Source organism: Kitasatospora sp. Ki12, from assembly GCF_054601375.1.
This window is the reverse complement of the sequence record NZ_BAAIHT010000002.1, coordinates 112,895-168,174: the sequence shown is the minus strand read 5'-3', so window position 1 is coordinate 168,174 and position 55,280 is coordinate 112,895. Positions and strand designations below refer to the sequence as shown.

Annotated in this window: 53 protein-coding genes and 1 pseudogene (1 of these 54 cut by a window edge); 19 read left to right on the top strand and 35 right to left on the bottom strand. The window is 73.9% G+C overall.

Going from position 1 to position 55,280, the window contains the following annotated elements:
* Both ACYP53_RS18470 and ACYP53_RS18465 read right to left on the bottom strand, forming a co-directional pair.
* Positions 1-623, bottom strand: the 5' end (the start) of a protein-coding gene (locus ACYP53_RS18470; protein ID WP_459648124.1) for an MFS transporter. It extends 922 nt beyond the left edge of the window; only the first 623 of its 1,545 coding nucleotides appear in the window; its start codon is at positions 621-623; its stop codon lies beyond the left edge, outside the window.
* 142 nt (positions 624-765) lie between these two features.
* A complete protein-coding gene (locus ACYP53_RS18465; RefSeq protein WP_459648123.1) occupies positions 766-1,503 on the bottom strand; it encodes a TetR/AcrR family transcriptional regulator in 738 nt (245 codons plus the stop codon).
* A 95-nt stretch (positions 1,504-1,598) separates the two neighbouring features.
* On the opposite strand from ACYP53_RS18465, the gene ACYP53_RS18460 reads away from it, so the two are divergent.
* Positions 1,599-2,723, top strand: coding sequence for an FAD-dependent oxidoreductase (locus ACYP53_RS18460; RefSeq protein WP_459648122.1), 1,125 nt, complete (start codon positions 1,599-1,601; stop codon positions 2,721-2,723).
* Between the two features lie 51 nt (positions 2,724-2,774).
* Here ACYP53_RS18460 and ACYP53_RS18455 read toward each other — a convergent pair whose 3' ends face one another.
* The 8 genes from ACYP53_RS18455 to ACYP53_RS18420 form a co-directional block, all read right to left on the bottom strand.
* On the bottom strand, positions 2,775-3,992 hold the full coding sequence (locus ACYP53_RS18455) for an MFS transporter (protein ID WP_459648121.1): 1,218 nt from the start codon (positions 3,990-3,992) through the stop codon (positions 2,775-2,777).
* A 91-nt stretch (positions 3,993-4,083) separates the two neighbouring features.
* A complete protein-coding gene (locus ACYP53_RS18450; RefSeq protein WP_459648120.1) occupies positions 4,084-5,283 on the bottom strand; it encodes a cytochrome P450 family protein in 1,200 nt (399 codons plus the stop codon).
* 71 nt (positions 5,284-5,354) lie between these two features.
* Complete coding sequence (locus ACYP53_RS18445) at positions 5,355-6,032, bottom strand: DUF5825 family protein (protein ID WP_459648119.1); 678 nt, start codon at positions 6,030-6,032, stop codon at positions 5,355-5,357.
* On the bottom strand, positions 6,013-7,941 hold the full coding sequence (locus ACYP53_RS18440; RefSeq protein ID WP_459648118.1) for a RiPP maturation radical SAM C-methyltransferase: 1,929 nt from the start codon (positions 7,939-7,941) through the stop codon (positions 6,013-6,015). Before ACYP53_RS18440 ends, ACYP53_RS18445 begins: the two co-directional genes overlap by 20 nt.
* Before the next feature lie 101 nt (positions 7,942-8,042).
* Positions 8,043-8,201 (bottom strand): hypothetical protein, encoded by a 159-nt coding sequence (locus ACYP53_RS18435; RefSeq protein ID WP_189922511.1) that lies wholly within the window; start codon positions 8,199-8,201, stop codon positions 8,043-8,045.
* A 36-nt stretch (positions 8,202-8,237) separates the two neighbouring features.
* On the bottom strand, positions 8,238-10,097 hold the full coding sequence (locus tag ACYP53_RS18430; protein ID WP_459648117.1) for an alpha/beta hydrolase family protein: 1,860 nt from the start codon (positions 10,095-10,097) through the stop codon (positions 8,238-8,240).
* Positions 10,098-10,283: 186 nt separating this feature from the next.
* Entirely contained in the window at positions 10,284-11,783 is a 1,500-nt protein-coding gene (locus tag ACYP53_RS18425; protein WP_459648116.1) for a sensor histidine kinase, read from the bottom strand.
* The gene (locus tag ACYP53_RS18420; protein ID WP_459648115.1) at positions 11,776-12,453 is read right to left on the bottom strand and encodes a response regulator transcription factor; all 678 of its coding nucleotides are present in this window, start codon (positions 12,451-12,453) and stop codon (positions 11,776-11,778) included. Before ACYP53_RS18420 ends, ACYP53_RS18425 begins: the two co-directional genes overlap by 8 nt.
* 139 nt (positions 12,454-12,592) lie before the next feature.
* On the opposite strand from ACYP53_RS18420, the gene ACYP53_RS18415 reads away from it, so the two are divergent.
* The 3 genes from ACYP53_RS18415 (at position 12,593) to ACYP53_RS18405 (ending at position 14,759) form a co-directional block, all read left to right on the top strand.
* The gene (locus tag ACYP53_RS18415; RefSeq protein ID WP_459648114.1) at positions 12,593-13,117 is read left to right on the top strand and encodes a hypothetical protein; all 525 of its coding nucleotides are present in this window, start codon (positions 12,593-12,595) and stop codon (positions 13,115-13,117) included.
* 59 nt (positions 13,118-13,176) lie between these two features.
* Complete coding sequence (locus ACYP53_RS18410; protein WP_459648113.1) at positions 13,177-13,977, top strand: COG4705 family protein; 801 nt, start codon at positions 13,177-13,179, stop codon at positions 13,975-13,977.
* Between the two features lie 134 nt (positions 13,978-14,111).
* Entirely contained in the window at positions 14,112-14,759 is a 648-nt protein-coding gene (locus ACYP53_RS18405; protein ID WP_189922520.1) for a DedA family protein, read from the top strand.
* A 55-nt stretch (positions 14,760-14,814) separates the two neighbouring features.
* Here ACYP53_RS18405 and ACYP53_RS18400 read toward each other — a convergent pair whose 3' ends face one another.
* Positions 14,815-15,312: a hypothetical protein gene (locus ACYP53_RS18400; protein WP_459648112.1), complete on the bottom strand. Its 498-nt coding sequence runs from the start codon at positions 15,310-15,312 to the stop codon at positions 14,815-14,817.
* A 194-nt stretch (positions 15,313-15,506) separates the two neighbouring features.
* Here ACYP53_RS18400 and ACYP53_RS18395 point away from each other — a divergent pair, with 194 nt between their 5' ends.
* Complete coding sequence (locus ACYP53_RS18395) at positions 15,507-16,574, top strand: polyprenyl synthetase family protein (protein ID WP_459649784.1); 1,068 nt, start codon at positions 15,507-15,509, stop codon at positions 16,572-16,574.
* A gap of 76 nt (positions 16,575-16,650) precedes the next feature.
* On the opposite strand, the gene ACYP53_RS18390 is transcribed toward ACYP53_RS18395, so the two are convergent.
* A complete protein-coding gene (locus tag ACYP53_RS18390; protein WP_189922524.1) occupies positions 16,651-16,878 on the bottom strand; it encodes a hypothetical protein in 228 nt (75 codons plus the stop codon).
* A 399-nt stretch (positions 16,879-17,277) separates the two neighbouring features.
* Here ACYP53_RS18390 and ACYP53_RS18385 point away from each other — a divergent pair, with 399 nt between their 5' ends.
* Entirely contained in the window at positions 17,278-17,481 is a 204-nt protein-coding gene (locus tag ACYP53_RS18385; protein WP_045694210.1) for a cold-shock protein, read from the top strand.
* Between the two features lie 162 nt (positions 17,482-17,643).
* On the top strand, positions 17,644-17,967 hold the full coding sequence (locus ACYP53_RS18380; RefSeq protein ID WP_189922526.1) for a putative quinol monooxygenase: 324 nt from the start codon (positions 17,644-17,646) through the stop codon (positions 17,965-17,967).
* A gap of 95 nt (positions 17,968-18,062) precedes the next feature.
* Here the strand turns inward: ACYP53_RS18380 and ACYP53_RS18375 are convergent, their stop codons facing one another.
* Positions 18,063-18,455 (bottom strand): hypothetical protein, encoded by a 393-nt coding sequence (locus tag ACYP53_RS18375; protein ID WP_189922527.1) that lies wholly within the window; start codon positions 18,453-18,455, stop codon positions 18,063-18,065.
* 340 nt (positions 18,456-18,795) lie between these two features.
* On the opposite strand from ACYP53_RS18375, the gene ACYP53_RS18370 reads away from it, so the two are divergent.
* The 4 genes from ACYP53_RS18370 to ACYP53_RS18355 all read left to right on the top strand — a co-directional run bounded on the left by ACYP53_RS18370 (position 18,796) and on the right by ACYP53_RS18355 (position 23,101).
* Positions 18,796-20,040, top strand: coding sequence for an ABC transporter substrate-binding protein (locus tag ACYP53_RS18370; RefSeq protein ID WP_459648111.1), 1,245 nt, complete (start codon positions 18,796-18,798; stop codon positions 20,038-20,040).
* A 5-nt stretch (positions 20,041-20,045) separates the two neighbouring features.
* A complete protein-coding gene (locus tag ACYP53_RS18365) occupies positions 20,046-20,987 on the top strand; it encodes a carbohydrate ABC transporter permease (protein ID WP_459648110.1) in 942 nt (313 codons plus the stop codon).
* Complete coding sequence (locus ACYP53_RS18360; protein ID WP_189922531.1) at positions 20,984-21,841, top strand: carbohydrate ABC transporter permease; 858 nt, start codon at positions 20,984-20,986, stop codon at positions 21,839-21,841. Before ACYP53_RS18365 ends, ACYP53_RS18360 begins: the two co-directional genes overlap by 4 nt.
* 75 nt (positions 21,842-21,916) lie before the next feature.
* Positions 21,917-23,101, top strand: coding sequence for an ABC transporter ATP-binding protein (locus ACYP53_RS18355; protein ID WP_459648109.1), 1,185 nt, complete (start codon positions 21,917-21,919; stop codon positions 23,099-23,101).
* Positions 23,102-23,156: 55 nt separating this feature from the next.
* Here the strand turns inward: ACYP53_RS18355 and ACYP53_RS18350 are convergent, their stop codons facing one another.
* Both ACYP53_RS18350 and ACYP53_RS18345 read right to left on the bottom strand, forming a co-directional pair.
* Positions 23,157-23,540: a cupin domain-containing protein gene (locus ACYP53_RS18350; RefSeq protein ID WP_459648108.1), complete on the bottom strand. Its 384-nt coding sequence runs from the start codon at positions 23,538-23,540 to the stop codon at positions 23,157-23,159.
* Positions 23,541-23,722: 182 nt separating this feature from the next.
* A complete protein-coding gene (locus ACYP53_RS18345) occupies positions 23,723-24,991 on the bottom strand; it encodes an MFS transporter (protein ID WP_229929039.1) in 1,269 nt (422 codons plus the stop codon).
* Positions 24,992-25,223: 232 nt separating this feature from the next.
* Between ACYP53_RS18345 and ACYP53_RS18340 the strand changes: the two genes are divergently transcribed.
* On the top strand, positions 25,224-25,523 hold the full coding sequence (locus ACYP53_RS18340; protein WP_459648107.1) for a hypothetical protein: 300 nt from the start codon (positions 25,224-25,226) through the stop codon (positions 25,521-25,523).
* Positions 25,524-25,576: 53 nt separating this feature from the next.
* On the opposite strand, the gene ACYP53_RS18335 is transcribed toward ACYP53_RS18340, so the two are convergent.
* The 6 genes from ACYP53_RS18335 to ACYP53_RS18310 form a co-directional block, all read right to left on the bottom strand.
* Positions 25,577-27,025, bottom strand: a complete 1,449-nt coding sequence (locus tag ACYP53_RS18335; protein WP_459648106.1) for an amidase — start codon at positions 27,023-27,025, stop codon at positions 25,577-25,579.
* Positions 27,022-28,125: a methyltransferase domain-containing protein gene (locus tag ACYP53_RS18330; RefSeq protein ID WP_459648105.1), complete on the bottom strand. Its 1,104-nt coding sequence runs from the start codon at positions 28,123-28,125 to the stop codon at positions 27,022-27,024. Before ACYP53_RS18330 ends, ACYP53_RS18335 begins: the two co-directional genes overlap by 4 nt.
* 111 nt (positions 28,126-28,236) lie before the next feature.
* Complete coding sequence (locus ACYP53_RS18325) at positions 28,237-31,422, bottom strand: ATP-binding protein (RefSeq protein WP_459648104.1); 3,186 nt, start codon at positions 31,420-31,422, stop codon at positions 28,237-28,239.
* Between the two features lie 120 nt (positions 31,423-31,542).
* Positions 31,543-31,992 (bottom strand): universal stress protein, encoded by a 450-nt coding sequence (locus ACYP53_RS18320; protein ID WP_189922545.1) that lies wholly within the window; start codon positions 31,990-31,992, stop codon positions 31,543-31,545.
* 113 nt (positions 31,993-32,105) lie between these two features.
* Positions 32,106-32,669, bottom strand: a complete 564-nt coding sequence (locus tag ACYP53_RS18315; protein WP_459648103.1) for a YbaK/EbsC family protein — start codon at positions 32,667-32,669, stop codon at positions 32,106-32,108.
* Positions 32,670-32,734: 65 nt separating this feature from the next.
* Complete coding sequence (locus tag ACYP53_RS18310; RefSeq protein WP_189922549.1) at positions 32,735-33,208, bottom strand: nucleoside deaminase; 474 nt, start codon at positions 33,206-33,208, stop codon at positions 32,735-32,737.
* Between the two features lie 103 nt (positions 33,209-33,311).
* On the opposite strand from ACYP53_RS18310, the gene ACYP53_RS18305 reads away from it, so the two are divergent.
* Positions 33,312-34,439, top strand: coding sequence for a hypothetical protein (locus tag ACYP53_RS18305; protein WP_459648102.1), 1,128 nt, complete (start codon positions 33,312-33,314; stop codon positions 34,437-34,439).
* An 8-nt stretch (positions 34,440-34,447) separates the two neighbouring features.
* Here the strand turns inward: ACYP53_RS18305 and ACYP53_RS18300 are convergent, their stop codons facing one another.
* The 5 genes from ACYP53_RS18300 to ACYP53_RS18280 all read right to left on the bottom strand — a co-directional run bounded on the left by ACYP53_RS18300 (position 34,448) and on the right by ACYP53_RS18280 (position 39,418).
* Positions 34,448-35,293, bottom strand: coding sequence for a universal stress protein (locus ACYP53_RS18300; RefSeq protein ID WP_189922553.1), 846 nt, complete (start codon positions 35,291-35,293; stop codon positions 34,448-34,450).
* Positions 35,294-35,453: 160 nt separating this feature from the next.
* Entirely contained in the window at positions 35,454-36,479 is a 1,026-nt protein-coding gene (locus ACYP53_RS18295; protein WP_459648101.1) for an ABC transporter permease, read from the bottom strand.
* Entirely contained in the window at positions 36,476-37,396 is a 921-nt protein-coding gene (locus ACYP53_RS18290) for an ABC transporter ATP-binding protein (protein ID WP_459649783.1), read from the bottom strand. Before ACYP53_RS18290 ends, ACYP53_RS18295 begins: the two co-directional genes overlap by 4 nt.
* A 36-nt stretch (positions 37,397-37,432) precedes the next feature.
* Positions 37,433-37,840 (bottom strand): GntR family transcriptional regulator, encoded by a 408-nt coding sequence (locus ACYP53_RS18285; RefSeq protein WP_189922557.1) that lies wholly within the window; start codon positions 37,838-37,840, stop codon positions 37,433-37,435.
* A gap of 96 nt (positions 37,841-37,936) precedes the next feature.
* Positions 37,937-39,418, bottom strand: coding sequence for a DUF2079 domain-containing protein (locus ACYP53_RS18280; RefSeq protein ID WP_459648100.1), 1,482 nt, complete (start codon positions 39,416-39,418; stop codon positions 37,937-37,939).
* A 241-nt stretch (positions 39,419-39,659) separates the two neighbouring features.
* Between ACYP53_RS18280 and ACYP53_RS18275 the strand changes: the two genes are divergently transcribed.
* Positions 39,660-40,088 carry an Ohr family peroxiredoxin gene (locus tag ACYP53_RS18275; protein ID WP_459648099.1) on the top strand — a complete coding sequence of 143 codons (429 nt, stop codon included), beginning with the start codon at positions 39,660-39,662 and terminating at the stop codon, positions 40,086-40,088.
* A 412-nt stretch (positions 40,089-40,500) separates the two neighbouring features.
* Here the strand turns inward: ACYP53_RS18275 and ACYP53_RS18270 are convergent, their stop codons facing one another.
* The 3 genes from ACYP53_RS18270 to abc-f form a co-directional block, all read right to left on the bottom strand.
* The gene (locus ACYP53_RS18270; protein WP_459648098.1) at positions 40,501-40,968 is read right to left on the bottom strand and encodes a hypothetical protein; all 468 of its coding nucleotides are present in this window, start codon (positions 40,966-40,968) and stop codon (positions 40,501-40,503) included.
* Positions 40,969-41,096: 128 nt separating this feature from the next.
* Positions 41,097-41,660, bottom strand: a complete 564-nt coding sequence (locus tag ACYP53_RS18265) for a CGNR zinc finger domain-containing protein (RefSeq protein WP_189922573.1) — start codon at positions 41,658-41,660, stop codon at positions 41,097-41,099.
* 135 nt (positions 41,661-41,795) lie between these two features.
* On the bottom strand, positions 41,796-43,430 hold the full coding sequence (gene abc-f / locus ACYP53_RS18260; protein WP_459648097.1) for a ribosomal protection-like ABC-F family protein: 1,635 nt from the start codon (positions 43,428-43,430) through the stop codon (positions 41,796-41,798).
* A gap of 445 nt (positions 43,431-43,875) precedes the next feature.
* On the opposite strand from abc-f, the gene ACYP53_RS18255 reads away from it, so the two are divergent.
* Positions 43,876-45,489 (top strand): tannase/feruloyl esterase family alpha/beta hydrolase, encoded by a 1,614-nt coding sequence (locus ACYP53_RS18255; RefSeq protein WP_459648096.1) that lies wholly within the window; start codon positions 43,876-43,878, stop codon positions 45,487-45,489.
* 363 nt (positions 45,490-45,852) lie between these two features.
* On the opposite strand, the gene ACYP53_RS18250 is transcribed toward ACYP53_RS18255, so the two are convergent.
* Positions 45,853-46,686 (bottom strand): Bax inhibitor-1/YccA family protein, encoded by an 834-nt coding sequence (locus ACYP53_RS18250; protein ID WP_459648095.1) that lies wholly within the window; start codon positions 46,684-46,686, stop codon positions 45,853-45,855.
* 187 nt (positions 46,687-46,873) lie between these two features.
* Complete coding sequence (locus ACYP53_RS18245) at positions 46,874-47,341, bottom strand: SsgA family sporulation/cell division regulator (protein WP_459648094.1); 468 nt, start codon at positions 47,339-47,341, stop codon at positions 46,874-46,876.
* Between the two features lie 283 nt (positions 47,342-47,624).
* On the opposite strand from ACYP53_RS18245, the gene ACYP53_RS18240 reads away from it, so the two are divergent.
* Positions 47,625-48,551, top strand: a complete 927-nt coding sequence (locus ACYP53_RS18240) for an alpha/beta hydrolase (RefSeq protein ID WP_459648093.1) — start codon at positions 47,625-47,627, stop codon at positions 48,549-48,551.
* Between the two features lie 108 nt (positions 48,552-48,659).
* Here the strand turns inward: ACYP53_RS18240 and ACYP53_RS18235 are convergent, their stop codons facing one another.
* The 4 genes and pseudogenes from ACYP53_RS18235 to ACYP53_RS18220 all read right to left on the bottom strand — a co-directional run bounded on the left by ACYP53_RS18235 (position 48,660) and on the right by ACYP53_RS18220 (position 51,880).
* Entirely contained in the window at positions 48,660-49,088 is a 429-nt protein-coding gene (locus ACYP53_RS18235) for an SRPBCC family protein (protein WP_459648092.1), read from the bottom strand.
* Positions 49,089-49,297: 209 nt separating this feature from the next.
* A pseudogene (locus ACYP53_RS18230) lies at positions 49,298-49,495 on the bottom strand (helix-turn-helix domain-containing protein); the annotation flags it as partial.
* A gap of 42 nt (positions 49,496-49,537) precedes the next feature.
* The gene (locus ACYP53_RS18225; protein WP_459648091.1) at positions 49,538-50,395 is read right to left on the bottom strand and encodes an alpha/beta fold hydrolase; all 858 of its coding nucleotides are present in this window, start codon (positions 50,393-50,395) and stop codon (positions 49,538-49,540) included.
* 126 nt (positions 50,396-50,521) lie between these two features.
* Complete coding sequence (locus tag ACYP53_RS18220; RefSeq protein WP_459648090.1) at positions 50,522-51,880, bottom strand: amidase family protein; 1,359 nt, start codon at positions 51,878-51,880, stop codon at positions 50,522-50,524.
* Between the two features lie 398 nt (positions 51,881-52,278).
* Here ACYP53_RS18220 and ACYP53_RS18215 point away from each other — a divergent pair, with 398 nt between their 5' ends.
* The 3 genes from ACYP53_RS18215 to ACYP53_RS18205 all read left to right on the top strand — a co-directional run bounded on the left by ACYP53_RS18215 (position 52,279) and on the right by ACYP53_RS18205 (position 55,268).
* A complete protein-coding gene (locus ACYP53_RS18215; RefSeq protein WP_189922593.1) occupies positions 52,279-52,473 on the top strand; it encodes a hypothetical protein in 195 nt (64 codons plus the stop codon).
* A gap of 608 nt (positions 52,474-53,081) precedes the next feature.
* A complete protein-coding gene (locus ACYP53_RS18210) occupies positions 53,082-54,104 on the top strand; it encodes a ParB/RepB/Spo0J family partition protein (protein ID WP_459648089.1) in 1,023 nt (340 codons plus the stop codon).
* Between the two features lie 243 nt (positions 54,105-54,347).
* Positions 54,348-55,268: a phytanoyl-CoA dioxygenase family protein gene (locus tag ACYP53_RS18205; protein ID WP_459648088.1), complete on the top strand. Its 921-nt coding sequence runs from the start codon at positions 54,348-54,350 to the stop codon at positions 55,266-55,268.
* Positions 55,269-55,280 lie beyond the last annotated feature (12 nt).

Below are 55,280 nucleotides of genomic sequence, written 5' to 3'. Positions count from 1 at the left end.
CGGCCGGGGTGGCGTTCGGACTCGTTGATGTAGAGCGGTGCCAGCAGCGCGATCGCGATGCCGATCGGCACATTGACGAAGAACACCCAGCGCCAGGACAGCCAGGACGTCAGCATGCCGCCGAGCAGCAGCCCGATCGCGCCGCCCGCGCCCGCGACGGCCGAGAAGACGCCGAAGGCCCGGTTGCGGTCCGGGCCCTCCTTGAAGTTGGTGGCGATCAGCGCGAGCGCGGTCGGCGAGGCGATGGCGCCGCCCAGCCCCTGCAGGGCCCGCGCGGCCAGCAGCCAGGCGGAGGAGGTCGCGAACCCGCCGAGCAGCGAGGCCAGGCTGAAGACCAGGACCCCGACGACGAACACCCGCCGCCGGCCGAGGATGTCGCCGGCCCGGCCGCCGAGCAGCAGCAGCCCGCCGAAGGTCAGGGTGTAGGCGTTGATGACCCAGGACAGGTCGGTGGTGTTGAATTTCAGCGCCTGCTGGATGTGCGGCAGCGCGATGTTCACGATCGTGATGTCCAGGACGACCATCAGCTGGGTGGCCGCGATGACGGTGAGGGCTATCCCTGGGTGCTGGCCCCGACGTGCGGTCGCGGGCGGAGCCGTGGCCAGGGCACGCGAGGTGGCCATGGCAGGTTCCCCAATGGCTCGGGAGCGAACGACGGGAGGGGGACGGATTCGTTCACCTCCACCGACAGTAGCCCTGGGAGATAGGGAACACAACCGTTCATTACGGAAATGCCCGTGCTTTCCGGTCCCGGTGTTCCCGGGGTCAGTCGGATGCGGGCCGCAGGTTGTTGATGAGCTGGCCGAGGGCGAACTCGAAGCGGTCGGGTCCGGTGCCGGAGACCAGCTCGGCGGCGTGGCGTCGCGTCTGCGGGAATTCCTCGGCGGGCAGCGCGGTGAAGCGGTCCAGCAACTCCTCGTGGCTGAGCACCCATTCCTGGTCCTGCTCCTGGCCCTGGTGCCGGCGCCGTTGCCGGACCAGTGACTGCTCCAGTGCGTAGGCGCTGACGTAGAGGGACAGCGCGTCGCGGGCCCATCCGGCCGTCCTCGGGTCGACGCCGCCCGCGAGCAGGATCGCCAGGATCCCTTCGCCGACCCGCAGCGTTTCCAGGTGGGTCGGCACCATGGCCAGCGCGGCGCGCGACACTCCGGGGTATTCCAGGTACAGGTCGCGGATCTGGGTGTACACCCCGACCAGCTGCTCGCGCCAGGCGGCCGGGTCCGGTGCGGGGAGGACGACCTCGGAGTAGAGCCTGCCGATCAGCAGGTCGTCGATGTCGTCCTTGTTGACGATGTGCGCGTACAGCGACGACGGTCCGGTGCCGAGCACGGCGGCGACCCGGCGGATGGTCAGCGCGTCGTACCCCTCGGTGGCGACGACTTCCAGGGCGGCGTCGGTGATCCGTTCGACGGTGATCGGCTTCTTGCGCGGTGCCGGCGCGGCGACCTCCGCTGCGGGTCGGGCGTGGCGGGCTGCGCGGCGCTGGCGGGGATCGGCGGACATGCCGACCACCCTACCTTGACACGATCTAAGTTCGTTCCGTAGAACTTAGATCGTCAGAACGAACTAAGTTCGTATCGATCTCGCGGAGGTGTGTGATGCGGGTTTCCGTCGTCGGAGCCGGTCTGGGAGGTCTGGCTCTCGCGCAGGGTCTGCGTGGTGCCGGGATCGAGGCCGACGTTTTCGAGCGCGACCCGGGGATCGCCGCCCGGTTCCAGGGCTACCGGCTCGTGCTGAACCGGACCGGCTTCCAGGCGGTGCGCGACTGCCTGCCGACGCGCTGGCACCCGCTGCTGGACGAGATCGTCATGGAGGCCTCCGCCGAGCAGCTGATCCTAGACCCGCGGCTGAACGAGATCGGCAGGCTCGGCGCGGGCCGGACCGGCCTCGTGGTCGACCGGCAGGTGCTGCGACACCTGTTGCTGACCGGCCTGACCGTGCACACCGACGCCGCGTTGACCGGCTACGAGGTGACGGCCGACGGCACGGTCCGAGCCCGGTTCGACCGCCGCGACCCGGCCACCGCCGACCTGCTCGTCGGCGCGGACGGTGTCACCTCCGCCGTCCGCGCGGTCCTCTCGCCGCAGACCACCCTGACCGACACCGGCGTCCGGTTCGTCATCGGCCGCACCCCGCTGACCGAGGAGTTCGCCGGCCTGTCCAAGGCCTACGGCTCGAAGATCACCGGCGACGGCGTCAGCCTGCTGCTCGGCGCGATGCGCTTCCGCACCCCGCCGAAGCAGGCCGCCGAACAGCTGGCCCCCGACGTCACGCTGCCCGACATCGGCGACTACGTACGCTGGGCCATGATCCTCCCGCCCAACGGCTCACCGGAGAACCTGACCGCGCAGGACGCCGTGCTGTCCAGGACGGAAGGCTGGCACCCGCAACTGCGCGCGCTGATCGAGCAGGCCGACCCGGACAACAGCACACTGCTGTCCATCCGGGTGGTCAAGCCCGGCCGGCGCTGGGCGCCTGGCCCGGTCACGCTCCTCGGCGACGCGATCCACGCCACCTCCCCGACCGGCGGCAACGGCGCCAACACCGCGCTGCGCGACGCCGACCTGCTGCGCCGCCGCCTGATCGAGGCCGACGAAGGCCGCCGGGATCTGCCCGGCGCGGTCGACGACTACGAGCGGCAGATGTTCGAGTACGGCGCCGAGGCCGTGCGCAGCAGCCTCGAGAAGCTGCCCGCCTTCGCCCCCGAAGCGAAGCTGTCCTGAGGCCGACACTCCGCGTGGGCGGCGGTGCGTCCACCAACCGGGGCCGTGGCCTCAGAGTTCGCGGATCTCACGCCTGGTCAGCGCGTACCCGAACGCGCCCAGCAGGCAGAGTCCGGTCGTCGCGAACACCCCCCGGCTCCCGAACGCGTCCACCGCCGCGCCGGCCGCGATCACCGAGAGCGGGAAGACGCCCAGGCCGCAGAAGGTGATCGCCGCCATGACCCGGGCCAGCAGCGCGGGCGGGGTGCTCTTCTGCACGCCGGTGACGACCAGGACGTTGGTCACCGTGCTGGCGCCGCCGGCCACGGCGAGCAGCAGTACGGCGCCGACGAGACCGGTGAACGGCACCAGGCCGATCGCCGCCCCCATGACCAGGCCGGAGCGCATCGCCGTACGGCCCCGCGAGCGGACCTCGGTGAGACCGGCCGCGAACAGGCCGCCGACCAGCGCGCCGCCGGTGAACGCGGCCAGCAGCACGCCCAGGCCGACGGCGCCGGCGGCGAAGCCCTGGGTGGCCAGGGTCGGCAGGGCGACCCGGGTGGCGCCGCCGACCGTCAGGTTCGCGATCACCGTCACCGTGAGCACCGCGCGCAGCAGCGGCGACTCCCGCAGCAGGCCGCGGAAGTTCCTGGGTACGGAGGCACGTTCGGAGACCGGGTTGGGCGGTGCGACGGCGCTGCCGCGACCGATCAGCAGCAGCGTCGCCGTCGACACGGCGAAGGTCGCCGCGTCCAGGCCCAGTGCGGCGGCGGGGTCCAGCCAGGCGACCAGCGGGCCGGCCGCCGCCGGACCGAGCAAGCCCGCTCCGAAGGTGACCGTGCTGTTCAGCGCGTTGCCCGCGTGCAGGTCCTCGGCGGGCAGCAGGGTCGGGGTGATCGCCCAGGCGGCCGGCAGGAACACCCCCGCGCCGAGGCCGACCAGCAGGGCGAGGCCGCCGATCAGCCAGAAGTCGGCGGCCCCGCCGGCGGCGACCGCGCAGAGCCCGGCGGTGGCGAGCAGCCGGCCGAGGTCGGCGGTCAGCATCACCCGCCGGGCGCCGTAGCGGTCGGCGAGGATCCCACCGAGCGGGGTGGCGGCCAGCCGGCCCGCGCCGTAGGCGGCGATCACCAGGCTCAACTGGCGGGCGCCTCCGCCGAGGGAGTAGACCAGCAGCGGCAGGGCGACCACCTGGAACGCGTTGCCGAACTCCGAGGTGGCCTGCCCGATCACCAGCAGCCGGTAGCCGCGCGAACGCAGCGGGGCGACGCCGATCCGGGGGCGGAACCGCAACAGCCCCGCCGCGCGGCCCGCCCGGGGGCTGTCCGTCCCCGCGTCGCCTGCTCCCGCGTCGCCTGCTCCCGCGCTACCGGCTCCCGTACTGCTAGCCATGGAGCGAGACCGGCAGCGACTCCAGGCCGCGCAGCATGATCGTGTTGCGCCAGGGCAGGGTCTCCTCGGCGGCGGCCAGTTCGATCCGCGAGAAGCGTTCGAGCAGGCCGGTCAGCGCGACCTCGCTCTCCAGCTTGCCGAGGAAGGAGCCGAGGCACCGGTGCAGGCCCTGCCCGAAGGCCAGGTGGCCCGGATCGCCGCGGTCCAGGATCAGCCGGTCGGGCTCGGTGAAGCGTGCTGGGTCCCGGTTGGCCGCGCCGAGCGAGAGCAGCACCAGTTCGTCCGCCGGGATCTCGACGTCGTCGACCATCACGTCGGCGTTGGTGAACCGCAGCGTGGCCATGCTCACCGGGGACTCGTAGCGCAGGAACTCGTCGATCGCGACCGGCATCGCCGCCGGGTTGGCGCGCAGCCAGGCGAGCTGGTCGGGGTGGTGGAGCAGGGCCAGGGTGGCGGTGCCGAGCAGGTTGACGGTGGTCTCGTGGCCGCCGATCAGCAGCAGGAAGACCATCGAGAACACCTCCTGCTCGGTGAGTTCACCGGCGTCGCAGGCCTGGACCAGGTCGGTGAGGATGTCCGTGCTCGGCGTCGCCCGCCGGGCCGTCATCAACTCCCTGAGGTAGTCGTTGAGTTCGGCGGTGGCCTGGCCGAAGGTCATCTCGCCGCCCTGGGTGAGGATCGCGGTCGACCAGGTGCGGAAGGCCCGCATGTCCTCCGGGGGGAAGCCCAGCAGCTCGCAGATGATCATGATCGGCAGCGGGAAGGCGAAGTCCGTGACCAGGTCGGCGCTCTCCCGCCCGTGCAGCCCGTCCAGCAGGCCGCCGGCGATGCGCTCGACCAGCGGCCGCATCAGGTCGACCCGCCGGCGGGTGAAGACGCCCTGGATCAGGCGGCGCAGCCGGGTGTGGTCCGGCGGGTCGCTGTTGAGCATGTGGACGACCTCCGAGCCGAGCGTCAGGCCGGCGCCCCGTCCGCTCGCGATGGCCTGGCTGCGGCGGACGTCCTGCCCGAAGCGCGGGTCCATCAGTGCGGCCCGGACGTCCTCGTAGCGCGTCACCAGGTAGACCGGCAGGCCCTCGCCGAACTCCACGGTGGAGACCGCGCCGGCCTCCCGGATCCGGGCGAGCGTGGGGTAGGGGTCGCGGATGAAGGCGGACATCCGCGCGGCGGCGTCGTCGACCGCGGTGCTCATGGTTCCCTCCTCGGGCTCGAAACTCTCACGGCTGCACGGCCACCCGACCGGGCGGCTACGCGGCCACGCGGCTACACCGTCAGCGACGGGAAGGGCCAGCGGCGCACCCGCATGGGCAGGAACCACGCGCGGCCCGCCTGTTCGGCGATCAGGCCGGCCTCGGCGAGGTCCCGGTGGACGGCGTCCGGCAGCAGGCCGGCCTCGACGCCCTCGGCCAGCGCGTCCAGCTGCGCCAGGTGGCCCGGCTCGTCGATGGTGAACAGTTCCAGCGTCCCGAACCGGCGGTCGCGCACCTCGACGAAGCCGGGGCCGCGCCGGAAGACGCACTTGCTCGGGAAGTACGTGGCGCGCCAGTCGGCGAGGACGTCCTCCGTGCCGCCGCCGGTCAACCGCTCCGGCGGGTACAGGTGGTGGAACCGGCGCCGGGCCGCGCAGCCGTCCGTGCAGACCGCCCGCCAGAGCACGGCCAGCCCCTGCCCGGTCGCCTCGCGCAGCAGCATCAGCGCCCGCGCGGACGCCGCCGGCGCGTCCGCGCAGAGCCGCACCGGCTCGGTCAGCCGCAGGCAGCGGACCCCGGCGCGGTGCAGCTCGGTGACCTCCGTCTGCGCCGGGCCGGGCAGGGTGCGGCGACCGAGCGCGTAGTCCGGCAACTCCCGTGCCGCGGGGTCGTAGTCGAGCCAGAGCTCGACCTCGGGGCCGGCCGCGCGCCAGGCGGCGGCACCGGTCCGTTCAGCCGATCGGGACGGCATCGGGCACCTCCTCGGTGCGGGGACGGGCACCGGCCGGGCCGTGCCGGTGCTGCATCCGCATCAGCACCTGGTTGTCGGACTCGACGGCGACCTGCAGGTAGCTGTCCCCGTCGTGGAACAGCAGCCCCAGCGCGGTGAAACGCTCCAGCACCGGCTCGACCGCCGCCGCGCCGCCGGGGACCTTGGCGGCCAGCGCGGCGGTCGAGCGGGGCTGGGCCAGCAGCCGGAAGGCGGCGAGCTCCGCCGGACCGGTCAGCTCGACCACCCGCCAGTCGTACCCGGGGCGGGTGTTGACGAGCACGATCCGTCCGCCCGCGTCCCGGTAGCTGAGCCGGCTGTCGGGGAACCGCGCGAGCCAGGTGTCCACGGCGGTGCTCAGCCGCTCCGCGAGGTCGCCGCCGATCCCGCGCGGTGGCGCGGTGAACACGTAGGCCAGTTCGTTCAGTTCGCTCTCCGGCAGGCGGTAGGTCGCGCGGTACTGGAAGGCAGGCCGGGTGATCGCGAAGCCCAGCTCGGGGCGGTCGAAGTACGGGCTGAACCGCTCGATCGCGATCCGGCCCGCTCCGGTCGGCGGGTCCAGGTGGTGCAGCACGGGCAGTTGGCGGATCACCGACTCGTAGTCGGCGGGCTGCTCGCCCGGGAAGCCGTAGAGGTAGTTCCACGTCACCGAGACCCCGGCGCTCTGGGCGTCCCGCAGCGCGCGGACGTTCTGGCAGCCGGTGACCCCCTTGTCCATGATCCGCAGTACCCGGGTGCTCAGACTCTCGATGCCGGGCTGCACCTGGGCCGCGCCCGAGTCGCCGAGGAGCTGGAACTGGTGGCGGCGCAGGTTGGCCTTGATCTCGAAGTGCAGCCGCAGATCGACCGGGAGCTCGGCCAGCGACTTCAGGACGGTGTCGAAGTAGCCCATGTCCAGGATGTTGTCGACCACGTAGACGTCCAGCAGCTGGTGGCGTTCGACGAGCGTGAGCACCTCGGCGAGGAAGTCCGCGGGCGGCTTGGAGCGGAACTCCATCGAGGAGCCGTTGAGCCCGCAGAAGGTGCAGTGGTGCTTCTCGCCCCACCAGCAGCCGCGGGAGCCTTCGAGGACGAGTTTGGGATCGACCCAGCCGGCCGCGACGGAGGCGTCGAGCCGCTCGAAGAAGCCGTCGTAGCGTGGCGCGAGGATCGCCGCCGGCGGCAGCGGACGTGTCGTCATCGCGTTGGCCGTCGACGTGCCGGAGCCGTCGCGCCAGCACAGCCCGGGGACGGCGGAGAGGTCGCCGCCCTCCAGGAGGCCCGCCAGGAGCGCAGGGAAGGCGGCCTCGCCCTCGCCGCGCACCACGAAGTCCAGGAAGGGGAAGTTGCGGTGCAGCGCGGCGCCCTGCGGGCCGTCGCAGTTCGCGCCGCCGAACACCGTGCGCACCTGCGGGCACCGTTGCTTGAGCAGCCTGGCGGCGGCGAGGCTCGCGGTGTTCTGCTGGAAGGTGGTGGTGAAGCCGACCAGGTCCGGCGGGTCGGCGGCGAGTTCCTCGACCAGGCGGGCGATGAACACGGGGGCGAGCGCGCGGGTGGCCCGGGTCAGTGCGATCTCCTGCTCGCTCGCACCGCTGGTGGCCAGGTACGCGAAGTAGCCCGCGAACCCGGCGTCCGCGTCGCCCTCGCCGTCACTGCCGTCGCCGTCGTCGCCGTACAGCGCACCGGCGAACGCCCAGTCGCCCGCGCCCTGGAAGTAGGACTTCTCGGAGAAGTACTGGTAGTCGTCCACGCCGAAGCCCGCGGTCTCGGCCGCCCAGTCCACGAAGTCCAGGTTGGCGTACCGCACGTCGACCTGATGGCCGGCGCGTTCGGCGGCGGTGTGCAGGATCCCGAGCGCCAGCGACGGCACGTCGATCGCGCCCCAGGGCATGTGCAGCAGGACGATACGCATGGTGGCCACTTCTGTCGTTCGCCGGCGGTCGGTTGGTGTTCGCGGTTCGGTCGGAGAGGTGTCGCTCCGGGGTGCCGAGGGCGCCCCGGAGCGACGGCGGGTCACTTCTTCGCTTCCGGCTTCGGCTTCGGCTGCCCCTTGAGGGCGGGCGCGACCGGTGCGGCCTTTGTGATGTCGAGCGCGAAGTTCTGGACTATCACGGCGCCCCGGTCACGCTCCGGGGTGCTGATCGGGTCGCTCTGAATGCTGCGTCGCTTCATGGCTGTTCACCTCCTTCCAACGGATCGGCGGGTGCCTCAGGGCGGTCGCCCCGAGGTGTCCGGGGGGAGCGGCGCCGGCCAGGCGTGTCCGGCGAACCGGACCATCGCGGCCAGCACCGATCGGTGGTCGGCGGTACGGCGGCTGTAGTGGCCGCCGTCCACCCAGAGCAGCTCGTGCGGCACCGCCAGCCGGCGCAGGTCGTCGGCGTAGCCGGCCACCTGCTCGGGCGGGCAGCGCTCGTCGGTCCGCGAGGCGACCAGCAGGACGGGCGAGCGGACCTGGCGCACGTACGCTCGCGGGTCGGCGGCGCGGTAGCGCTCGGGGACCTCGTCCGGGGTCCCGCCGAAGAGCTGCCGGTCGAGCTCGCGCAGTGCGGGGGTGGTGGTGCGGTAGGCGGCGGGGTAGTCCGCGATCGGCTGGGCGGCCATGCCGAGTGACCACAAGTCCGGCTGTGCGCCCAGCGCCAGCAGGGTCAGGTAGCCGCCCCACGAGAACCCGCAGAGGCCGGTGCGCTCCGCGAGCGCCGTACCGTCGGCGACCAGCTCCGCGCGGACGGCGGCCAGGTCCTCGATCTGGGCCAGCCCGACCCGGTGGCCGTACTCGTGCTGCCAGCGGGCGCCGTAACCGGTGGAGCCGCGGTAGTTGGTGCGCACCACCGCGTAGCCCTGGTCCACCAGGGCGTTCACCCGGGGGTCGTAGGAGTCACGGTCGTGGGTGGCGGGGCCGCCGTGGACCAGGAAGAGGGTCGGCCACGGGCCCTGGCCGGCCGGGGTGCTGACGAAGCTGTGGATCGGCCCGTACGGTCGGGGCGTCCAGCGCCGGCTGCGGGAGATGTCGCCCCGGTCCGCTTCGAGGTCGGGCGCCACCGAGGTGCCGGGGCGCAGGACCAGCGGGCGGGGCGGTGTCGACTCCCGGCTCCAGACGCAGTGCAGGGTGCCGTCCGGGGCGCACGACAGGTCGTGGATCGTGCCACCGGGCGTGCTGATCTCCCGGGTCGGAGGACTCTGCTCCGACGGACCGTGCCCCGCCGGTCGTCGGCCGACCGTTCCCGGCCCCGCGGTCCCTTGCCTTTTCGGAGCCCGCCCCGCCGCCGGGTCGAGGTCGGCGAGGAGCAGCCGGCTCCGACCGGCCCGCTCGTGCTGGATCAGCACCCCGCGCGGCCCCTGGTACCAGCCGGCCGATATCTGCGAGTCGAAGGACAGCCCCGGGTACCCGGTCAGTCCCGCGCCCGCCCGCCAGGTCGCGACGGTGTACCGCTCGTCCTCCTCGACCACCACCAGCAGCTCCGGTTCGAGTGCGGCGAGCGGGTTGAACTCGATCGGCCAGAGCCGCCGTCGGCGGTGCCCGGCGAGCCGCAGTGGGCCCGCCGCCCGGGCGTCCGCGGGTAACAGGACCACCGCGTCGTCCCCGTCGGGGCGCCCGCCGAGGGCGAGCAGCCGACCGTCCGGGGACAGGTCGGCCAGGCTCAGGTACCCGGGGGCCGAACCGATCAGCCGGGCCTCGCCCCCGGGCGGTCCGAGGTAGCAGTGCGAGCCGCCGTCGACACCGACCGCCACCGCGGCGAGCGCGCCCGTCCGGTCGAAGGCGACGCCGTACGCCCGCCCGCGCGGCACGCCGTGCAGCGCCTCGCCGCCCGAGCCGCCCGAGCCGCCCGCGAACGGCTCGCGCCGCCACCGGCCCTCCCCGGCACCGTCGGCGTCGAACCACCAGATGGCGTCGCCGTCCGGCTCGATCTCGCTGAGGTGGACGCCCTCGGGCCGGTCGGTGACCACCCGGCGCCGCCCGGTCCCCAGGTCCCAGGCCACCGCCTGCCAGCGCTCGTCGACGAGCCGCGTCTCGACCGCGCGGTCGCCCGCCAGCGCGGCGAAACCGGGGGACTGGAACGCCTGCGTCACGGGCCCGGCCCTTCCGGCTCGATGGGGGGAACAGAGCGCGCTGAACGTCCCGAGACCGGCGAACCGGTGTGAAGAACCGGTGAACCGGCGTGAAGAAAAGGCCACTTGTGGAGGAGTGCGGCCACTCTAGGGGGGTGTCGTGGCCACGAACAGACCTTTCGCACGGTTGGCCGAAAAGGCTGCGTCCTACGGCCCGACGTCGGCCCGTGCGGGGAGCCGGGTCCGGAAGGTGGTTGCCCCGGGAGTGTCGAGGACGGTGAGGGTCCCGCCGTGGACGGTGGCGATGTCGCGGGCGATCGGGAGGCCGAGGCCGGTGCCGCCGTCGTCGCGGCTGCGGGCGTCGTCGAGGCGGGCGAAGCGCTCGAAGATCTTCTCCCGGTCGGCGGGGTCGATCGGGGGGCCGTCGTTGGCGACGTCGAGGAGGGCCTGCCCGGTGGCCCGGTCGAGGCGGAGGGTCACGGTGACGCGGTGTCCGGCGTGGCGTTGGGCGTTGTCGAGCAGGTTGGTCAGCAGGCGGCCCAGCCACAGGGGGTTCCCGTGGACGGCGACCGGCGCGGGTGCGTGGACGGTGACCGGGTGGGGCTCGTGGCCGCGGGCCGCGACGGTGGCGCGGACGAGGTCGGTGAGGTCGACGGGTTCGTGGGGCCAGTCGTGGCCCGTGGCGTCGAGGCGGGCGAGCAGCAGGAGGTCGGTGGCGAGGGTCTGGAGCCGTTCGGTGTCCTCCAGGGCGCCGGCCACCAGGCCGCCGCGGATGTCCGGGTCGGGGTGGGTGCGGGCGACTTCGAGCTGGGTGCGCAGGACGGTGAGGGGGCTGCGCAGTTCGTGGGAGGCGTCGGCGATGAAGCGGCGTTGGCGGGCCCCGGCGGCCTCCAGCCGTTCGAGCATGGCGTTCATGGTGCCCGCGAGGCGGGCGATCTCGTCGTCGCTGCGGGGTTCGGGGACGCGGCGGTCCAGGTCGCGGTCGCCGATGGCGGCCACCTCGGCGCGGATGGCTTCCACCGGGCGGAGGGCCCGGCCGGTCGCGCGCCAGGTGAGGGCGCCGACGGTGAGCAGCAGGACGGCGCTCAGGGCGGCGAGCGCGGCGGTGGTGAGGTCCTCGGCGGCGTCGACGGTGCGCAGCGACGCGCCGACGTGGATGGTGACGGGGCCGGTGGGGGTGGCGGCGGTGACCGTGGTGACGCGCTGGTGGTGCTCGTCGCCCAGGGCGCCGAGGTTGAAGGTGGTGTGGCCGTCCCGGCGGTGGGCGGGTGTGAGGGGGGAGTGGCCGGCGAGGTTCTGGCTGGCGGAGACGACCCGGCCGTTCGCGTCCACGACCTGGATGAAGTCGGTGCCGTGGTCGAGCGGGAGCGGGCTGGCGAGGTGTCCGTCGGTGGCGAGCCGGGCGACGGCCAGGGCCTGTTCGCGGGCGCCGGTTTCGACGGTGCGTTCCAGGTTGGCGCGCAGCAGGAGGACGACGGCGGCCGAGGCGACGGCGAGGACCACGGCGACGCTGAGGCAGGCAGCGAGGGTGGTGCGGGCGCGGACCGAGCGCGGGGTCAGCCGGTCGGCGAGGGCCGCGAGACGCGGGTGCCGGTCGAGGCGGCGGTGGGCGGCCGCGCGGACGCGGGCGGCGACGCGGGCGAGGGGGCGGCCGGGGACGCTGGCGAGCGGGCGGCCGAGGGTACGGCCGGGGGTGCGGTCAGCCACCGTCGGCCGCCAGCCGGTAGCCGGCGCCGCGCACGGTCTGCACCGCCGCCCGCCCGTAGGGGGTGTCGATCTTGCGGCGCAGGGCGCTGACGTGGACCTCGACGGTGTTGGGGTCGCTGTCGAGGGCGCTGTCCCAGACCGCGTCGAGGATCTCGCGCTTGGAGACGGCTTCGCCGGCCCGGCGGGCGAGGTGGTCGAGGATGGCGAACTCGCGGGGTGTGAGGGCGATGGCGGTGCCATCCCGGGTGCAGGTGCGGGCGGCGGAGTCGACGACGAGGTCGCCCAGGACGGTGCGCCTGGGCGCGCGGCTGCCGATGCGGCGGGCGAGTGCCTTGAGGCGGGCGACGAGGACGACGAAGGAGAACGGCTTGGACAGGTAGTCGTCGGCGCCGGTGTCCAGTGCCTCGGCCTCGTCCCATTCGCCGTCCTTGGCGGTGAGCATCAGGATGCCGACGTCGCTGCCCGAGGCCCGCAGGCGTGAGCACACCCGGTAGCCGTTCAGGCCGGGCAGCATGATGTCGAGGACGACCACGTCGTAGGCGTGGTCCGTGGCCTTCGCCAGGCCGGTCAGCCCGTCGTGGGCCAGGTCGACGGTGAAGCCCTCCGCGGCCAGCCCGAGCTGAAGGGCTTGGGCCAGCCGACGTTCGTCCTCCACCACCAGTACGCGCATACCCACCAGGGTGGCAGGTCCCGGCGGCGGGGAGCTGAAGACCCCTTCAGGTCTTCAGCCGATCTTCAGCAACGCCCGGACATGCTGAGGCCATCGCCCGGGAACGGTCCCGGGCCGTTCGAGGAGAGGGGTGGGTACCGTGAGCGAGCCCATGGAGGCCGGGGAGCCGCTGGAGCCGCAGAAGGCCTCGGGCCGGACGCGTACGGGTCTGGGGCGGGCCGGGCGCTGGGTGCGTCGGCGCTCCGGGCGCTGGGTCGCGGTCGGCGCGGCGGTGGTCGTGCTCGGGGGCGGCGCCGTGGCGGTGGCGGTTCACCATCACGAGGGCGAGGGCCACGGTGACCGCAAGCTCGCGGGTGAGCGCGAGCGGCCCGACGGCCGGGACGGCCATGAGCGTGGTGCGCACCACCGGGGCGGCCACGGAGAGCACGGGCAGGACGCGCACGGCGCGCCGGCGCCGCTGCCGGCGACCGGTGCGGGTGACGCGGTGGCCAAGGCCTCCTCGGCGGTGCCCGGTGGCAAGGTCGAGTCGCTGTCCCCGGCCACCGAGCAGGGCGGCGGCCGCGCCTGGCAGGCCGTGGTCGTCGGTCCGGACGGTGTGCGACACCTGGTGACCGTCGACGGCACCGACGGCACGGTCACCGGCAACACCGTCCTGGGCGGTTGACCCACCCGTCCCGTCGGCGCGGCCCCGGGCCGCGCGTCATCGAAAGGAGCGCCGTCGTCTTGGGCGCCACGACAATCCCCCAGCGGACGCATCCGGGTCAGGGCGCGTCCGCCGGGCCCGCCTGGAGCAAGGTCCCGCAGGTCACGGCGGTGTTCTGGGTGGTCAAGATCCTCACCACCGGGATGGGCGAGACCACCTCCGACTACCTGGCCCGGGTGCTGGGGCCGGTGCCGGCCGTCGGCTCGGCCGCCCTGCTGCTGGCGGCCGTGCTGTTCGCCCAGGCCCGTACCCGCCGCTACGTCCCGGTCGTGTACTGGGCGGCGGTGGTCATGGTCAGCGTGTTCGGCACCATGGCGGCCGATGTCGCGCACGTCGCGCTCGGCGTGCCGTACGCCGTGTCCGCGGTGGCGTTCGCCGTAGCCCTCGCCCTGGTGTTCGTCCTGTGGCGGCGCACCGAGGGGACCCTCGCGGTGGAGACGGTCGCCGGCGGGCGCCGTGAGGTCTTCTACTGGTGCGCGGTGATGGCCACCTTCGCGCTCGGTACCGCCGTCGGTGACCTGACCGCGGCCACCCTGGGCTGGGGCTACCTGCCCTCCGGGCTGCTGTTCGCCGCGCTGATCGCGCTGCCGGCACTCGCCCACCGGCTGTCCGGCCTCTCGCCCGTCCTCACGTTCTGGTGGGCCTACGTCCTCACCCGGCCGCTGGGCGCCTGCTTCGCCGACTGGGCCGGGGTCAGCCACGAGCGCGGCGGCCTCGACCTCGGCACCGGCCCGGTCAGCCTCACGCTCGCCGTGGTCATCGTGGCGGCCGTGGTGTGGCTGACCACGGCCGAGCGCCGCGAACCCCGAGCATTGGCCTGAGGACCGCCCCTTCACCCGCCCGGCCAAGCCGCCCGGCCAACCGGCCCGGCCAACCCGCCACCCGTCCGACCCGCCACCCGTCCGACCCACCACCCGTCCGACCGATCCGCTCCCGCGAAAGGGCGCCGCACGCGATGAACCTGTCGTCGAGCCTTCTGGCCGTCAACCCGTTGGACGCGGGATCACTCCTCGGCGCGTTCGGCGCCCTCGGGATCGCCGTGGTGCTGTTCGCCGAGACCGGCCTGCTGGTCGGCTTCTTCCTGCCCGGCGACTCGCTGCTGTTCACGGCGGGCCTGCTGTGCACCACCGGCACCCACGGCGGCCCGCACCTGGACCTCGCCCAGGTCCTCGCCGCCTCGGCCGTCGGCGCCCTCGCCGGCGCCCAGGTCGGCTACCTGCTCGGCCGCCGCGGCGGCCGGGCCCTGCTCGCCCGCTCCCGCAACAAGCGCCTCCACGAGGGGGCGGCGCGGGCCGAGGAGATCCTGCACCGCTACGGGCACGCCAAGGCCGTCGTCCTGGCCCGCTTCGTCCCGGTGGTACGCACCGTCCTCAACCCGCTCGCGGGCGCGCTCGGCGTCAGCGCCCGCACCTTCACCCTCTGGCAGGTCGTCGGCGGCCTGGTCTGGACGTTCGGACTGGTCCTCGCCGGGTACGCGCTCGGCTCCTCCGTACCGAACGTCGACCACTACCTGCTGCCCATCGTCGCCGTCGTGGTCGTGGTGTCCCTGCTGCCGCTCGTCCTGGAACTGCTGCGCTCGCGCCGCCGGGACGGCAGGCGCTGACGGCCGGCGCCCTGGCACCCGCCCCCGAATACCCGCGTCGTCCACGCTCCGACCGTTACCAGCGTCCCTCACCTGCCGGTGGCCAGCCCTGCCCGGGGGCCTGCCGGCCGGGTGGAGTCGCCGCGGGCCGCAGGGGGGTGACCCGGGCGGTGTCCGAGGAGGTGCGGAGCGTCTGCGTCGCGGCGGGCAGTCGGGTGGCCGCGGGGGAGGGTACGGGGGCGTGGGCGGGGACCCGATCCAGGCGTAGGACGAAGTTCGGGTAGTCCAGCGGCTTGCCGGGGAAGTCCTGGTCGCTGCTGGTCAGCAACTGGCCGAGGACGCCGTCGCGTTCGAGGAGGGGACCGGGAATCACCCGCACGTTGGGTCGCCATCTGCGGTCCCACGGCAGGTACTCCAGCGACAGCGTCCAGCTCTCCTCGTCCACGGCCAGCGTGGCGCCCGGCCGGCCGGGGAGCACCCGGGTCCCGTAGGGGCCGCGGACGACCGCCCGTTGCTCGAAGTCGGAATTCCGCGTGAGCACGGTGATCCTCCACGGGCCGTGGAATGTGAGCATGGCCGCGTTCCTGACGTCGTCGCGCGCCGCCGACCGGCCCGCACCCGACCTGGTCCACGGCTCACCACCGCAGGGGCGTTCACCCGGGTGGCGAGGAGGGCGGCGTGGACGGCCCGACGGCGGGCAGAGCCGGAGCCCGGGTGCGGGGGCGGCCCGGGGCGGATGCGAGGGTAGGCCTCGTGAACGAGACGATCATGGCAACCGCCCGCGAACGAGCCGCCCGGCACCGGCGCGCGTTCGACCTCCGCTTCGAGGCCTACTTCGCCGCCCTGCCGGAGCGCCTCGACACACCGCCGCTCAGCCGCTTCACCCCGCGCTGCCTGGAGCTGCTGCGGGACCTCTCGCTGCGCGGCGGCAAGCGGCTGCGGGTCGCCCTGCTGTACGAGGCCGCCCGGCTGGTGACCACCGACCCGGTGCCCGGCCTGGCGGAGGCCGCGCTGAGCATCGAACTGCTCCAGACGCACGGGCTCGTCCACGACGACATCATCGACGACGCGCCCGTACGCCGGGGCGGCCCCTCCACCTACTACGCCTACCGCGAGGAGTTCCCGGAGGCGGACCGCACCGCACTCGGCCTGGCCGTCCTGGCCGGGGACCTCGCCGCCTTCCTCGCGATGCGGGTCCTGCTGGAGGCGGACGTCCCGGCCGAGCTGCGCCAGGCGATGCTGGAGGTGCAGCTGAACGCCGGCGCCCAGACGGTCGCCGGCCAGATCGTCGACCTCGAACGCGACTTCCGTCCGCTCCCGGACGAGGAGTTCCTGCACACCGTCTGCGAGTACAAGTCCACCCGGTACTCCGTGCTCGCCCCGCTGCGGCTGGGGCTGCTGGCGGCCGGCGAGGACCTGGCCCGCCACGACGCACGGCTGCGCCGGTACGCGACGCTGGTCGGCATCGGCGGCCAGCTGCGCGACGACTACCTCGACCTGTTCGGGGACGAAGGCGCCACCGGGAAGTCCACCGGCGCCGACCTGCGTGCGGGGCGTCGCAGCTACGCCCTGACCGCTCTGCTGGCGGGCGCGGACGAGGCGCAGCGGGCCGTGGTGGAGTCCGCGCTCGGGGACCCGCACTGCCCCGCCGAGACGGTCGAGCGCGTCCGCGAGCTGGCCCGGCTGCTGGGCGTGGACGGGAAGCTCCGCTCGGACATGCGCCGCTGTGCCGAGGCGGCCCGTGCCGAAGCCGAGGGCTGGCGCCCGCACTGGCGCGCGGAGGCGGTGGCCTTCTTCGAGGGCCTGCCGCTGTCGAACGTGGTGCCGGGCGGGTGAGCGGGCGGGTGAGTGGGGGCCCGGGTTCCGAAGAGCCCTCGCGTCACCGAGGGGCCTTCGGCTTGCCCGGGCCGGGTCAGAGCTTGAACATCGCCGTGTACGGGTGGGCGATGCGTTCCTGTCGTGCGCCGAAGTCGACGAGTACCGCGATGTCGCCCTGACCCTCGACGCCGATGACCCGGCCGAGGCCGAATCCGTCATGGGTGACCCGGTCGCCGACGGCGAAGTGCTTGCGTGGTGGCTCCGCCGGTCTCTTGAAGGGGCTGGTGGGCAGGGGGCGGCGGCCTGCAGAATAATTTGTCATTCCCACCAGTATGCGCCCGGAAACGTCGGCGTGGGCCGCTCCGGCGCGGTCGAGACCGAGTCGGTACCGCATCACCCTTCCCGGGGATCCCGCGGCCCCCGAGGGTGCGGCGGCAGGCTCAAAGGGGCTGGTCCGCACGCGTGTTGACCGTCCTCCCGGACCGCTGCCGGCCGTCGCGGGGGGAGGCCCCGGAAAATCGGGGGTGAAGCGTCCCACCACGGCGGGCCGCGGCCTGCTACAGTCGACTTAGTTGCAGTAGTGGTTCCCATGAACTTTGTGTGCGCCTGCTGATGTATTGCAGGCGCATTTTTTGTTCCCCGGTTCTTCCGGTGGGCACTCCATGCGGTGACTCGAAGTTCGCACGGTGCGTGCTTCGGACAGCCTTGAAGGAGATATTTAATGGCTAATGGCACTGTGAAGTGGTTCAACTCGGAGAAGGGCTTCGGCTTCATCGAGCAGGAGGGTGGCGGCCCCGACGTCTTCGCCCACTACTCGAACATCAACGCCAACGGCTTCCGTGAGCTGCTCGAGGGCCAGAAGGTCGAGTTCGACGTCACGCAGGGCCAGAAGGGCCCGCAGGCGGAGAACATTCGCCCCCTGTAGTTCTGCTGTGAGGGCATCCGCCTGAGCAGTGAGGGGCCCGCACCGCGCATGCGCGGTGCGGGCCCTTCGGCATTCCCACGGCACCTCGCGATTTCCGCGACACCTCGCGGCCTGCGCCGACGCCCGGGCCGTGGGGCCTTTCTGCTGAACTAGACTCGGCACATGATCTTCATTGTCGTGAAATTCCAGGTCAAGCCCGAATACGCCGAGTCGTGGCCGGCCCTCGTGGAGGACTTCACGCGCGCGACCCGGGACGAGCCCGGCAACCTGTGGTTCGAGTGGTCGCGCAGCGTCGAGGACCCGCACACCTACGTCCTCACCGAGGCGTTCCAGGACGGTGCCGGTGAGGCGCACGTCACCTCGGACCACTTCCGGGCCGCGATGGAGACCATGCGTCCGCTGGTCGAGCGCGCGCCGCAGATCGTGAGCACCGTCATCGAGGGCGCCGACGGGTGGTCCAAGATGGGCGAGCTCGGTCTCGACTGAGCGCCGACGGCGCCGACGAGCGCCGACGAGGACCGGACGAACCGGCGTGACGGGGTTCCCGTCACGCCGGTTCGGCTTCTCCCGGCGCGCGGGCCTCAACCCGTGATCGGCCTCAGCGCGGCGGTCATCGTCGCCGCCATGCCGGAGGCGCCGTTGTAGGAGCCGACGGTGGCGTCGTGGTAGGCGTTCACGATGTCGTCGCCGGCGACCTGGTTGCGGTCGCCGATGATGACGGTGCCGTAGTTGCCGCCGGTGGCCTGGGCGGCCTCCATGGCGGCACCGGCCACCCCGCTCCCGCCGTTGTGGGAGCCGACGGTGGCGTCGTTGCCGGCGTTGATGATGTCGTAGCCGGCGACCTGGTTGTCGTCGCCGATGATCACCGTCCCGTGGTTGCCGCCGGAGACGACCTCGGCGCTCGCGGCGGTCGGTACGGCGGCGAGGCCGGCGGCGGCGAGCAGGACGAGCGTCCGGGCGATGTGACGGTTCATGGGGGATTCTCCGCTTCTGTCAGTAGGTGTCCCTGGGCGGGCGAGAGGTGACAGTAGGCGGAGCCCTCCGGACGGCGGGTGATGGTCCGCCGCCCGTGGTGTGTCGGGCGGGGCCGCCGGGGGCCGGTCGGCTCAATCGCCCCGGTGCAGCGGCCTTCCGAGGGGAGCGCTCGCGACCCTGACGAGGGTTCACCCGTCCGGCTGGCCGACGGCGCGGCAGACGGGGGAGCCGCGGCGGAGCCGGGCTAGGGTCGGCGGGGCCGGTCCGCCCCACCACCGGGCGCACTCCGCCCACCACGGGAGAACGATGCCGAGGGTCCCCAGTCTCCGCTCGCGGTGGATGAGCGCCGCCGCCGGGCTGGCCGTGGTCGCCTCCGCCCTCGCGGGCTGCGGAAGCGGCGGGCAGGGCGGCCCCGTCACGCTGAACTGGTACAACTTCCCGGACGACTCCGGCGCCCTCCAGCAGGCGGCCGACCGCTGTGGGCAGCGATCCGGCGGGCGCTACACCATCCGCTACAACAAACTGCCGCGCGGCGCGGACGGCCAGCGCCAGCAACTGGTGCGCCGGATGGCGGCGCACGACACCGGGGTCGACATCCTGGGCCTGGACGTCACCTGGCCCGCCGAGTTCGCCGAGGCCGGCTGGATCCGCGAATGGGCCGGCGAGGCGCGCGAGCGGGGCACCGCCGACACGCTCGACGCGGCGGTGCGCACCGCGACCTGGCGGGGCCGGCTGTACGCGGTCCCGTACAACTCCAACACCCAACTCCTCTGGTACCGCGACGACCTGGTGAAGACCCCGCCCAGGACCTGGGCCGAGATGCTGGCCGCCGCCGAGGACCTGGCCCGCGCGGGCAAGCCGCACCGGGTGGAGATCCAGGGCGCCCAGTACGAGGGGCTGACGGTCTGGTTCAACACGCTGGTCACCAGCGCCGGAGGGTCGATCCTCACCCCCGACGCGCAGGCGCCCTCGCTCGGCGCACCGGCCGTCGCGGCCGCCACGGTGATGCGGGACCTGGCGAGGTCCGTCGCCGCCGACCCCTCGCTGCCCAACCAGATGGAGGACCAGAACCGGCTCGCCATGGAGTCGGGCACGGCCGCCTTCGAACTCAACTACCCGTTCGTCTACCCCTCGATGAAGGCCAACCGGCCCGAGCTGTTCCCGCACTTCCGCTGGGCCCCGTACCCCGCCGTCACCCCCGACCGGCCCGCCAGCGTCACCATCGGCGGCATCGACCTCGCGGTGGGCGCCTACAGCCGGCACGCCGAGCTCGCCTTCGAGGCCACCCTGTGCCTGCGCGACCGGGACAACCAGCTCACCAACGCGCTGGAGGGCGGCCTCCCGCCCTCCCTGCGCAGCCTCTACCAGGCGGCGGAACTCACCCGCAGCTACCCCTTCGCGGCCGAGGTGCTCACCGCCCTGGACTCCGCCGGCCTCCGCCCGCAGACCCCGGCCTACCAGAACGTCTCCATCGCCGTCTCCCACACCCTCTCCCCGCCCGCCGACATCCGCCCGGAGAACGACGTGGCCGACCTCCGCGGGCAGATCCAGGACGCCCTCGGCTCGAAGGGGCTGATCCCGTGACACCCGTGACACCCGCGACACCGACCGCCGGAGCCCGCGCCGACGCCCCCCGGAGACCGGCCGGTCCGTCCCGCGGCGCCCGCCAGGAACGCCGGCTCGGCCTGCTGCTCTGCGCCCCGGCCGTCCTGGTGATGCTCGCCGTCACCGCCTACCCGATCGGCTACGCCGTCTACCTCTCGCTCCAGCGCTACGACCTGCGCTTCCCCGCGCAGGCGCACTGGGTCGGGCTCGCCAACTACGGCGCCGTGCTGACCTCGACGTACTGGTGGCAGGCGCTCGGCGTCACCGTGCTGATCACCGCGGTGTCGGTCGCCGTCGAACTGGTCCTCGGACTGGCGCTCGCCCTGGTGATGCACCGCGCCGTCTTCGGCCGGGGCACCGTCCGCACCGCCGTCCTGGTCCCGTACGGGATCGTGACCGTCGTCGCCGCCTACTCCTGGCAGTACGCCTGGACACCGGGCACCGGTTACCTGGCCGCCCTGCTGCCGGAGGGCAGCGCCCCGCTGACCGAGCAGTGGCCCGCCGTCGCCCTGATCGTCCTCGCCGAGGTGTGGAAGACCACCCCGTTCATGGCCCTGCTCCTGCTCGCGGGCCTCGCGCTGGTGCCCGAGGAGACCGTCCGGGCGGCGATGGTGGACGGCGCGGGCTTCGGGCAGCGGCTGCGCCTGGTGATCCTGCCGCTGATGAAGCCGGCGATCCTGGTCGCCCTGCTCTTCCGCACCCTGGACGCCTTCCGGATCTTCGACAACATCTACGTGCTGACCGGCGGCTCCAACGACACCGGATCGGTGTCGATCCTCGGCTACGACAACCTCTTCACCGCGCTCAACCTCGGCATCGGCTCGGCCGTCTCGGTCCTGATGTTCGGCTGCGTCGCCCTGATCGCCCTGGTCTTCGTCAAGCTGTTCGGCGCGGCCGCCCCGGGCGCCGGACCGGAGCGCCGATGAGCGCCCGTCCGAGCACCCGCCTGAGCACCCGTCAAGCCCGCAGCCTCACCGGCTGGGGCATCGCCAACCTGGCCGTCGTGCTCTACGCGCTCTTCCCGGTCTGGTGGATCGTCGCGCTCTCCTTCAAGGACCCGGCCACCCTCTCCGACGGCGACTTCGTGCCGCGCACCTGGACCTGGGCCAACTACCGGGGCATCTTCCGGACCTCGGAGTTCACCCGGGCCCTGGTGAACTCGATCGGGATCGCGGTGATCGCCACCACCGTCGCCGTCGTCCTCGGCACCATGGCCGCCTACGCGGTGGCCCGGCTGCGCTTCCCCGGCAAGCGGCTGCTGATCGGGGTCTCCCTGCTGATCGCGATGTTCCCGCCGATCTCGCTGGTCTCGCCGCTGTTCGACATCGAGCGGGTGCTCGGCCTCTTCGACACCTGGGCCGGGCTGATCATCCCGTACATGACCTTCTCGCTGCCGCTGGCGATCTACACGCTCTCGGCCTTCTTCCGGGAGATCCCCTGGGACCTGGAGAAGGCCGCCAAGGTCGACGGCGCCACCCCCTGGCAGGCGTTCCGGCTGGTCATCGCGCCATTGGCGGCGCCCGGCGTGTTCACCACCGGCATCCTGGTCTTCATCTTCTGCTGGAACGACTTCCTGTTCGCGATCTCGCTGACCTCCACCACCTCGGCCCGGACCGTCCCGGCCGCCATCGCCTTCTTCACCGGGAGCTCCCAGTTCGAGCAGCCGACCGGCTCGATCGCGGCCGCCGCCGTGATCATCACGATCCCGATCGTGGTCTTCGTGCTGCTGTTCCAGCGCCGCATCGTCGCCGGGCTGACCGCCGGCGCAGTCAAGGGCTGAGGCCCGCAGGACCCACAGGACTCGCAGGACCCACAGGATGAGACCGCCCCACCCGGCGGACCAGGAAGGCGGACCGTGGCGGAGATCGTCCTCGACGGCATCACCAAGCGCTACCCGGACGGCGCCCTCGCCGTCCGCGGCGTCGACCTCACCATCGCCGACGGCGAGTTCGTGATCCTGGTCGGCCCGTCGGGCTGCGGCAAGTCCACCACGCTCAACATGATCGCCGGGCTGGAGGACATCACCGAGGGCACCCTGCGGATCGCCGGACAGGTCGTCAACGACCGCGCGCCCAAGGACCGGGACATCGCGATGGTCTTCCAGAACTACGCCCTCTACCCGCACATGAGCGTGCGCGACAACATGGGCTTCGCGCTGCGCCTGGCCAAGGCCGACAAGGCGACCATCGCCGCCAAGGTGGAGGAGGCCGCGCGCATCCTGGACCTCACCCAGCACCTCGACCGCAAGCCCGCCAACCTCTCCGGCGGCCAGCGCCAGCGGGTCGCGATGGGGCGGGCGATCGTCCGCGACCCCAAGGCCTTCCTGATGGACGAGCCGCTCTCCAACCTCGACGCCAAGCTCCGGGTCCAGATGCGCACCCAGATCGCCGCGCTCCAGCGCCGCCTCGGCACCACCACCGTCTACGTCACCCACGACCAGGTGGAGGCGATGACGCTGGGCGACCGGGTGGTCGTCATGCGGGCCGGCGTCGTCCAGCAGGTCGGCTCGCCGCAGGAGCTGTACGACGAGCCGGTGAACCTGTTCGTGGCCGGGTTCATCGGCTCGCCCGGCATGAACTTCCTCGGCGCCGCGCTCGCGGAGAACACCCTGCGCACCTCGCTGGGCGCGCTGCCGCTGGACGACCGCACCCGGCGCGTCCTGGAACACGCGGACGCGCCGCGCGACCTGATCGTCGGCATCCGCCCGGAGGACTTCGAGGACGCCGCCCTGGGCGAGCACACCGGCGGGGCCGTCTGCACCGTCACCGTCGAGGTCAGGGAGTCCGTGGGCTCGGACGTGTACGTCCACTTCGCGGAGGAGGGCGGGCCGGTGCCGACCGAGGAGCTCGCCGAGCTCGCGGCCGACTCGGGCCGTGCCGACACCGGCCTGCAGGAGCACCGCGTCGTCGCGCGGCTGAGCACCGCGACCCGCGCCGCCGAGGGCGGCCCGCTGGACCTGTGGGTCGACACCGCGCGGATCCACGTCTTCGACCCCCGCACCGGGGCCAACCTGACCCACCCGGAACGCGCGGCGGGGTAGCCGGTCACCCCGGCTCGGGAGCCGGGCCCTCGTCACGGAGGGCACCGCGGTGGTGTCAGGCTGCTCCGCCCTGCTGGCGGCTCATCCAGTCCGTGATGGCCTCCTCGGTGCGGGCGAGCTCGTCGGTGGGGCTGAACTGCAGCAGCTCGGTGCCGGCGTCGACGTACGGGCGGTGGCCCGGCGGCTGGTAGAAGGCGTCACCGGCCTCGTACACCTCCTCCTTGTCCCCGGAGACGAAGCGCAGGCGGCCGGCGATGACGTAGCCCCAGTGCGGGCACTGGCACGACCCGTCGGGCAGGGCCTGCAGCGGGCCGTCCAGGTCGGCGTCGGCGGCGAAGGAGACGAATTCGACGGTGTACCCGTCCATCTCCTCGCGGCGGTCGGTCACCGGCCCGAACTCCTGGACCCGCGTCGCGGATTGCTTGGAAACCTTCGGCATCGGTACGGCTCCTCTCGGTGACGACCCCCGAGACTTCCCGTCATGTCGAGTCGACCACCCCGGACGGCCGGGCGCATCCGGGGTGGGGAGGGCCGGGGGTGTCAGGCGCTTGGCGCCGGGGAAGGCCGGCCTTCCTGAGGTGAGCCGTCCCTTACTCTCTGCGATTCGTTGTTCCACGGTCATCAGCTGGTGCTTTCCCCGGCCGGGCGGACGGCCACGAGCAGGGCCAGGGCCGCTGCCTGGACGAGCGCCACCGTCGCGACCAGGGCCGGCACCGACACCTCGTACAGCGTGCCGGTCAGGGCGCCGCCCGCGAGGGTCGCGACGCCGACGACGGCGGCGAACACGCCGTAGGCGGTGGCGCGGTGACCGGTCGGCACCAGGTCGGCGACGGTGGCGCGCAGCGTCGACTCCTGCACGCCCATCACCGCTCCCCACAGCAGGACGCCGGCGACCACGGCGGCCCGGGTGCCGCTGAAGGCGAGCGCGGTCATCGCGGCGACCAGCACCGGCAGCACCGCGAGGACCCGCGGGCCCACCCGGTCGTACAGCCAGCCGGTGGCGAGCGCGACGACGGCGTCCGCGAGCATCGCCGCCGCGTACAGCACCGGCACCAGCGACGCGGACACCAGGTGACGGTGGACCAGGTGGAAGGAGACCACGCCGAAAGTCGCGAAGCCGGTGGTCGTCGCCGCGGTGAAGGCCGCGTACACCCAGAACGCGCGGGGCAGCCGGGCGCGCCGGCCCGCTTCGCCGTCCGCCGGGCGGGTGGCGGCGGGCTCGTAGCGGGCGGGCTCGGGCACCCGGGCGCGCAGCCACAGCAGCAGGGCGAGCGCCGCCACGCCCGGGACGGCGAGGACGCCCAGCGCGGGCCCGTAGCCTCCGGTCACCGCCAGCACCCCGGCCACGGTCAGCGGGCCGATCACCGCCCCGAACTGGTCGAGCGCCTCGTGCACCGCGAACCCCCGGCCCCGGCCGGTGGCGGCGGTGGCGTGCGAGAGCAGGGTGTCCTTGGCGGGGGACCGTACGGCCTTGCCGACCCGCTCGGCCACCACCAGCACGCACGCCGCGGTGAGCGTCCCGGCCACGCCCAGCAGCGGCACGGCGGCGACGGTCAGCGCGTACCCGGCGACGGTCAGCGCCCAGAACCGGCCGGTACGGTCCGCCAGCGGCCCGGACAGCAGCCGGAGTCCGAGGGCCGCGGCCTCCCCGGCGCCGGTGACCACGCCGACCACCAGCGCCGACGCGCCCAGGGAGGCCAGCAGCGGGCCGGTGACGGACCGGGCGCCCTCGTAGACGAAGTCCGCGAGGAGGCTCACCACACCGAACCAGACGACGAACCGCCACGGCCGCAGGCCCGGCGACCGCTCCGCCGGGGCGGCGGGCCGGTCCGGCCCCGAGGGGTCCGTGCCGGGGTCCCTGCCGGGGTCCGTTCCGGGGTTCGTCCCCACGATGCCTCCGCGATCGCCGAGCCGGTGAACGACGGCTCCCGGCCCGGGCCGTTGGGTGCGGGTGCGGGTGCGGGTGCGAGACCGGCGCGGGATCGGGATCGGCCTCACGATAGCGGAGCCCGCGGGCCGTTCCCGGTACCGGCCGAGGTGCGTACGGGCGGGAGCGGGAGTTGGCTGGAACCACGGGGTTCCGGACCCCGACGCAGCGGCCGGGAGTGAAGGGAGCGGTGTCATGGCTGTGGTGATGTCGATGCGCTGGGCCGGGGTCACGCCCGGGCAGTACGACACCGTGCGGGACGAGGTGCGCTGGGAGGAGCTCGCGCCGGCCGGCGCGCACCTGCACGTCGCCTGGTTCGACGCGCAGAGCCTGCACGTGACCGACGTGTGGGAGTCCCAGCAGGCCTTCGAGGCGTTCTTCGCCGAACGGCTGGCGCCCGCGGTCGAGAAGGCCGGCATCGCCGGCGAACCCGAGGTGGCGTTCAGCCCGCTCCACCGGCGGTTCATCGTCGAGGGCGTCACCGGCGCCGCCTGAGCGCGGACCGCGGGTGCTCCGCGTGGGCACCCGCGCTGCCGTGACGCGGCACGTCAGCAGCCGCCCGGAGCTCGTCGGGACCACGGGCGGGCCCGTTCCAGCTGCCCGGCGAGGCGCAGCAGGGTGGCCTCCCCACCGGGTCGGCCGAGGACGTGCACACCGATGGGCAGGCCCGTCGCGGAGTGGTACAGCGGGACGGACATCGCGGGCGCCCCGGTGAGGTTGGCGACGACGGCGGGGAAGGCGACGAACGGCGCGGCGGCGCGGGCGGTGCGCCAGGGGTCGTCCTCGGTGGAGGTCATCTCGCCGAGCGGGAGCGGGGGTCGGGCCAGCGTCGGGGTGAGCCAGAGGTCGTACCGGGTGAGGAACCCGGCGACGGTCCGGGCGAAGGACTGCAGGGTGGTGACGGCCAGCAGGTAGTCGCCCGCGGAGACCCGGCGGCCGTGCTCCCAGGAGGCCAGGGTGTACGGCTCCAGCTCCTCGGGCCGTGGCGGGCGGCCGAGTTCGCGGGTCCAGTAGGCGACGATCCAGGCCATGGCGGCGCCGAAGACGGTACCGATGGCGTCGCTCACCTCGTCGGTGAGGCCGGGCAGGTGCGCCTCGGCCGGTTCGTGTCCGAGGCCCGCGCACAGCCGGACGGCGTCGTCGAGCGCGGCGGCGCAGTCCGGGTGGACGGGGTGGCCGCCGGCGGTGCGCAGGCTGTACGCGATCCGCAGCCGTCCGGGCTGCCGGTCCACCTCGGCGCGGAACGGACCGGCCGCCGGGGGAGCGGGGTACGGGTCGCCCGGCTCGGGCCCGGCGACGGCGTCCAGCAGGGCGGCGGAGTCGCGCACGGTACGGGTGAGGGCGTGCTCGGCCGCCCAGCCGCCGAAGGCGTCGCCGTACGCGGGGCCCAGCGGCACCCGGGCGCGGCCGGGCTTGAGGCCGAACAGGCCGCAGCAGGAGGCGGGGAAGCGCAGCGAGCCGCCCGCGTCGTTGCCGTGGGCGGCCGGGACGAGCCGGGCGGCGACGGCCGCCGCGGATCCCCCGGAGGAGCCGCCGGTGGTGCGGGTCCGGTCCCAGGGGTTGCGGGTGGGGCCGTGCAGCAGCGGCTCGCAGGTCGGGCTCATGCCGAACTCGGGGGTGTTGGTCTTGCCGAGGAGGACCAGCCCGGCGGCGCGCAGCCGCCGGACGAGTTCCTGGTCGCGGCGGGACACGTGGTCGCGAAGGAAGGCCGAGCCCTCGGTGAAGCGCACCCCGGCCTGCTCGGTCGCGAGGTCCTTGAGCAGGTACGGGACACCGCGGAACGGGCCGTCGGGCAGCCCGGCGCGGACCTGGTCCAGGGCGCGGTCGAAGGCGGGCGTGATCACCGCGTTGAGGCCCGGGTCGAGCCGCTCGATCCGGGCGATCGCCGCGGTGACCAGCTCCTCGGCGCTCACCGTCCCCGCGCGCACCAGGGCCGCCTGGTCGGTGGCGTCGAGCGCGGTCAGGGCGTCGGCGTCGGAGGCGGTGAGCGTGGTCACGGCCGGGCCTCCAGGAGGATGTTGAGCGGTGCGCTGTCCTCGGCGACCCGCCGGACCCGGGTGAACCCGCCCGCCGCGAGCACCTCGCGCAGCCGGGCCTCGCCGGCCATCGTGCCGAGCGCCGCGGCGCCGGTCTGGGCGAGCGAGGACGGGGTGCAGACCAGGGTGGAGATCGCGTAGCCGACGCGGGCGTACGGGTTGGCGAAGTCGTCGGCGAAGCGGTCGGCGGCCAGCGGCTCGACGACCAGGACGGCGCCGCCCGGTGCGAGCGCGGCCCGGGCGTGCGCGGCGGCGGTGACCGGGTCGCCCATGTCGTGCAGCGAGTCGGTGAAGGTGACCAGGTCGTAACCGTGGCCGGGGAAGCCGGCGGCGTCGGCGACCTCGAACGCGGCCCGTCCGTCGAGCCCGGCCTCGGCGGCGGCCGCGCGGGCGTGGGCGACGGCGGAGTCGTCGGGGTCGAAGCCGGTGACGGTGGTGCGCGGCCACCGCTGGGCGATCAGGATCGAGGACAGGCCGTGGCCGCAGCCGATGTCGGCGACCTCGGCGCCCGCTTCGAGCCTGGGCACGATGCCCTCGACGGCGGGGATCCAGGCGGCGATCAGACCGTGCACGTAGGCGGGGCGGGTGAAGCGTTCCTGGGCCAGCCCGAGTGCCGGGTGGTGCTCGCCCCAGCCCATGCCTCCGCCGGTGCGGAAGAAGCCCTCGATCCGGTCGAGGTCCGCCCAGAGCGCCGTGAGGCCGGGGAAGACACCGATCAGCGCGGTCGGGGACTCGTCGTCGGCGAGGACGGCGGCGTACGCGTCGGTGAGGGTGAAGGTGTCCGCCGCGGAGTCGTACTCCAGGTAGCCGGCGACGGCGACGCCGCGCAGCCACTCCCGGACGTACCGCTCGACCAGGCCGGTGCGGTCGGCCAGCGCGACGGGGGTGAGGGGGCCGGCCCCGGCCAGGGCGCGGAACAGGCCGAGCCGGTCGCCGAGCACGACCAGCGGTGCGGTGCAGTTGACGCCGAGCTCGCCGAAGACGTGGCCCACGGCGGCTTCCAGCCGCTCGGGGTCCACCGTCGTCGCGGACGGGGTCGGGGTTTCGGTCGATGTGGCCATCTCGATCACCTCTTGGGAAGTCCTGGTGACCGGGAGGCGTGAGGAACCGCCTCACACCCCGTGAGGCGGACGGTGGTCGGGTCGGCGGCCGGTCGTCGGGAGGGCGGACGGTCACAGCCGCCAGCGCACGGGTTGCTCCGGGCGGTAGGCGCAGGACCGTCCGGTGGTGACGGAGGCGGCGAGGTGCCGGCCGAGCTCGGGGTGCTCGCGTTCGATGTGCCGCAGGGCGTCCCGGATCCGGGCGGTGACGGTGGTGCGGGCGCGTTCCCCGGCGTCGCCGAGGCGGCGGGGGCGCCCGCCGAGGCCGTAGGCGCCGCGCAGCTCGGTGACCAGCGCGTCGCGCTCCTGCTCGGCCCGGTCCAGCCCGGGCAGGTCGTCGCGGTCGCGGGCCTCGGCGATCTCCTCGTCGAGGCGCTCCAGCCGGGCCCGGTAGGCGGCGCGGGCCCGTTCGTCGGCGCGTTCGTCGCTGCCGGTGGGCGGGAGGTCCTCGCCGCCCAGCAGCCGGGTGGCGGGGAGCTCCCGGCCGGGGGAGGAGAGCAGCAGCGCCAGGTCGTGCAAGCCCTTGGCGTCCTTGAGGACCACCGTGCGGCCGCGGTACCCGAGCGTCCACAGCTGCCCGTCCCGGTGGAAGACGTGGTCGTCGTCCGTCCGGGCCAGCGCGGCGCGGGCCCCGTCGCGCAGCCAGTCCAGGCCCAGTTCGGCGGCGGTGGCCTGGGCCTGGCCGAGCAGCAGCCGGCCGCGTTCGCCCGAGGGCTCGTGGGCGCACAGCGCCCGGCCGAGTTCCAGCCGGGCCCGGACCGCGAACGGCCGGGCGCCGAGCCGGTCGGCGGCGTCCAGGGCGTCCGTCAGGTGCCGGACGGCCTCCGGCCCGTCGGCGGCCAGGCCCAGGTAGAGCGCCACCGGGCCCAGCACGGCGACCCCGCCGCCGACCACGATGGTCTCCTCCGCGTACGGGAGCAGCCGCCGGTAGCGGTCCGCGCGCACCTCCGGCACGTCGGCCGCGACGGCGATCTCCACGTCGAAGGCCAGGCCGGCCAGCGCCCGCCAGCGGAAGCGGGACAGGTCCTCGGCCGGGGGCAGGGCCCGCAGGACGGCGGCGGCCGCCTCGGTCTCGCCGGCCGCCAGGTGGTCGAGGCAGCGCCAGTGCGGCAGGAACTCGGGCGGCAGCCCGGCCTCGCCGTACTCGGCCAGGGCCGCCGAGACACCGGTCGGCCCCGCCCGGGCCAGCGCACCGGCGATCCGCTGGGTGGCGGCCACCCCGGCGCCGTCCGGTTCGCCGATCGCCTCGGCGAACTCGGCGGCCTCGTCGGACAGTTGCTCGGCCTCCCGGAAACGGCCGCGGAGCAGGGCCCAGGCGGCCTCGCGTGAGCGGACCAGGTAGCGGGCGCGCGGCAGCCGGCACCGCCCGGCCGCGTCCGCCGCCCGGTGCAGCGCCTCCGCCGCACCCGGGTCGGCGAGTTCCAGCAGGGCCACGAAGCGGCACAGGGCGCCCTCGAACTCCAGCGCCGCGTCCCGCGCGTCCACCGCCGCCGCCACCAGGCCGTCCGCGAGGGCCAGCCGGCGGTGTGCGGTGCCCGGCGCCCACTCGACGTCGTGCCGCGCGAACAGCGCGGTGGCCAGCGCGTGCGGATCACCGGCGGCGCGCGCCCGGTCGGCCGCCCGCCGGGCGAGTTCCCGGGCCAGGTCGGGCTCCCGCTCCGGGCCGTCGGCCAGCTCCCTGGCCAGGGCGGCCAGCACCTCGGCGTGCACGGCCGGGTGCGGCCCGCCGGCCAGGGCCGCCTCGGCGCGCTCCAGCCAGCCGACCACCACACGCGGCGAGTCACCGCTGCGCACGCCCGCCTGGTGCAGCCCCAGCGCGGCCGCCGCCAGCAGCTCGGGCCGGTTCCCGGCTCGGGCGGCCGCCTCGGCGAGCCCGGCGAACCGGCGGGCGGCCGAGTCCCGCGCCCCGGCGCGCAGCTCCGCCCCCGCCAGGGCGGCGCGCAGCCGCAGCGCCGCGGGATCGTCCGGGGCGGTGAGCCGGACGGCCTGGTGCCACCAGCGGGCGGCCTCCTCGTACGCCAGCAGGCCCATGGCCTCCTCGGCGGCCAGGACGGCGTGACGGACCGCGGGCTCCACCGGGCCGAACGGCAGCGCCTGCCCGTGGTGCCAGGCCAGCTCGGCCGGTCCGGCGGTGCCGGCCAGGGCCCGCGCGGCGGCCAGGTGGGCCTCGGCGCGGCGGGCCGGATCGAGCCGGGCGACGAGCTCCTCGCGGAAGAGGTCGTGGACGAAGCGGTAGCCGTCGGGGCCGTCCCGGGCGACGATCCGGGCGAGCAGGGCGGGCTCCAGCAGGCCGGGGACCTCGGCGGCGGGCCGCGCGGTGACGGCGGCCAGCCCGGCGACGGTGAAGGTGCGGCCGAGCACCGCGGCGCCGCCCAAGGCGCGGGCCGTGCGGTCCGGCAGCCGGGCCAGGCGCCGGGCCACCGTCTGGCCGACGGCGGTGGGCACGGTCGGGTTGTCGCTGCCCGCCGGGTTGCCGCTGCCGGCGGCGCGCAGCCGGGCGACCTGCTGGACGAAGAAGGGGTTGCCGCCGGTCCGCCGGTGCACCAGGGAGGCGGTCTCGGCCGTCGCAGGTGGTCCGCAGCGGTTCAGCAGCGTTCCGACCCCCGTCGCGTCCAGGCCGCCGAGCAGCACCACCTCGGCGCCGGGCAGCGCGGGCAGCGGGTGCCCGGCGGGCAGTTCGACGTCCCGGTAGGTGCCGATCAGCAGCAGCGGCTCGTGCCGGGCGCGCCGGCCCAGGTGGCCGAGCAGCAGGACCGAGGCGGTGTCCGCCCACTGCAGGTCGTCCAGGACCACGACCAGCGGGCGGCCGTCCCGCAGCAGCAGACCGGCGATCCGGTCGAACAGGGCCAGCCGGGAGTCCTCGGCGGCGGCCGTGGCCGGCTCCCGGGGCGTGGTCGGCTCCGGGACGGTGGTCGGCTCCGGGACTGCGCCCGGCTCCCGGGCCGTGGCCGGATCCCGCACTGTGACCGGCGCCCGGACGAACGGCTCCGCCCGCCCGGTGACGGCGCGCACGACCTGCTGCCAGGGCCAGAGCCCGGGCGCGGCGCCGCCGTCCTCGCAGCCTCCCCACACCGCCGTCAGCCCGGCGCCGCGGGCGTAGCGCACGACCTCGGCGGCGAGCGCGGTCTTCCCGATCCCGGGCTCCCCGGCCAGCAGCACCAGGGCGCCGCGGCCGGCGGCGGCGTCGTCCACCGCACGGCACAGGGAGGTCAGCAGCGCCGCCCGGCCGACGAGGTCCGACTCAACCGGCGAGCCCACACCGGCATTCTCCCACCGGGGCGGCCGGGTGCGCCGGGCGCGTCAGGCGCGCCGGGTGGACGGCGGGCGTCGGGCGGGTCGGCGTCGGGTGGGTCGAGGGCGTCGGGCGGGTCGGCTCCGTCACGCGGAGCCGGTCTCCGGGCGGACGATGACCACCGGGCAGGCGGCGTGCTGCGCGCAGCGGGTGCTCACCGAGCCGAGCAGGGCGCGGGTGAAACCGCTGTGGCCGTGGCTGCCGACGACCAGGATCTCCGCGCCCCGCGAGGCGTTCAGCAGGACGTCCGAGGGGTCGCCCAGCACCATCGTCGTGCGGACCTCCACCGGGCGGTCCGCGCCTAGCACCGTCCGGAGCTCGTCGGTGAACCGCCGCTCGGCGAGGTCCCGGTCGAAGGACATGTCGACCACCGGCGCCGACCAGCCGACGCGGCTCGGCGGCTCCCACGCGCCCACCGCGTCCACGACGCCGCCGATCAGCGTGGCGTGCCGGAGCGCCCAGCGCAGCGCGGCGTGCGACGACGGCGAGCCGTCGACGCCGACCACCACGCGGGGAGCGGAGTCGTGCGCGTCCATGTGCCACCGTCCTGTCGGTCGTCGCCCCTGCCACCACGGTGCGGGCCGTCCGGAGCCGCCGCCAGCACGGGTCCGGCACCCGGGTGACGGTCGCGGCGGCCCCGGGTGCGGGCTCAGCCGGCCAGGCCGGGTAGCACCTCGGCGCCCGGCAGCCGCGCCAGTGCCCAGCCGGGGAGGATCAGCTTGCCCCGGCGCCGACCGCTGCCGACCAGGACGTACGGGGCCGCAGCCACCGCCTCGTCGATGAGCAGCGGCCAGCCGGCGGGGAGGCCGACGGGGGTGATGCCGCCGTACTCCATGCCGGTCAGCTCGACCGCGGTGTCCATCGGGGCGAAGGAGGCCTTGCGCGCGCCCAGGTGGGTGCGGACCGTCCGGTTGACGTCGACGCGGGTGGTGGCCAGGGCCAGGCACGCGGCGTGGGTGATCTCGCCGGCCCGCTTGGCGGCGACCACCACGCAGTTCGCGGACAGCTCCGGCGGGGTGTCGTAGGCCTCGCAGAACACCGCGGTGTCGGCCTTCCCGGGGTCGGTGTCCACGTAGAGCACGGAGGTGGCGGCCTCCCGGGCGTCCCAGTTCTTCAGGGCGTCGGCCACCGGGCCGGCGAGGTCGTCGCCGACCTCCAGTGCCGCGAAGGCGGCCGGGAAGGATCCGAAGGGCGGGCGTACGGGCTCACTCATGCCCGGACTGTAGCGCGGCCGCCCGGTGGTGCGGGCGGCCACCGGGGTTCCGCCGTCCGGACCACCTACCCCCAGTACCCGGTGTGCGGGGCGGCGGCCTCCTCGTACAGGTGCGGCCCCGACGCCTCCACGGTGTTGCCGCCGGCCGCGAAGACCTGGCGGCACGGCAGGTCGAGCACCGGCTCGTCCGGGTCGACCCCCGCGATGGCGTTCAGCTCGGTGGCGGAGAGCGCGTAGACGACCCGTCGGATGCCGCTCCAGTAGATCGCGCCGGCGCACATCGCGCAGGGCTCGGTGCTGCTGTAGAGGACGGCCCCGGTCAGCTGGGCCGGGGCGAGCGTGCGGGTCGCCGCTCGCACCAGGTTGGTCTCCGCGTGGGCGGTGACGTCGCGGTCGGACAGTACGGAGTTCTCGGCGGTGAGCAGGACCTTCCCGGCGGGGTCGGTGAGCAGCGCGCCGAAGGGGTGGTTGCCGTGCGCCCGCGCGCTGTGCGCGAGCTCGATGGTGGCGAGCAGGTGGGCGCGGGTGAGTTCGTCCATGGCGTGTTCCTCCGGGATGCGCGGGTGGTGGCGTTAAACGTATAACGAAGGGCGTTGCCCGGAAACGGCCCGGCCGTGGCCCCGTACGAGGCAGGATGCCCGGGTGAACGCGATCATGCATGCCGCCGAACGGCTGCTGGCCACCCGGCTCTCCGACCCCGTCGACCTGGGTGGCAGCCGGCGCACCACCGTGCTGCGCTGCCGGACGGCCGACGGACGGAGCGTCGTCCTCAAGGCCTACACCGGCGGGTCCGACGCGCTGCGCGGCTTCACCGCGGAGGCGGCCGGGCTCGCGCTCGGACTGGCCGGCCCGGAGGTGCTCGGGGTGGACCCGGAGGTGCCGCTGCTGGTCCTGGCGGACCTCGGCGACGCGCCGACCCTCGCCGACGTGCTGCTGGGGGACGACCCGAAGGCCGCCGAGGAGGGGCTGCTGGCCTGGGCCCGCGGGCTCGGCCGGCTGGCCGCCCGCTCGGTGGACCGGCGCGCGGAGCTCACCCGGCTGTGGGCGCGCTACGACCGGGGCATGCCGAGCTGGGACGACGAGCCGTGGATCCCGCGGGTCGTCGCCGCCCTCCCCGGCAGGCTCGAAGCGGCCGGGGTCACCGCGCCGCCCGGCCTCGCCGACGAGCTCGCCCGGATCGGGACGGCGGGCGGGGAGGAGTACCCGGCGTTCAGCCCGGGGGACACCTGCCCGGACAACAACCTGCTCACCCCGGACGGCCTGCGGCTGATCGACTTCGAGGCGGCCTCCTTCCAGTCGGTGTTCCTGACCGCGGCGTACTGCCGGATGCCGTTCTCCACCTGCTGGTGCGTCTTCGCCCTCCCGGCCGGGCTCGCCCGGCGGATCGAGGAGGCGTACCGGGCCGAGGTCGTCCCGGTCTACCCGGCGCTGGCCGAGGACGCGGTGTGGGAGGCCGGGATGCGCGAGGCCGTCGTGGTGTGGACGGTGAGCGCGACCGTGAGCCTGCTGCCGCGGACGGTCGAGGACGGCCCGATGCACCGCACCCGGCGGCCGGTGGCGACCAGGCGCCAGGTGCTGAGGCACCGCTGGGAGACGGCGGCGGCGCTGGAAGGGTTCGCCGCGTCCCCCGGGTTGCCAGCGTTCGCCGCGTTCCCCGCGTTCACCGAGACGATGCGCCGGCTGCTGCGGGACGTCGCCGGCGGCTGGCGGGTCGACCCGCTGCCGGGCTACCCCTGCTTCGCGCACCGGGAACCGTCGGACACGCCCTGAGCGCCCGGTCAGTCGTACGGGACGACGGCGACCGGGCAGTGGACGTGGTGGATCGCGGCGTGGGCCACCGGGCCGAGGTGGTGACGCCGTGGCATGCGGTGGTGGCGGCGGCCCAGGACGAGCAGCCGGGCCGTCGCCGCCGCGGTCACGAGCTCGACGGCGGGCTTGCCCCGGACGAGGTCGGTCGTCACGGCCACCTCGGGGTGGCGGGCCCGCCAGGACTCCAGGGCCTCGGCGAGATCCGCCCGTTCGCCGGCCGACACCTCGCCCTCCAGCCCGCCGATCGCGCCGTAGGACATGTGCTCGCTGCCGGCCGGCGGCGCCCAGACGTGCACCACGCGCAGCGGCGCCGAACGGAGCGCGGCGGCCTCGAAGGCGAAGGCCAGCACCGGCTCCGCCGGGCGCGCCAGGTCCAGGCCGACCGTCACCGGGCCGCTCGCCTCCTCCTCGCCGGCCCGGACCAGCACCACCGGGCAGTCGGCGCGGCGCAGCACCTCCTGGCTGACCGAGCCGACCAGGAAACCGCGGAGGGTACCCAGGCCGCGCGAGCCGAGGACCAGCACGGCCGCGCGCCGGGCGGCCTCCTCCAGCGCCTCGGCGGGGTCGGTGGTCACCGACGAGGAGGAGACCGCCACCCCGGGCGCCAGGGCGCCGAGCTCGGCCTCGCGCTCGGCGAGCCGGGCCAGCGCCCGCTGGTAGCTCTGGTCGCTGCCGACCACGTCGTGCTTCGGCCAGGGCCAGGCCTGGAGGAGCTCGACGGGCAGGCCGCGGCGGTGCGCCTCGCGGGCGCCCCACTCGGTGGCGGTCAGGCTCTCGGGCGAGCCGTCGAAGCCGACGACCACGGATCCGGTCACGGCGTCCTCCTCGGTTCCGCCTCGATTCCGCGGCGGTCGCGGGCGGCGCCGCCCGGCGCCACGGGTGCGGCCCCAGTATCGGCAGTGGGCGCGATCGGCGCCTCCCGGGGCGGGTGCGGAACGGCGTGACCCCGGGGCCACGCCTCTTTCCGGCTCTGCCTCAGGTGCGGATCCGGCGGAAGACGACCACCAGGATGACGGCGGTGAGCGCCAGCAGGATCCCGGCCTCGACGAGCTGGATCGGCACCAGGTGGTCGACCGGGTGGTAGCGGAGCCAGGCGGCGGTGGCGTTGTCGCAGCGGTCCGAGAACAGACAGGTGTCGGAGGAGACCCTGCTGCCGTCGGCCAGCACGGCACCGCGGTCGATCAGCCAGGCGTTGGGGGGCTGCGCGGCGCCCAGCCCCGTCGCCCGGTCGGGCAGTGCGGTCACCTCGTCCACGACGGGCCGGAAGTACGGGCGGCCCCAGCGGATGATCCCGTGCATGGCAGCGACCAGCGCGCCGGTCAGGAACATCGCCGGCAGCGTACGGCGCACCAGTCGGCCGACCAGCGCACCCAGCGCCAGCGCGAACAGCGACCAGGCGACCGGTGCCAACCCGAGGGCCGGGTAGGTGAAGAACTGGAACGGCGGGTCGAAGGCGCCCTGACCGTGCACGACGTCCGTCCACCACACCCAGGTCATCAGGGAGGCGACGGCGCCGCTGAAGACCAGGACGGCGAGACCGGGCACCGCGAGGCGGGCGGCCAGCCAGCGCACCGGGCTGACGGACTGCGCGCGGATCAGCCGGATCGTGCCGCGCTCGTACTCCTGGGCCAGCAGCGGCGCGCCGATGAACACGCCGATCAGCAGCGGCACGGCGGTGACCGCGGGCTGGAGGACGGAGACGAACCAGAAGTTCGGCCGGTTGATCGGTGAGAGCAGGGTCCAGCACCGGGCGTCGGACCAGGTCTCGGGCTCGTAGCAGCCGGTGCGCTTCAGGACGCCCACGGTGTGCCGGATGACGACGTGTATCCAGACCAGGTCGGCCGCCACCACGACCAGCAGCGCGGCCAGGGTCCACAGCACCGCCCTGTTCTGACGAAGTGTCAGCCAGAGCAGGCCGCGCAGCCCGGGCGCGGCGGGGCGTCGGGCACCGGAGATGGGTGCGGGGGCGGTGGCGCGGTCGGGCAGGACGTCGGTGTTCATGCGGCGGCCTCGTGGTCGGTGTGGTGGTCGTCGGCCGGGGTGGTGCCCGGTCGCGGGTCGGCCGGTGCGCGGAGGTAGCCCAGCAGCAGCTCCTCCAGGCTGGGCCGCTCGCTCTCCCAACGGTCGTCCGGCTCCCAACGGCCTTCCAGGGGCTCAGCGGTGCGCACCAGCGCGGTGGCCTGACGGCCCCCGACGCGCCGCTCGACCACCAGGTCGGCCGGGAGCTCGGCGCCCTCGGCGGGCCCGGTCAGCAGTCGGTGCCCGTCCAGGACCTCGTCCAGGTCGCCGGCCAGCCGGATCCCCCCGCGCTGGACGAGCAGCACGTGGTCGATGACGCCGTCCAGTTCGGGCAGGATGTGGGAGGAGACCACGATGGTGGTACCGCGCTCGGCGGCGGCCGACATCAGGGTGCCCATCAGCTGGTGCCGGGCGAGCGGGTCCAGGTCGGCCATCGGTTCGTCGAGCAGCAGCAGATCGGGGACCTTGCCGAGCGCGAGCGCCAGCGAGACCCGGGTGCGCTGGCCGCCGGAGAGCGATCCGATCCGCGCCTTGGGCCGCAACTCGCCCTGGTCGACGACGCGCTGGGCCGCCTCCTGGTCCCAGCCCGGGTTGAGCTCGCGCCCCATCCGCAGGGTCTCGGTGACGGTCAGGCCCGGATAGAGCGGCTTGTCCTGTGCCACGTACGCCACCCGGGCGCGTTGCCCCGGGCTGCCGGCAGCTTCGCCGAAGACCCGCAACTCACCCTCGGTCGGAGTCAGTTGGCGGGCAGCGAGGGCGAGCAGGGTGCTCTTGCCGGCGCCGTTGGGGCCCACCACGCCGCAGATCCGCCCGGTCGGGACGGTGAAGTCGCAGCCCCGCAGGGCCCAGCCGCCCCGGTAGCGCCGGCCGAGGCCGACGGCCTCCAACGCGGGCGTCATGGTCGTCGGGTCGTCCACCCGGTCCCCCCACAGTTCTCAGTTCGGTGTTGCCGGGGAGACCCCGGTGTCGAAACGCTGCTCCAGGACGGAGGCCATCAGTGCGGAGATGTCCTCGCGTTCCAGCCCGGCCTCGCGGGCCCGGTCCACCCAGCCGACCAGGTCCGCGCGCAGCGGCCCGTCGGCGGCCGCCTCCGGCCGGGCGAGCGAACGCCGGACGAAGGTGCCGAGCCCCGGGCGGGGCTCGACCAGCCCCTCGCGTTCGAGTTCGCGATAGGCCTTCAGCACGGTGTTGGGGTTGATCGCGGTCAGCTCGACCACCTCGCGGGCGGTCGGCAGCTTGTCCCCGGGCTGCAGCAGTCCGAGCCGCAGCGCCTGCTTGGTCTGCTGCACGATCTGCTGGTACGTCGAGACGCCGCTGCGCCGCTCGATGCGGTACTCGATCACCGGCGTTCCGGCCTTTCACTAGTTCAATAGTGGAATGGTGGCCCACCGCGGCGCGGTGGTCAAGCCGAACCCGGGGAAGGGGGCGGCGGATCGGGGTCAGGGGTGCCGGAGCAGCAGCAGGCCGTCCTGATCGACCAGCCGCCGGTAGCCGTAGCTCTGGTAGAGCGTCAGCATCCGGGCGGTGTCGGCGGTGGCGCACGGGGCCTGGACGCTCGGATCGCGCAGGTCGACGGCCACCCAGTCCGGGCCGGGCCAGACCGGCTGCCGGCACACCAGGGAGACCTCCGCCCGGTCGGTCAGCTGGGCGGCCAGCCGGTTGGAGGCCGCCACCGTGGCGTCGTCCGGTATCAGGCGGAGCAGCGCCCGGGTCTCGGCAACCCGGGGCGAGGTGCTCCAGGCCTCGGGCATCACCACCTCGTGCAGCGGGTAGAGCGGCAGCGTCACGGCCGTCACCAGGGCGCTGACGGCGAGCGCGCGCCGGGCCGGACGCGCCAGCGGGGCGCGCGGGGAGCCGGCGGGGCCCGGGCGGGCGCCGGAGCGGCGCAGCGCGTCGACCAGGGCGGCGACCGCGATCGGCATCAGCACCGCGCTGTAGTGGTAACTGACGCCCCAGTAGTGCGGGTTGGCCGAGGACAGCCGCCAGGCCAGGGTGGGCACGCAGAGCAGGAGGAGCGGCGAGCGCAGACCGAGGAAGCCGGTCGTGGCGGCCAGCAGGAACAGCAGCAGCCACTTGACGGGCGGCCACCCGAGCCGCAGCGGCAGCGCCCAGAGCGAGGGCCGCCCGCCGCCGTCCAACTGCTGCCAGTAGTCGAAGCCTCCGCTCGGGTTGAAGGCCGGGAGGACGACGAGCACGGTGAGCGCGGTCGCGGCGAGGCCGAGGGCGGCGAGGGCGAGCCCGGGCAGCGGGGCGCGCCGGTCCTGCCGGGCCTGCCAGGCGATCAGCAGGCCGACGGCGGCCACCGTCAGGCCCAGGTCCTCCTTGACCAGCAGCAGCGGCAGCGACCAGAGCGCGGCTGCGAGCGGTCGGCGCCGGCCGAGCGCGGTGGCGGCGAAGGCCAGCAGCGGGACGGCGAAGGCGATCTCGTGGAAGTCGTCGGCCGCCGCCCTGACGATCCCCCAGGAGGCCCCGGTGACGCAGCCGACGAGCAGCGCCACCCGGGGCCCGGCCACCTCGTGGGCCCAGCGGGTGAGCGGGACGACCGCCAGCGCCATGAGCAGGGCCTGGGCGACCACGAGCGTGAGCGGGGTGGGGAAGAGCCGGTAGGCGGGGGCGAGGGTGGCGATCAGCGGGTGGAAGTGGTCCCCGAGCAGGTGGTACCCGGGCCCCTTGAGCGGCACGACCGGCGCCCGGAGGTGCGCGTACGCCCGGACGGCCTGCTCGAAGATCCCCAGGTCGTAGGCCTTGGTGAGGCCGCGGCGGTGCCGGTTGGCGCCGACGCAGACGTAGAGCGCGGCGAAGACCGCCGCCAGGCCCCAGGCCAGTGCGGCGGGGTGGCGGACGAGCCGGGCGGTGCGTCGGGGTGGGGGCGCGGCCTGCCGGGGGCGGGGCGGGCTGTGCGGGGCGAGGGCCAGGGGCATCGGCAAAGAACCCTTTCACTATTTGATTAGTGGAAGGGTGGTAGAAGTCCCCGGCCGGCGTCAACTCCGGTCCGGCGGGGCCGACTGGACCACCCTTCAAGTGTGCGTCACTGGCTTGACTGGTGATGTGAGCGACTGCCATCATTTCATCACCGCCCCAACCAGTGACGAGAAACGCGAGAAACGTATCTCGACCTCGGTGGGGCGGACGGAAACCTACGACCCGGATCGGGAGCGCACCATGGCAGTCAGCTACACCGCCGTCGTCAACGTCGACGGAGAGGGCCGCAACGGCGGCCGGGTCCACTCCTCCGACGGCCTGCTGGAGACCGGCCTCGCCATCCCGAAGGAGCTGGGCGGCGCCGGCACGGCGACCAACCCGGAGCAGCTGCTGGCAGCCGGCTGGGCCGCCTGCTTCCTCGGGGCGCTGCGCCGCGCCGCCGCTGACCGCAGGATCCGGCTGACCAGCACCACCATCACCGCCGAGATCACGCTGACCCACGGCGACGACAACGAGTTCACGCTCTCCGCGGTCCTCAACCCGGTGCTCGGCGGTGTGGACCAGGCCACCGCCGAGGAGCTCGCCCGGGTCGCCCACGGCATCTGCCCGTACTCCAAGGCCACCCGCGACAACATCCCGGTCACCATCAACGCCGGTGTCGCCGCCTGACCCACCCCCGGACGGCGGGCCCCGTGCCTGTACCCCCGTCCCGCACGGGGCCCGCTCCCACTCCGCACACCCGTGACCGCCGACCCGCACACCTGAACCGCTGCACCCGCACCGCCGCACCCGTACCGCCGACCGGAGAGCGAGGGCCCGCGATGGCCGCCACGACGCACATGTTTCCCCGCGCGGCCGGACGTGCCCGTCACGCCCCGGACCGGTGCTCCACCGGTCCGGCCGAACGGCGGCGCCGTGGCCCGGAGCGTGTCGGGCGCGTCGGGGAGGAGCGGTGGCCGGACGGCGCCCAGGTGTGGAACTGGGCGGAGACCGCGGTGCTGCTGGGCTACGGCCCCGGGGCGTGGTACTTCGTGTGACGCGCCGAGGGTGACGTATCGCCGTGGGCCGTGGGCCCGGTGGGTCAGCCGGCCGGGTCCGTCCCGACGAGGGTGTACAGGACCGAGCGCTCCTGCTTGTGGCGCCGGACGCGCCCCTTGGCGACGAGCGATTCCAGGGTGTTCCGGACGACCTGGGGCGTGGGGTCGCGCTTCGGGTGCTTCGCCATGAGCTCCTCCCGCAGGTCCTTCGCCGGGCAGGGTTCGGCGTGGCGGCCCAGCAGCTCCACCAGCAGGTCACTCAGCAGGGGCCGGCGCGAGTTCTCCTTCGCGCCGGCCTTCGTCGTGCGGGCGACCGGCCGCGCCGTCGCGGGGACGGGCTCCTCCTGCGTCTGCTCGGGCAGGCGCGACGGGTCGGCGAAGCCCTCGTACCGCTCGGCGAGGGAGAGGAGCTCGACCAGCAGGGACTCCTCCTGCTTCAGCACCTTGAGCGCGTTCTCCAGCTCCTGCTGTCGCCGGTGGTTCTCCTCCAGGTCCGACGCGACCTGTTCCACGTACCGGGACCGGAGTGTGGGGGCTGGCTGGCGGGTCACGACCGCTCACTCCCTCGAGATGGATGGTGTTGCATGGTACCCATGCCGAGGGCCCGGGTGTGGCCCGGGCGGAACATGCCGGTCGTGCGTCAGTGCACACCCATGGCGGGCGAGGTCTTCTTCCGCGCCCGGTAGGCGGCGGCCTTGATCTTGTTGCCGCAGGACTCCATGCCGCACCACTGGCGGCGCATGCCCCGGGAGCGGTCGATGTAGATCCGGGTGCACTCCGGGTTGCCGCACTCCTTCATCAGCGGGAGGTCCGGTCCGCTGAGGAGTTCGACGGCGTGCCGCGCGACGGTGGCCAGGGCCTGTTCGGGGGTCGCCTCGTTGTGCCGTCCGGCCAGGGTGAGCTGCGGTGTCACCGGGGGCTTGCGCGCGGCGCCGTTGAGGACGGCGAGCGCCTCGCGGTCGAACTCCTCCTCGGCGAGCCGGTTGGTGACGAGCCGGTAGACGGCCTCGCGCACGGTCTTCGCCTCCCGGACGTCGTGCTCGTCGCCGGGCGTGATCGTGTCCACGAGCCCACAGTCGAGGTACCAGGCGTTCAGCCGCTCGGGCGTCACGAACATCTCGAACCGGGTCGAGCGCCGCGCGCGGAGGGTGGCGGCGAAGTCGAGGGCCGGGTGCCCGCACACGAAGACATGGTCAAGGTTCACATCACCATCCTGACAGGTGACTGTAAGAGGCGCAAGAACCACCCTCCGCGCGGGCCCCGACGGCAGGTGCACGAACGACACGCCCCGCGCCGGGCCCGGAGGCCCCGGCGCCGGGCCGCGTCACGCACCGACGGGTCACACCGCAGGGGCTCCGGTCTCGCGCAGGGTGCCGTCGGTGAGGCGCAGGCGGCGGTCCACGCCGATCTCGGCGAGGAAGCGCTCGTCGTGGCTGACCACCAGGAAGGCGCCCCGGTAGGCGTTGAGGGCGCTCTCCAGCTGGCTCGCGCTGACCAGGTCGAGGTTGTTGGTCGGCTCGTCGAGCAGCAGCAGGTGGGGGGCCGGCTCGGCGCACAGCACGCAGGCCAGGGTGGCGCGCAGCCGCTCGCCGCCGGAGAGCACCCGGACCGGCAGGTGGGCCCGGGCGCCGCGGAAGAGGAAGCGGGCGAGCAGGTTCATCCGTTCCGTCTCGGGGCGCTCGGGGGCGGCGGCCGCGAAGTTCTCGGCCACGGTGCGCTCCGGGTTCAGGAGGTCCAGGCGCTGGGAGAGGTAGGCGATCCGGCCGTCGGCGCGGGTGATCCGGCCCTCGTCCGGGGTGAGCTCGCCGGTGATCAGGCGCAGCAGGGTGGACTTGCCCGCGCCGTTGGGCCCGGTCAGCGCGATGCGTTCGGGGCCGCGGACGCTCAGGTCGACGCCGCCGTCGGCGAACACGGCGCGGCCGGCGTGGCGGACCTGGAGGCCCTCGCCGAGGAAGAGGTTGCGTCCGGCGGGCACCTGGGTGTCCGGCAGTTCCAGGGCGAGCCGCTGGTCCTCGCGCAGGGCCCGGCCGGCCTCGTCGAGCCGGGCCTTGGCCTCGCTGACCCGGGAGGCGTGCACCTGGCCGGAGCGGCCGGCCGCCTCCTGGGCGCCGCGCTTCATGTTTCCGGCGAAGATGCGGGGCAGGCCGGCGTTCTTGAGGTTGCGGGCGGCGTTGCTCGCGCGGCGCTCGGCGCGCTCGCGGGCCTGCTGCAGTTCGCGCTTCTCCCGCTTCAGCTCCTGCTCGGCGTTGCGGACGTTCTTCTCGGCGACCTCCTGCTCGGCCCGCACCGCCTCCTCGTACGCGGTGAAGTCGCCTCCGTAGTAGCGCAGTTCACCGCCGTCGAGCTCGGCGATGCCCTGCATCCGGTCGAGCAGCGCGCGGTCGTGGCTGACCAGCAGCAGGCAGCCGTTGAAGTCCGTCAGTACGTCGTAGAGCTTGTGCCGGGCGGCCAGGTCGAGGTTGTTGGTCGGCTCGTCGAGCAGCAGGACGTCGGGGCGCTTGAGGAGTTGGGCGGCGAGGCCGAGGGAGACGATCTGGCCGCCGCTGAGCGTGCTCAGGCCGCGGTCCAGGGCGAGGTGGCCGAGGCCGAGCCGGTCCAGCTGGGCGCGGGTGCGCTCCTCGATGTCCCAGTCGTCGCCGATGGTGGTGAAGTGCCGCTCATCGACGTCGCCGGACTCGACGGCGTCGATGGCCCGGATGACGTCGGCCACGTCGAGCACCTCGGCGACCGTGAGGTCACCGGTGAGGGGCAGGCTCTGGCTGAGGTAGCCGAGGGTGCCGCCGACCGTCACCGAGCCGGTGGCGGGCGTGAGTTCGCCGGCGATGAGCTTGAGCAGGGTGCTCTTGCCGGAGCCGTTGGGTGCGACGAGGCCGGTGCGGCCCGTGGGCACGGTGAAGGACAGGTCGTGGAAGACCGGGGTGTCGTCCGGCCAGGAGAAGGAGAGGTTGGAGCAGACGACGGCGGCGTCGGACATGGAGGTGACCTCGAAGGAGACTGAGGGCAGGGCTGGGAGCGCTGCCCCGGGCAGACATGGGAAAGGGGTACGACGAAACGGACCACTACGGCTGCGGCGCTCCTGGAGCACCGGCCGGTGGCCGTCGGTTCCGGATCTCACCCGGAGATGTCGTCGTCACCCGCCATGACTGCCACTCCTCGATCACATGATGTCTGGTCACACGCAGCGTAGCAGGTGTGACCGTCGGCCGCCGAGGTTTCTCACCGGACCGCGTGTGCCGCCTGGACCGCCCCCACCGCCCGTGCCAGCCTGCCCCGGTCGCGTCGTTGACAGCGGTGGCCGCCGACCCCTTTCGTCACCGGCTTGGCCGGTGATACGTTTCGACCAAGCCCCCTGCCCATGTGTCGTGCACATGTTTCCCGCACGGCCGGGCACACACCCACCTCTCTCGGACGGGACACCCATGAAGAAAATCCTGATCGTGCTCGCCACCGGCGCGGCGCTGGCCGCCGCGAACCTGCCGATGGCGGCGGCGGCACAGAGCAGCCCCGTGCCCGCGACCTTCTCCTGCGCCCCGGTGTCCGTCCAGGCCCCCGCCGGCACCGCGGTGGAGTCCGTGACGGCGCTCCGCCAGGAGGGCGGCACCGTCAACGGAACCGGAGTGGTGGGCGGCACCGTCACCGGCGTGCCCGCCTACTGCGAGGTGACCGTCACCCTGACCCACCCGGGCGACGACGACCACGCCAGGGTACGGACCTGGCTGCCCGTCAGCGGCTGGAACGGCCGCTTCCAGGCGCTCGGCGGCAGCGCCTACGCCGCCGGGGACAACAACGTCGGGATGGGCACCGCGGTCAAGAACGGCTACGCCGCGACCACCACCGACGCCGGACTCGGCGACGCCGTCGACGTCTCCTGGGCGCTGAACGCCAAGGGGGAGGTCAGCACCGCGCTGCTGGAGAACCTCGCCTCCCGCTCCCAGCACGAGGCCGCGCTCGTCGGCAAGCAGGTCGTCGCCGCGGCCTACGGGCAGCAGGCCTCCTACTCCTACTTCAACGGGTGCTCCACCGGGGGACGCCAGGGCTACATGGAGGCCCAGCGCTACCCCGACGACTTCGACGGCATCCTCGCCAACGCGCCCGCCGTCAACTGGGACGAGTTCGAGGTCGCCACCCTGTGGCCGCAGGTGGTCATGAACAACGAGAAGACCTACCCGTCCGCCTGCGAGTTCAAGGCCTTCACCGACGCCGCCGTCAAGGCCTGCGACCCGCTGGACGGCCTCAAGGACGGCCTGGTCAACGACGCGTCGCGGTGCGACTTCGACCCGCGCCGGCTGATCGGCACCACAGTGGTCTGCGAGGGCCGGGAGCTGACGATCACGGCGGCCGACGCGGCCGTGGTGCGCAAGATATGGGACGGCCCGCGGACCGCCTCCGGCAAGAAGCTGTGGTCCGGCGTCCCGGTCGGCGCGGACCTGTCGGCCCTGGCGGGTGTCGCCCGCGACGCCGACACCGGCGCGGTGAAGGGCGCGCCGTTCCCCGTGCCGCAGTACTGGGTGGCGAGCTGGCTGAAGAAGCAGCCGTCGTTCGACGTCTCGACGATCACGTACGACCAGTTCACCCAGCTGTTCGAGCAGTCCCGCGCCGAGTACGACCGGATCATCGGCACGGACGACCCCGACCTCTCCGCCTTCCGCGACGCCGGCGGCAAGCTCCTGAGCTGGCACGGCCAGGCCGACCAGTTCATCCCCACCCAGGGGACCGTCGACTACCGCCGGCAGGTCGAGCGGACGATGGGCGGCGGCAAGCGGGTCGACGACTTCTACCGCCTCTTCCTGGTCCCCGGCGCGGGCCACTGCGGCCTCAACAAGGGCGTCGGCACCATCGACGACCTCGCCGCGCTGACCGCCTGGGTCGAGCAGGGCAAGGCCCCCAGGACGCTGCCCGCCACCCTGACCGACGCCGCCGGACGCGACGTCAAGCGTGACGTGTGCGCCTACCCCAAGGTGTCCCGCTACTCGGGCCACGGCGACCCGGCGGCGGCGTCCAGCTTCCGCTGCGTCCCGGCGAACCGGTACTGATTCCCTCCCGGCACCGGCTCTCTCTCCCGGCCCGCGCCCCCCTGGCGCGGGCCGGGTTCTTTCGTTCCGGGTTCACCACGCGACGTTCCGGCCGACGCGGTCCAGGTACGCCAGGTAGGGCGTGCCCAGGCGGGGGAGCGGGACCTCCACCAATAAGGGACGGTCTCCTCGACGGTGAACGGCAGGTCAGAACCGCCCGGAGCGCTACGGATCCAGCCTGGCGCCAGGAGGAGGAAGGCACGCGGCTCCTCGCCGACCGTCTCCACGACCCGCCCGGCGCCCGGCGGGCCTCGCTGAAACGGACACGCCGGAGGGGCATGCGCGGGTGCGCATGCCCCTCCGGCGTCCGGCGTCGGGGGGAGCTCAGTTGTCGTTGCTGTTGAAGAGGGAGAGGACCTGGAGGATCTCCAGGTAGATCCAGACCAGCGTGGTGGTGAGGCCGAAGGCGGCCAGCCAGGCGTCCTCCCGGGGGGCGCCGTCGGTGAGGGCGTCCTCGATCTGGCGAAAGTCCAGGGCGAGGAACCCTGCGCCGAGCAGGACGCCGATGGCGCCGAAGAGGAGGCCGAGGCCGCCGCTGTGGAAGCCGAGGCCGTTGCCCGCGCCGAAGGCGGAGAAGAGGGTGTCGGCGAGGAGCAGCAGGAGGAAGCCGGTCGCGGCGGCGGTGAGGAACCCGGCGAACCGGTGGGTGACGCGGATCCAGCGCATCCGGTAGGCGAGCAGCACGCCCGCGGCCACGGCGAAGGTGCCGAGGACGGTCTGGACGACGACGCCCGGGGTGAGGTGGGTGGAGGTCGCGCTGGAGATCACCCCGAGGAAGAGGCCTTCGAACGCGGCGTACCCGAGGATCAGGGCGGGGGAGGGCTGCCGCCTGACGGACTGGAGCATCGCCAGGGCGAAGGCGACGGCGGCGGCGCCCAGGGCGATCCCGTACGAGGTGCCGAGGTTCGCGGCGTCGACCGGGAGGAGGAGCCAGGAGAGCACCGCCGTCAGGACCGTGGTGCCGAGCGTCGTCGCGGTGCGTACGACGACGTCGTCCAGGGTCATCGGGGTTACGGGGGTGGGGTCCTCGTGGGTACGGAGGTCGCTCTCCGGCGGGCCGCCCGCGTGGACGCCGACCGGCTGGAGCAGCACGGTGTCGGCGGGGGCCGGGGCGCGGGTGGCGCCCCAGCGGGAGAGGACCGGGTTGGTGCTCTTCATGTCATTCCTCCTCGTCCGCCGCGCGAGCGGCCTGCGGTGGCGCGTCGTCAGGGGGTGTGCGGGGAGTGCCGAACGGCACACGTGTGACCTCACGCGCCCATCGGCTCGACGACGACCTTATGCGTCACCACTCTGACAGGTGACGCAAGGTCGGGCAAGTCGCTGAGGCCGGGTGCGACGGCCGCCGTCATTCGGACGGTGCTCCCGGGCGTTCGAGCAGCCCGCGGAGGAACCCGTCCCAGTCGATGCCGGCCAGTTCCGAACCGGCCGGGGCGATCCGGTAGGTGGCGTCCAGCCAGACCTCCAGCGGGCCGGTCGGCAGCTCGAACAGCGCCTCGATCTCCGGGGTTTCGAGGAGGAGCCAGGAGGAGAGCCGCTCGTCGGACTGGGCCGGCCACATCCGGACGTCGCCGTAGCCGCTCATCGTGCTCAGGCCGCCGTGCAGCAGCTCGCGGCCGAGCCGCCAGATGAGGCTCGGTCCGCGTTCCGCGAGGAACTCGACGGTGATCACGGCGGGCATCGCCGGATCGAAGCGGAACTCCGCCCGCACGGGCAGCCGGGTGAACTCGTCGAGCATCTGGTCGGTGTCCAGCAGCAGTGGCGGCAGGTGCTCGGGCGTCGAACGGGCCCGCAGTGGCGATTGGTCACGGTGCATGGCAGGAGTTCCCCCTCCGGGTGTGAACGGTGCGGCACCCACTCTTCGCCGGACGCGGCGCCGGGCGCATCGGTCACATGACGGTCGGCGGACGCGGTGCGGCGGGGCGCCGCGTCGGAGGGGGCGGCGCGGAGGGCGGTCGGGGTGTCCGCGGGCGGACCGTCATTTGACTGTTCCGCCGCCCGATCCGACGGGCGCACAGTGAGGGCCGAGGCGCCGCGCCCCGCAGCGGGGCGACGCCGGGAGAGCACCGACGAGCCGATCGACAGGGAAGAGTGCCCGCATGGCCAGGTCCGACATCCGTTTCCACAGCGCCGGCATCGAGATCGCCGCGCACCTGTACACCCCCGACACCCCGGCGTCCGGCCCGCGTCCGGCGCTGGTGGTCGGGCACCCGGGCACCGGGGTGAAGGAGCAGACCTCCGGCACGTACGCGCGGCGGATGGCGGAGCGCGGCTTCGTCGCGCTCGCCTTCGACGCCGCGTACCAGGGCGAGTCGGGAGGTCTGCCGCGCGGGCTGGAGGACCCGGCCCAGCGGGTGGAGGACTTCAAGGCCGCGGTGTCCCACCTGCTGACCCGGGCGGAGGTCGACGAGGGGCGGATCGGCCTGCTGGGCATCTGCGCCTCCGGCGGCTATTCGCTGGCCGCCACCGGTGGTGATCCCCGGGTCCGGGCGGTGGCCGCGGTGTGCACCGCCGATCCCTCCCGCCAGTTCCGGCTCGGAGCCGACGGCGCCCAGGACCCGGCGGTCTTCCGGGCCCTGCTGGACGCGGCCGGCCGGGCCCGCACCGCCGCGGCCCGGGGGGAGGACCCCGGTGTGCTGACGATGTTCCCGGAGACGGCCGACGAGGCGTTCGCGCTGGGCGGCGACCACGGCGTCCAGGGCTTCGAGTACTACTGCACCTCGCGCGGCGGGCACGAGCGGTCCGCGAAGGTCCTGGCCTGGGAGAGCATCGACCGGATGGCCTGCTACGACGTCTTCTTCGCCGTCCCGCTGATCGGCCCGCGCCCGATGCTGCAGATCGTCGGCGAGCGCGCCGTCACCTCCTGGATGGCCGTCGAGGCGCACCAACGGGCCACCGGGCCCAAGGAGTTGCACTGGATCGAGGGGGCGGACCACGTCGGCCTCTACGACCGGAAGGAGTACATCGACCAGGCGGTGGACAGGCTCGCCGACTTCTTCACCGTCCACCTGGGCGCCGCGGACTGACGGAGCCGTCGGAGGTGGCAGCACGAAGGGGCCAGCAGCTCGGGCTGCCGGCCCCTTCCGGGCTTCCGTCGGTCTCCCCGGTCCCGCCGAGCGGGGCCGGGGGCGTGCTCATGCGGCGCGCAGCGGGCCCGCGAAGGACTTGCGCAGGGACGGGGGAGCGGCGACCGGGAGGAGGGCGGCGAGCATCTTGCCCTTGAGGGTGGTGGGCTCCCGGGTCAGCTCGACGTCGACCCGGGTGCCGTCGCCCTCCGGGGTCATCCGGAAGACCCAGCCGCCGCCGGCGCCGAAGAGCTTGGAGTCGAGGGTGGTGACGGTGACGGTGTCTCCGCCGGCCCGCCACTCGTACCGGGCGCGCTCCCAGGCGGCGGCGGTGCCCTCGGTGACCTCGGCCCAGGTGTCGCCGAGGTCGTGGACCTCGAAGTGCTTGGCGTCGATCGTGGGCCACGCCTCGGCGCGGGCGGGGCTGAAGTCGGTCAGCACCGCCAGGACCTCCGCCGGGGCGAGCGTGGAGACGAGATGGAACCGTACGACTGCCATGATGGGCTTCCTCGCTGAGAAGTTACTGTTCTGACCGGTGACGATAGGGTTCCACGGCGATGCGTCACCAGTCAAGGTGGTGACGCATCGCCAGGTGTGCGAACGCCCGGGCGAGAGGGGCGGCCGCAGAGGGCCGAACACAGCGGCCGACCGTCGGACTTGAGTCATTCGACTGTCGTCCGCCCCCTTCGCCCGGGCGATGCCGGAGGTCAGGCGTTCCGCCCGTCGGACGCCGTGCCCAGGGCGTCGCGCAGGGCGGCCCGGGAGGTGATGCCCGGTCTGGGGAAGACGCGGTAGAGGTGGGTGCTGACCGTGCGCGGCGACAGGTGCATGCGGGCGCCGATCTCCTTGTTGGTGAGGCCGCCGGCGGCGAGGTCCGCGATCCGGCGTTCCTGCCAGGTGAGGGCCGGGTGGCGGACCCGGGCCGGGTCCGGGTCGGGCAGGGCCGGTCAGCGGGCGGTGGCGCGGGCGGCCTGCTCGATGACGTCCGCGACGAGGCGGGGGTGGGAGACGGCGACCGAGTGCGAGGCGGCCACCTCGGTGGTGTGGGCGTGGGCGCGCTCGGCCATGTAACGCTGGACCGCCGCCGGGATGTTGAGGTCCCGGGTGGTGACGACGGCCCAGCTGGGCTTGGTCTGCCAGGCGGCGCCGGTGGCCTTCTCCTCCAGGGCGGCCTTGGCGATCGGGCGCTGTTCGGCGGCCATCAGCGCGGCCTGGCCGGCCGGGACGTCGGCGGCGAACTGCTGGCGGAACCTGTCCTGGCGGATGTACAGGTCGGTCGCGATGCCGCCGTCACCCTGCGGGTAGGTGACGGGGTCGAGGGCATCGGGGAGGGTGGAGCCCGGGAACCTGTTGGTGAGCTCCAGCGCGGTCTCGCCGGGGGCGGGCAGGAAGGCGGCCACGTAGACCAGGCCCTTGACCTCGGGGTCGTCGGTCGCGGCCGCGCTGATGACGGTGCCGCCGTAGGAGTGCCCGGCGAGGATCTTGGGGCCCTTGATGTGGTCGAGGACGGTGCGCAGGGCGGCGGCGTCGGAGGCCGGACCGCGCAGCGGGTTGGCGGCGGCGACCACCGGGTAGCCGTCCTTGCGCAGTTCGGCGATGACGCCGTTCCAGCTGGAGCCGTCGGCGAAGGCGCCGTGCTCCAGGACGACGGTCGGCTTGGCGCGGCCGCCGAAAGCGTCGGCCCCGTCGGCCCCGGCGGCCCCGGCCGGGCTCGGGAGGGTGAACGCGCAGAGCGCGAGACCCGCCGTGAGTGCCGAGACCGCGGCCGCCACCAGTCGCCCGCGTCGACCCTTGATGCTCACCACGACAAACCCCTTTCGGGCATTCCGGATATGGGCGGGGTCGGCAGGGCCGACCCCGTCACCGTTCTGACTGGTGATGAGTCTGTCCGGGCGTGGCGTCACCTGTCAAGGAAGTGACGGCGTCGGGGGCTACCCGCGGCGCACCAGGGCGTCGACCCGTACGGCCGCGGCCAGCAGCTCCCGGTCGGCCATCCGACGCCCGATCAGTTGCAGGCCCACGGGCGGGGAGTCGGAGACCGGGAGCGGGATCGTCACCGACGGCCGGCCCGCGGTGGCGGCCGGGGAGGTGTTGCGGATCAGGGTGAAGAACGTCGGCGCGTCCTGCCCGTTGAGCGGCAGGGAGTCCTCGAACCGGTGCAGCGGCCGGGCGCACACCGGCACGGTGGGGCTGACGATCGCGTCCAGGCCGTTCAGCGCGAAGAGTTCGTCGTAGGCGGCCTGCATCACCCGGCGTTGTGCGAGCGCCCCCTGCAGGGCGGCGGGCCCGGGGTACCCGGGGCCGGTCGGCAGCGCGGTGGCCTTGAGCATGTCGCCGATGACCGGGTCCCCGACGGCGTCGAGCAGCTCGGCCGGGGTCGGTCCGGCGCGGTGCTCGTCGAGGTAGCGGCCGAGGGCGTCGGCGAACTCGCCGAAGACGAGCGGGAACCCGACCCGGCCGTCGTGCTCCACCAGGTGCGCGGTGTCCACCGGGATCCAGGTGGCGTGCTCGGTGGAGAGCCGGACGACGGCCGCCTCCCAGGCGGCCCGGACCGGGCCCTCCAGGTCCTCGGTGAACACGTGCCTCGGCAGGCCCAGCCGGAGCGGGCGGTCCGGGCCCCGTGCGCCGTCGGTCTCCCCGGTGACGAGGGTGTCCAGCGTCCTGAGGAGGTCCAGGGAGCGCGCCATCGGCCCGGGGGTGTCCCGGGTGGGGCACAGGGGGGTGAGGCCCGCCGAGGGATAGCGCCCGGCGCTGGGGCGCAGGCCGTAGATCCCGTTGAGGGCGGCCGGGATGGTGACGGAGCCGCCGGTGTCGGAGCCGAGCCCGGCCTCCGCGACGCCGGCCGCCACCGCGGCGGCCGTACCGCCGCTGCTGCCGCCCGCGAACAGGGCCGGGGCGGTGCCGTTGCCGACCGCGCCGAAGGTGTGGTTGCACGAGGTGGCGCCCAGGGCCAGCTCGTGCATGTTCGTCTTGCCGAGCACGATCGCCCCGGCCGAACGCAGGGCCCGGACGACGGGCGCGTCGGCGGCCGGGACGAAGTCCCTGAGGGCGGGGGTGCCCGCGGTGTTGGGCAGGCCCGCGACGTGGATGTTGTCCTTGACGACGAGGCACCAGTCGGCCTCGGCGTCCCGGCGCGCGGCCTGGGCGTCCCGGCGTGCGGCCTCGGTGAGCGCGCCCTCGGCGTCGAGGGTGATGAAGGCGTTGAGGTGTGCGGTCGCGGCGGCCCGGTCGAGTGCCGCCGACACGGTCTCCTGCGCTCGGCCGCGGCCGGAGGTGTCGGGGTTGGCCATGGAGTCGTCTCCTTCGTGCTGGTGTCGGTGAACGAGTCAGCCGTGGCCCCGCCCCGGGGCGACTGCCCGGGGCGGAACCACGGCTGACCAGGACGTTACCGGGGTCGTCAGGCCGGGACCACCCGGTAACTCACGGCCACCAGTGGAACGTTGGACTGGGCCAGCGAACCGGTGAGCCAGGCGTGACTGCCGCCGCAGTCGGCTCCGGGGTACAGCGAACCGGTGAGCACCTGCCTGACGGGTGTTCGGCCGGATGTGAGACCGGGAGGGGGATCATCACATGTTCAACCATCTGTTGAAAGTGTGGATCCGGTCAAACACGTGTGCCGGGCGTGGGGGGTGCGTATGTGCTCGTCACCGCCTTGACGGGTGACGGGTGCGGGCGCATGCTGAGGAGTATGAGTGAGGAATCCAGTCGCGATGCCGCCTCCGAGACGCGGCGGGCGCGATACGGCAAGCTGCCCGAGCGGATCCGCTTCGAGTCCATGACGGAAGGGGTGGCGCCCGCCCCGGGTGGCGATCCGAACGACCCGTACAACCCCGAAGGCGCCTGGAAGTTCTACAACTGCCTGGCCGTCGACCTGGGTCTGTAGAGCGGGCCTGGGTCCGGGGCCACGACGGAGAGCGAGGGGTGAGGGCGGCCATGTGTACGCCCGTCGGTGCAGTATCACAGCACGGGCGCCGTCGCGGAAGTGGCCAGACATGTCATCAGAAACACCCCAGGGCAGTCGAATCGGCCTTCCGGGGGGTTTCCGGCGGACGGATCGGCTCCGCCGGGGCGGCCCGGCGCGCCCCGGGCCGGCCGCCGCAGTGCCGCTCTGGGCTGGACCGTTCCCGGAATCAGGGGTGCCGGTAGGTGGTCCCGGCCGGACCGCCGGTATGTACCTCCGGCCGGTCGTCCGGGTGTTTGGGCACGTCAGGGAGGCTTCTGTCACACCGTCAGACAGTCGAGGCCATCTCGACAACTGCGGGAACGTCGACCGATGATAATGACAGGGCCCTGACGAATAGTCCGAGTCCGGCAACCACCAACGGTCGACGAGCCAACGCAACCAGAGCCATCCACAGCCGCGATCCGGCTACTCCTGGCATGGGGCCGCGTGCGGAACGTAGTGATTATGCGCAGGGGGGAAGGATGCAGCTGACAGCTGCTGGGAGCACCATGACCGCCCGCGTCGAAGACGCATTATCCGGCGTCCGGATGGAGTCGGTCATCCGCTCCGGCGGGCGGACCGCCGTCATACGGATGTCCACGCTCTCACTCGGCGAGTCCCCGCGGACCGAGGGCGTGGACGGCGAACACGTCGCGAGACTGGCCTCCGTCGAGGACCGCCTGCCGCCGATCCTGGTGCGGCGCTCCGACCTCGTCGTCATCGACGGCATGCACCGTCTTCAGGCGGCCCGGGCCCGGGGGGACCAGACGATAGAGGTCGAGTTCTTCGACGGCTCGGACGGCGACGCGTTCCTGCGCGCCGTCGAAGCCAATGTGGCGCACGGTCTGCCACTCAGTCTGAAGGACCGGCGGGCCGCCGCGGCCCGCATCATCGCCTCGCACCCGCAGATGTCCGACCGGGCCGTCGCCCGGGCCTCGGGGCTGGGCGCGAAGGCGGTCGCCAGGATCCGCGCGGCTCGTTCAACTGCCGCACCGCCGCAGTTGGATAGGCGCGTCGGCAGGGACGGCCGGGTGCGCCCGCTGAACGCCGCCGAGGGCAGGTGGCGGGCGGCGGGTGTGCTGGCCGAGAACCCGGAGGCGTCACTGCGGGAGATCGCGCGGCTCGCGGGCATCTCGCCGGCCACCGCGAGCGACGTGCGCCGCCGGGTCCGGGCCGGACTGCCACCGGCCGACTCCGGAGGGGACGGGCCCGCCACCACGCCGCCGCCGGAGGAGGCCGGCGCCCGGACGGACCCGCAGGGGAGGCCTCCCGCGGGCACGGCCCGCCCGGACTGCCACCGCGCGGAGCGCCCCGCCGCGCCCCACCCCGACCTGCTGCTCGCCGCGCTCCGGCGCGACCCCTCGCTCCGGCTGCGGGAGGAGGGACGAGGACTCCTGCGGCTCCTCCAGCACAACGCCACCGCCGAGTGGTCCGGGCTGAGCAGCGCCGTCCCGGCGCACTGCGAGTCGATGGTGGGGCGGCTGGCCCGTCAGTACGCCGAGCAGTGGCTGCGGTTCGCCGAGCACCTGGAGGAGCGCGAGGAACCGGCCCGGCGCGATCCGGCGGGGTGACGGTCCCCCATTCCCTTTCCGGGTCACCGCGCCGCCGGACCGCCGGGCAGTCGGGCCGCCGGACCGGATCCGAGGGGAACGAACGGGAAGAGTGTGTGCGCACACACTTGAACACGCCTCGACGCCGGCGCCGGCCGGTGGATATCTTCGAAGGGAAGTCGGAAGTGCGCCGTTATGCGGCCGACCGCCACCCGGCGGCGCAGCCAGTGGATATTCGCGGAAGAGATCTGGGGGAATTCCTCAATGATTAACCCGGCATTCGCTATCAGTGACGAGGACGTGGAGAGCTTCCGGGAACACGGCTTCCTGAAGCTCAAGCAGGTCTTCTCGGCCGGGCTCGTCGATCACATGAAGAAGCTCAGCACTTCGGAGATCGTCCCGCCCGCCGACAACTACGGATCGGGCTTCAGCAAGCTGAAGTACGACATCGGCAACGACGACCCGACGATCCTCGAACTCATGGGTGACCGCGGCTTCGCCACCGCCATGGCGGAGCTCACCGGCCAGAGGCTCTTCTTCACCCAGGGGCTCGGCTTCGAGCTGGAGAAGAACAAGAGCACCGGCTTCCCGTGGCACGTGGGCACCCAGAGCTTCGGCTTCCAGCGCCGCCAGGACGCCGGGTTCACCATCTGGACGCCGCTGTGCGACATCGACGCCGAGGGCCAGCGCGGCGGCATGAAGTACGTGTCGAAGAAGCACCTGTCCGGCGAGTTCGTCTACCAGCACATCAACCTGCTGCCCGGTTACATGCGGGCCCGGGCGGAGGCCGGCGAGGAGCTCGGCTACGACGACTTCAGCGTGCTGAAGAACAGCCTGCTGAACTCGCCCCAGATGACGGGCCTGCTGGACCACATCGCGGTGGAGGACTCGTTCGAGCCCGGCGACGCCCTGATCTTCGACAAGTACGTGCTGCACCGCAGCGTGCCGCTGGGGGAGGGCCCGATCCCGTCCCGGCTCGCCTACGCCCTCCGCTTCTCCTCGATCGACGCCCGGTACGACAAGGGCAGGGTCGACGCGCTCGCCTACCCGCGGGTGACCTTCAACTACGACGTGGGCAGCGACTTCAACGAGAAGGTCGCCTCGGACGACGGCGAGCAGGTCTACGCCGGCCGGTACTTCGACGGCACCCGCGAGGCGCGCACCCTGGACGTCCACAACGGCTGACCGGGACCGCTG

What these genes read in the sequence shown, in the direction of transcription:
- ACYP53_RS18245 (WP_459648094.1), bottom strand. Translation starts at nt 47,341, where the DNA reads ATGCACCGTGACCAATCGCCACTGCGGGCCCGTTCGACGCCCGAGCAC.
- ACYP53_RS18375 (WP_189922527.1), bottom strand. Translation starts at nt 18,455, where the DNA reads ATGAACCGTCACATCGCCCGGACGCTCGTCCTGCTCGCCGCCGCCGGC.
- ACYP53_RS18310 (WP_189922549.1), bottom strand. Translation starts at nt 33,208, where the DNA reads ATGGACGAACTCACCCGCGCCCACCTGCTCGCCACCATCGAGCTCGCG.
- ACYP53_RS18460 (WP_459648122.1), top strand. Translation starts at nt 1,599, where the DNA reads ATGCGGGTTTCCGTCGTCGGAGCCGGTCTGGGAGGTCTGGCTCTCGCG.
- ACYP53_RS18435 (WP_189922511.1), bottom strand. Translation starts at nt 8,201, where the DNA reads ATGAAGCGACGCAGCATTCAGAGCGACCCGATCAGCACCCCGGAGCGT.
- ACYP53_RS18395 (WP_459649784.1), top strand. Translation starts at nt 15,507, where the DNA reads ATGGCAACCGCCCGCGAACGAGCCGCCCGGCACCGGCGCGCGTTCGAC.
- ACYP53_RS18340 (WP_459648107.1), top strand. Translation starts at nt 25,224, where the DNA reads ATGGCTGTGGTGATGTCGATGCGCTGGGCCGGGGTCACGCCCGGGCAG.
- ACYP53_RS18380 (WP_189922526.1), top strand. Translation starts at nt 17,644, where the DNA reads ATGATCTTCATTGTCGTGAAATTCCAGGTCAAGCCCGAATACGCCGAG.
- ACYP53_RS18320 (WP_189922545.1), bottom strand. Translation starts at nt 31,992, where the DNA reads ATGGACGCGCACGACTCCGCTCCCCGCGTGGTGGTCGGCGTCGACGGC.
- ACYP53_RS18255 (WP_459648096.1), top strand. Translation starts at nt 43,876, where the DNA reads ATGAAGAAAATCCTGATCGTGCTCGCCACCGGCGCGGCGCTGGCCGCC.
- ACYP53_RS18330 (WP_459648105.1), bottom strand. Translation starts at nt 28,125, where the DNA reads ATGGCCACATCGACCGAAACCCCGACCCCGTCCGCGACGACGGTGGAC.
- ACYP53_RS18275 (WP_459648099.1), top strand. Translation starts at nt 39,660, where the DNA reads ATGGCAGTCAGCTACACCGCCGTCGTCAACGTCGACGGAGAGGGCCGC.
- ACYP53_RS18235 (WP_459648092.1), bottom strand. Translation starts at nt 49,088, where the DNA reads ATGGCAGTCGTACGGTTCCATCTCGTCTCCACGCTCGCCCCGGCGGAG.
- ACYP53_RS18385 (WP_045694210.1), top strand. Translation starts at nt 17,278, where the DNA reads ATGGCTAATGGCACTGTGAAGTGGTTCAACTCGGAGAAGGGCTTCGGC.
- ACYP53_RS18350 (WP_459648108.1), bottom strand. Translation starts at nt 23,540, where the DNA reads ATGCCGAAGGTTTCCAAGCAATCCGCGACGCGGGTCCAGGAGTTCGGG.
- ACYP53_RS18405 (WP_189922520.1), top strand. Translation starts at nt 14,112, where the DNA reads ATGAACCTGTCGTCGAGCCTTCTGGCCGTCAACCCGTTGGACGCGGGA.
- ACYP53_RS18205 (WP_459648088.1), top strand. Translation starts at nt 54,348, where the DNA reads ATGATTAACCCGGCATTCGCTATCAGTGACGAGGACGTGGAGAGCTTC.
- ACYP53_RS18360 (WP_189922531.1), top strand. Translation starts at nt 20,984, where the DNA reads ATGAGCGCCCGTCCGAGCACCCGCCTGAGCACCCGTCAAGCCCGCAGC.
- ACYP53_RS18445 (WP_459648119.1), bottom strand. Translation starts at nt 6,032, where the DNA reads ATGCCGTCCCGATCGGCTGAACGGACCGGTGCCGCCGCCTGGCGCGCG.
- ACYP53_RS18400 (WP_459648112.1), bottom strand. Translation starts at nt 15,312, where the DNA reads ATGCTCACATTCCACGGCCCGTGGAGGATCACCGTGCTCACGCGGAAT.
- ACYP53_RS18450 (WP_459648120.1), bottom strand. Translation starts at nt 5,283, where the DNA reads ATGAGCACCGCGGTCGACGACGCCGCCGCGCGGATGTCCGCCTTCATC.
- ACYP53_RS18465 (WP_459648123.1), bottom strand. Translation starts at nt 1,503, where the DNA reads ATGTCCGCCGATCCCCGCCAGCGCCGCGCAGCCCGCCACGCCCGACCC.
- ACYP53_RS18370 (WP_459648111.1), top strand. Translation starts at nt 18,796, where the DNA reads ATGAGCGCCGCCGCCGGGCTGGCCGTGGTCGCCTCCGCCCTCGCGGGC.
- ACYP53_RS18390 (WP_189922524.1), bottom strand. Translation starts at nt 16,878, where the DNA reads ATGACAAATTATTCTGCAGGCCGCCGCCCCCTGCCCACCAGCCCCTTC.
- ACYP53_RS18220 (WP_459648090.1), bottom strand. Translation starts at nt 51,880, where the DNA reads ATGGCCAACCCCGACACCTCCGGCCGCGGCCGAGCGCAGGAGACCGTG.
- ACYP53_RS18215 (WP_189922593.1), top strand. Translation starts at nt 52,279, where the DNA reads ATGAGTGAGGAATCCAGTCGCGATGCCGCCTCCGAGACGCGGCGGGCG.
- ACYP53_RS18290 (WP_459649783.1), bottom strand. Translation starts at nt 37,396, where the DNA reads ATGACGCCCGCGTTGGAGGCCGTCGGCCTCGGCCGGCGCTACCGGGGC.
- ACYP53_RS18250 (WP_459648095.1), bottom strand. Translation starts at nt 46,686, where the DNA reads ATGAAGAGCACCAACCCGGTCCTCTCCCGCTGGGGCGCCACCCGCGCC.
- ACYP53_RS18240 (WP_459648093.1), top strand. Translation starts at nt 47,625, where the DNA reads ATGGCCAGGTCCGACATCCGTTTCCACAGCGCCGGCATCGAGATCGCC.
- ACYP53_RS18440 (WP_459648118.1), bottom strand. Translation starts at nt 7,941, where the DNA reads ATGCGTATCGTCCTGCTGCACATGCCCTGGGGCGCGATCGACGTGCCG.
- ACYP53_RS18280 (WP_459648100.1), bottom strand. Translation starts at nt 39,418, where the DNA reads ATGCCCCTGGCCCTCGCCCCGCACAGCCCGCCCCGCCCCCGGCAGGCC.
- ACYP53_RS18210 (WP_459648089.1), top strand. Translation starts at nt 53,082, where the DNA reads ATGGAGTCGGTCATCCGCTCCGGCGGGCGGACCGCCGTCATACGGATG.
- abc-f (WP_459648097.1), bottom strand. Translation starts at nt 43,430, where the DNA reads ATGTCCGACGCCGCCGTCGTCTGCTCCAACCTCTCCTTCTCCTGGCCG.
- ACYP53_RS18315 (WP_459648103.1), bottom strand. Translation starts at nt 32,669, where the DNA reads ATGAGTGAGCCCGTACGCCCGCCCTTCGGATCCTTCCCGGCCGCCTTC.
- ACYP53_RS18295 (WP_459648101.1), bottom strand. Translation starts at nt 36,479, where the DNA reads ATGAACACCGACGTCCTGCCCGACCGCGCCACCGCCCCCGCACCCATC.
- ACYP53_RS18420 (WP_459648115.1), bottom strand. Translation starts at nt 12,453, where the DNA reads ATGCGCGTACTGGTGGTGGAGGACGAACGTCGGCTGGCCCAAGCCCTT.